Origin of the sequence: Kitasatospora sp. NPDC049285, assembly GCF_040678815.1 — a bacterium.
In the GTDB taxonomy this organism is placed as follows: Bacteria; Actinomycetota; Actinomycetes; order Streptomycetales; family Streptomycetaceae; genus Kitasatospora.
The window spans coordinates 1-57671 of sequence record NZ_JBFAQR010000047.1 but is presented as its reverse complement, the minus strand read 5'-3'; the positions used below and the strand labels follow the sequence as shown (position 1 = coordinate 57671).

Genomic DNA, 57671 nt, shown 5'->3' with positions numbered 1-57671 from the left:
GTCTGGGCCAAGGCCGGCCCGGGCGGCGGTGTGATGGTGTCCCAGGACGGCAACCAGAACTCCGGGTTCATGGTCTACGCGGAGGCCCCCGGCGGGCAGTGGAAGTTCTGCATGTCGCGGATCGACAACGGCGGCTGGAACTACGACTGCGCCAACGCGGGCGCCGGCGGCGGCATCGTGCAGGCCGGCATCTGGACCCACCTGACCGCCACCTACAACCGGCTCTCCAACGTGATGGCCCTGTACATCAACGGCCTTCCGGTGGGCTCGCTCACCCACGCCCCGGTCGCCGGCTTCAACGGCAGCTTCCGGGTGGGTGACTTCGGCTCCACCAACGGCGGCCACTTCGCCCAGTTCAACGGCGCCATCTCCAACGTCCAGCTCTGGAACGGGACCGCGCTCAGCCCGACCCAGGCGGCCCTGCTCTCCGGCACCCCGGGCTACGTGCTGTTCCCGGCGGACGACACCTCCTACCCCAGCGGCTCCAACTGGAGCGCCGCGCACGGCAACCTGTCCTTCACCGGCGGGCAGCTGAAGATCGTGCAGACCGGCTGGGCCAACGGCAACACCTGGACCGCCGGCGTCACCGGCTACCCGGGCGCCGTCCTCACCCTGCAGCGCGACGGCAACCTGGTGGTCTACCCGAACGCCGCGAAGACCTTCGGCACCGCCCTGTGGTCGAGCAACACCTACAACAACAGCGACGACTGCATGCTGCTGCAACCGGACGGCAACCTCGTCATCTACCGCATCGACGGCGTGCCGATCTGGAGCTCGGGCACGTACAACTGATCAACCGTCAACTAACCGATCCGGCCGCCGCCCTGACAGGGCGGCGGCCGGCCGCGTTCTCACCGCCGGCCCCGGCGGGCGCCGACCGTCCGCAGCAGTGCCTGCCAGCCGTCGGCGACCGTCGCCAAGTCGAAGCGCTCGACGGCGTGCGCCCGCGCCGCGTCCCCGTACACCGCCCGGTCGGCGGCCAGCAGCTTCTGCAGGGCGGCCGTCAGCGCGGCGGCGTCGCCGCGCGGGGCCAGGAAGCCGGTCTCGCCGTCGCGGACCACGTCGGAGACCCATCCGACGTCGGTGGCCACCGCCGGGACGCCCGCCAGGGCGGCCTCGATCAGGACGCCCGGGACGCCCTCCGAGTCGCTGGTCAGCAGCAGCGCGTCCGCCGCGCGGTAGAGCGCCGCCGGGTCCGCGAGCCGTCCCAGGACGTGCACCCGCTCCCCCGCGCCCGCCGCGACGGAGGCCCGCAACGGGCCCTCGCCCGCCAGCGCCAGGTGCACGTCGCCGGTCAGGCCCGCGTGGACGGCAAGCGCGAGATCCGGACGTTTCTCGCCGCTCAACGCCCCGACCCAGGCCACCAGTCGGCCGTCCGCCGGCAGGCCGAGCGCGGCCCGCGCCGCCGCCCGGTCCCGCTCCCCCGCCGCCGGCCGGAACGCGGCGGCGGAGCGGGCGTTCGGCAGCGTGTGCACCCGGCCGGCGGGCAGCCGGAAGCGGTCCCGCAGCACCTCCGCGGCCTGCGGCGAGATCGCCGCCACCGCGGCGGCGCGGTGCAGGAACGCGCCGACCCGCAGGCGGCGCAGCGGCGAGGCCGTCCAGTGCCGGGGGTCGCCGATGTTGACGTAGACGAAGGGGGTGCGGGTGCCGGCCAGGCCGACCGCGCAGGCCTGCAGCGTGGAGGAGCCGTGCGCGACCACCACGTCCGCGCTGCGGGCGGCGGTGCGCAGCGCCCGCAGCGTCGCCGCCGCGTAGCGGGCGGGCCCGAGCACGGTCCCGGTGGCGGAGGCGTCTGCGTCGGGGTGCGGGTGCAGCGCGACCAGCGTCGAGGGCTGGCCGCGGCCGAGGAGTTCGGCGTGCAGGTCGCGGGCGAGGCGCTGGGCGCCGCGGGCGCGGGGGTCGGTGATCACGTGCAGTACCCGTGGCTCGGCCATGGCGCCGACCCTACCGAGCGGCGGAACGCGTGCGCGGGCCAAACGGCGAAACCCCGGGCCTCAACGGGCCGGAGTTCGCCGTGTTCTGACGCCCGGTCGGGTTTCCTCCGCTTTTCGATGGCGCGGCGCGGGCCGGGGCTGGGATGCTGAGCGGCGGTCTCGGGGTGGCCCGGGGCAGGGGGGTGGCTGCGGTGCGTGTGGTGTATGTGATCGACAGCGTGAGCCGGGTGGGCGGCGCCGAGCAGGGGCTGGTGGCGATGGCCCCGTTGCTGGTGCGGTCGGGGGTGCGCCTGGAGGTGGCGTTCCTGAAGGAGTCGCCGGGCGGGTTCCAGCAGGAGCTGCGGGCGGCGGGTGCGGGCGTCCTGCCGGTGCTGCGCGGGTCGCGGGCGGCGCGGGTGGCCGCGCTGCGCGCGGAGTTCCGCCGGCTGCGGCCGGACCTGGTGCACACCACGCTGTACGAGTCGGACGTGCTGGGGCGGACGGCGGCGCTGGCCGCGGGGGTTCCGGTGGTGTCCAGCCTGGTCAACTCGGCGTACGGGCCGGAGCACCTGCACGCGCGGGGCCTGAGCCCGTGGAAGGTGCGCGCGGCGCAGGCGCTCGACGGGGTGACGGCGCAGGGGGTGCGCCGGTTCCACGCGCTGACCGAGCACGTGGCCGAGTCGATGGCGGCGCGGCTGCGGCTGCGGCGGAGCCGGATCGACGTGATCCCGCGCGGCCGCGACCCGGAGCTGCTGGGGTCGGTGACGCCGGAGCGGCGCTCGGCGGTGCGCGGTGCGCTGGGGATCGGGGAGGGCACGCCGGTGGTGCTGGCGGCGGCCCGGCAGCAGTACCAGAAGGGCCTGGACGTGCTCTTGGAGGCGTGGCCGGCGGTGCGCGCCGAGCGGCCGGAGGCGGTGCTGCTGCTGGCGGGCAGCCGGGGGTCGGAGACGGCGCGGCTGGAGGAGTTGGCGGCGTCCGCCGGCGGGGTGCGGTTCCTCGGTCCGCGGGACGACGTGTTCGACCTGATGGCGGCGGCGGACGCGTTCGCGGTGCCCTCGCGCTGGGAGGGGCTGGGCAGCGCGGCGATGGAGGCGATGGGGGTGGGCGTGCCGCTGGTGTGCGCGGACGTCCCGGCGCTGCGGGAGACGGTGGGCTCGGCCGACTACGCGCTGCTGGTGCCGCCGCGGCACCCGGCGGAGCTGGCGGCGGGGGTGCTGCGGGTGCTGGCGGACCCGGCCGAGGCGGCGGTGCGGGCGAAGGCGGCCCGGGCGCGGTTCCTGACCAGGTTCACCCTTCACCAGGTGACGGCGCGGATGGTGGAGTTCTACGAGCGCGCACTGGGCTGACGGCGGGCGGGCGGTTCGCTGACGGACCTTCGGACGGCGATTGATGACCATTCGTCAGGTTGTGTGCGTGCGTCCTGAATACGTCCACCGGATGGTCCCAGTATCGCCAAAGTGCTTGCGCCGCAGGTCCGGGGCCGGAAGCATCGATCCGCGGGGGAGGCTTGACTCGGGGGAGGCGGGCCTGACGTCAGTGCGGTCGGTTTTCGGGGGGTCGACGGTCCGTGCTCCCGGGCCGGGGCCGTACCGGTGCGCGCCGCCTGCCCGGCGGGTGCGGCCCGTTCGTGTGCCCGGCGTTGGCACCGATGACAAGGCGAGGGGAACCAACCGGTGGAACCGGCAAATCTGTTCACCGTTCTGCGGCGGTACTGGCGACTGCTGGCCGGCTGCACGCTCGCCGCGCTGATCGTGGGATTCCTGCTGACCCCGGCCGGCGACGCCGTGGACAACGGCAAGTGGCAGTGCAAGGTGGCGATAACGCCGGTGGCGGGCGCGGCCGACACCGTCCGGGCCGACCAGGTGCTCTCCTACGCGCAGGGCTCCGCGGTGACCACGGCCGCCGCCCAGCAGCTGCACATCACCGACGTGGCCGGCCTGTCGGCCCGCCGGACGGTCACCGCCGCCTCCACCCAGATGCTGCTCTTCACCACCACCGGCCCGACCCAGCAGTCCTGCGCCGAGCTGGCGGCGGCCCTCTCGCAGGCCACCATCACCGGCTACAGCGAGGAGTCGAAGAAGAGCGCCGACGAGTCGATCAAGCGGCTGCGCGCCCAGGCGGACGCCCAGCAGTCCCAGTTGGACGAGCTGCAGAAGACCTTCAGCAAGTCCAACCAGAGTGACCAGGCCAAGCTTCAGCCCCAACTCTCTACCGCCACCGCCTCGTTGACCAAGACCCTGGGCGCCATCGCCGACCTGCAGAACTACAGCCAGACCGACGCCATCCAGCAGTGGGGCTCGATCGACGCCAAGGAGCTCGGCGGCAACCTGCTCACCTCGCCCTCGCGCACCGTGCGGCTCGCCCTCGCCGTGGCGCTCGGCCTGGCGCTCGGCGCGGTCGCCGCCCTGATGCTGAGCCGGATGGACACCCGGCTGCGCACCCGCGACGGCGTCGAGGAGGCGTTCAACCTGCCGGTGATCGGCGAGATCCCGGTGCTGTCGGCCCGGCTGCGCCGGGTCCGCGGGCCGCTGGTGGTGGCCCGGCCGGAGTCGCCCGTCACCGAGGCGTACCGCTCGCTGCGCTCGACGATGCTGCTGACCGGTCCGCAGGCGCTGGCCGCGCAGATCGGCGAGGGCGGCCTGGACCCGGCGGAGCGGCGCGCCCGCCGCGGCACCGAGCCGGCGCCGGTGGTGCTGGTGATGTCCGGGCGCTCCGGCGACGGGCGGACCACCACGGTGGCCAACCTGGCGGCGGCGCTCGCCGAGACGGGCCGTCAGGTGCTGGTGCTGGACTGCGACTTCCGCGAGCCGGAGCTGCGCGGGCACTTCGGGGTCGGCGACGGCCCGGGCATGGCGGAGCTGCTCAGCGGCGAGCAGCTGCCCGACCCGGTGGACCTGATCCGGCGCACCAGCGTGCCCGGGGTGGCGCTGATCACCGGCGGCCACACCACCACCTACCCGGCGGCGCTGGTGCTGCGGGCCGGCGAGGCGCTGCGGCTGGTGCGCCGGCACGCCGACGTGGTGCTGATCGACTCCTCGCCGCTGCTGAACGCCAACGACGCCTACGACCTGGTGCAGCACGCCGACGCGGTGCTGCTGACGGTGATGGCGGGCAACGTGAAGCCGGAGGAGGCGGACCGGGTGTCCGAGCTGCTGGCCCGCACCGGCGTGCCGGTGGCTGGGGTGGCGCTGCTGGGCACCGAGGGCACCGCGGGCCGGCGCAAGCTGCTCGGGCTGCGCGGCCGGGCCGGGAGGGCGGCGCAGTCCCCGGCCGCCCCGGTGCTGCCGCGGCCGGCCGCGGTGGAACCCGCGGAGCCGCCGGCCCGGCACCGTCCGCAGTACGGCGAGCTCGACGAGGGCGAGGAGCACCGCGGCTCGCCGCGCTGGGCCCGCCGCCCGGTGGAGCTCCCGCCGGAGGAGACGGTGGAGACCACCATCCAGCTGCGGACCGTCAACGAGCTGCGGATGGGCGACGAGCGGTGACCGGGCGGACCAGGGTGCTCTGGCTGGCCAAGGGGCTGGGCCGGGGCGGCGCCGAGCAGCTGCTGGTCAACTGCGCGCGCCACGCGGACCGTTCGCGCTTCGACATCGAGGTGGCGTACGTCCTGCCGTACAAGGACGCGCTGGTGCCGGCGCTGGAGCAGGCCGGGGTGGCGGTGCACTGCCTGGGCGACGCGCCGGGCGCGCTGTGGCCGCTGCGGCTGCGCGCGCTGCTGGCCGAGCGGCGTTACGACCTGGTGCACACCCACATGCCGGTGCCGGCGGTGGCGGCCCGGGTGCTGACGGTGGGTCGGCGCTCGCCGCGGCTGGTGCACACCGAGCACAACGTCTGGGAGCGCTACCGGCCGGCCACCCGCTGGGCCAACGCGCTGACCTACCGGCGCAACGCGGCGGTGATCGCGGTGTCGCACGCCGTCGGCGACACCATCGCCCGGCGCCGCCCCGGCGACTGGCTGACCGTGGTGCACCACGGCCCGGACCTCGGCGACGCGCCCTCCGGTCCGGCGGCGCGGCGCGCGGCGCGGGCCGAACTCGGCCTGCCGCCGGACGCGTTGGTGATCGGCACGGTCGGCAACCTGACCGCCAAGAAGGACCAGGCGACGCTGCTGGCCGCCTTCGCGCTGCTGCGCCGCGCGCACCCGGACGCGGTGCTGGTGCTGGTCGGCGCGGGCCCGCTGGAGGCCGAACTCCGCTCCCTGGCGGGCGAGTCGGTGGTCTTCGCGGGCTCCCGGGCGGACGTCCCGGCGCTGCTGCCCGGCTGGGACGTGTTCACCCTGAGCTCCCGCCAGGAGGGCCTGCCGGTGGCGCTGATGGAGGCGATGACCAGCGGCCTGCCCGCGGTGGTCACCCGGGTCGGCGGCATGCCGGAGGTGCTGGACGACGGCGAGCAGGGCCGGCTGGTGCCGGCCGGCGACCCGGCGGCACTGGCCGCCGCGCTGGGCGAGCTGGCCGCCGATCCGGGGCTGCGCGAGCGGATGGGCGCGGCCGCCCGGGAGCGGTCGAAGTCCTTCGACGTGGCCGGGGCGCAGCGTGCCATCGAGCGGGTGTACACCCGGGTGCTGCCGAGCTGAGTCCGGAAGGGACGACGTACCGACGTGGGAAGTGATCTGACGTTCCGTCAGCTCGGTGAGGCGGACGTGCCCGCGGTGCTGGAGCTGCTCACCGCCTCGCTGGCGGGCGGCCCGACCGGGGAGCGCAGTGCCGGGTTCTTCGCCTGGAAGCACCGCCGGAACCCGTTCGGCGAGAGCCCGGGACTGGTGGCCGAGGCGCCGGACGGGCGGCTGGCGGGGGTGCGGCTGTTCCTGCGCTGGCAGTGGCAGGACGGCGCGGGGCGGGTGGTGCGGGCGGTGCGGCCGGTGGACACCGCCACCCATCCGGACTTCCAGGGCCGCGGGATCTTCCGCACCCTCACCCGGCGGCTGCTCGAACAGGTCGACGGCGAGGCCGAGTTGGTCTTCAACACGCCGAACGGCAACAGCCTGCCGGGCTATCTGAAGATGGGCTGGCGGGAGCTCGGCCGGGTGCCGATCGCCCTGCGGGTGGCCCGGCCCGCCGCGTTCGCCCGCGGCGCCCGCGCGGCGCTGGCCCGCCGCCCCGGGCGGGTCGGCCCGCTGCGCTGCGAACTGCCCACCGCCGCCGAGTGGTTCGGCAGGCCGGACGCCCGGCTGCCCGAGCTGCTGGCCGAGCGGGCCCGGGCGGACGCGGCCGATCCGCGGCTGAAGACGGTGCGCACCGCCGAGTACCTCGCCTGGCGGTACGGCGCCGCGCCGGGTCTGGACTACCGGGTGGTGACCGTCGAACGCGGCGGCGAGCTGGTCGGGTTGGCGTTCGGCCGGCCACGGCGGCGCGGGCCGCTGGCGGAGTTCACCCTCGCCGAGCTGATCGTCCGCCCCGGCGACCGGGCCGCGGCGGCCGGGCTGCTGCGCGCCGCCGCGGGCGCCGGCTGCGACCACGCCGCCACCCACCTGGCGCCGGGCACCGAGGCCGCCGACGCGGCGCTGCGGGCGGGTTACCTGACCGCTCCGCGGGCCGGCATGACGCTGGCCGCCCGCACCCCGGGCGGCCCGCTGCCGGAGGGCCGGTCGCTCACCGACTGGCGGTTCGGCCTCGGCGACCTGGAGGTCTTCTGATGCCGTCCCCGCCGGACCTGCTCCGCCGGACGGCCGCACTGCGCGCCGCCCTCCGCCGGAGCAGGCCGACCCTGCTCGCGGGCTCGCTGGTGACCGGCTACGTCACGGTCTTCGTGCTGGCGATGGTGCACACCAGCTACGACACGTGGGGCGCGCTGCTGGTCGCCCCGGCGCTGATGGCGATCGGCACCCCGATCCTCGGCCGGATCGCCGCCAACAACCCCGAACGCGGGGTGTTCAAGCTGCTGTTGCTGGCGATGGCCGCCAAGCTGGCCTGCGCCTTCCCGCGCTACCTGATGGCCTTCGTGCTGTACGGCGGCGCGGCCGACGCCAAGATGTACCACCAGCGCGGCACCGACCTGGCCCGCTACCTGGACACCGCGGACCTGTTCGGCGGGATCCACTACGACCTGGGCATGAAGGTGGCGGGCACCGGCTTCGTCATCATCGTCACCGGCGTGGTGTACGCGGTCACCGGTCCGACCCTGATCGGCGGCTTCCTGGTCTTCTCCTGGCTGGGCTTCTGGGGGCTGGTGTTCTTCTGGCGGGCGCTGCAGATCGCCTTCCCGGAGGCCGACTCGCGGCGCTACGCCAAGCTGGTGTTCTTCCTGCCCTCGCTGCTGTTCTGGCCGTCCAGCATCGGCAAGGACGCCTGGATGATGTTCTGCCTGGGCCTGACCACCTACGGCGTGGCGCGGCTGCTGGACCGCCGGTTCGGCGCGTTCGTCTGCATCGCGCTCGGCTCGCTGGGCACCGCGATGGTCCGCCCGCACGTGACCGTGCTGGCCGGTGCGGGCCTGACCGTCGCGTACGTGCTGCGCAAGCGGCCGCAGCAGGTCAGCGCGCTCGGGCCGCTGCGGGCGATCCTGACGATCGCGGTGCTGGGCCTGGGCGTGATGCTGATGCTGCAGCAGGTCTCCACCTTCTTCGGTACCAACGGCACCGACGGCGACGCGGTCAACCACGTGCTGTCCGAGACCTCCCGGCGCACCTCGCAGGGCTCCTCGGTGATCAACGCGCAGGCCGCGGACGATGTCGCGCCGGCCTTCAGCCTGAACCCCGCCGGACTGCCGGTCGCGGTGATCAGCGTGCTGTTCCGGCCGTTCCCGTTCGAGGCGTCCAACCTGCAGAACCTGATCCAGTCGGTGGAGTGCTTCGCGCTGCTGATCATGTTCATCCGCGGCTGGCCCCAACTGGCCCGGATTCCGAAGCTGTTCGTGCAGCGCTCGTACATCGCCTTCACCGTGGTGTACACCCTGCTGTTCTGCTGGGCGTTCTCCACCATCAACAACATGGGCATCCTGTCCCGCGAGCGGGTGCAGGTGCTGCCGTTGGTGCTGGTGCTACTGGCGGTGCCCAAACCGGCGGTCGCCAAGCGGGTGGTGCGCCGCCGGGCACCGGTGTGGCGGGTGCAGCCCGGGCAGTGGGGGGAACGCGGGCAGCCGGGGCCGCCGCCTGAACTTCCGGTCCGCGTCGGCGGACCGGAGCCGTCCCGAACCCAGGGGGGATCCCACTCATGACCGACCTCGCCCGCCCCGCCGCGCTCGACGGCGCCCCGGCGTTCCCCGAGGGCCTGCCGCTCACCCGCGTCCAGGTCCCGGCCCGCCAGGAGCTGCTCGACCGGCTCGCCGCCGTCCTCGACAGCGGGATGCTCACCAACGGCGCCACGGTCCGTCAACTCGAGGAACGCGCCGCCGAGTTGATGGACGTTCCGCACGTGGTCGCGGTCTCCAACTGCACCGCGGGCCTGATGCTGGTGCTGCAGGCCGCGGGGGTCGACGGCCGCCGCCCGGTGCTGATGCCCGGCTTCACCTTCTCCGCCACCGCGCACGCCGCGCACTGGGCCGGCGGCACCCCGCTGTTCGCCGAGTGCCGGACCGAGGACGTCACCCTCGACCCGGCCGACGCCGAGGCCCGGCTGAAGGCCGCCGACTCCCCCGCCGCGATGATGGCCACCCACGTCTACGGCACCCCCTGCCAGACCGAGGAGCTGCAGCGGATCGCCGACGCCGCCGGCGTCCCGCTGGTCTACGACTCCGCGCACGGCCTCGGCTCCCGCCGCAAGGGCGTGCCGGTCGGCAACTTCGGCCTGGCCGAGGTGTTCTCGATGAGCCCCACCAAGGTCGCGGTGGCCGGCGAGGGCGGCCTGGTCGCCACCCGGGACGCCGCGCTGGCCGCCACCCTGCGCACCGCCCGCGACTACGGCAACCCGGGCGACTACGACACGCTCTTCCCCGGCCTGAACGCCCGGATGAGCGAACTGCACGCGGCCGTCGGCCTCACCTGGCTGGCCGGCCTGCCCGAGCGGGTCGTCCACCGCGGCGCCATGGTCGCCGAGTTCGCCCGCGCCACGGCCGGCCTGCCCGGCCTGCGCCTGGCGCTGCCGGAGGAGGGCGACGTCTCCACCTTCAAGGACCTCACCCTGATCCTGGACGCCGAGGAGTTCGGCCTGACCGCCGATCAGCTCGGCCGTGCCCTCAAGGCCGAGGGCATCGACACCCGCCGCTACTTCTTCCCCCCGGTGCATCGCCAGAAGTCGTACGCCCACCTCGGCCAGGCGGAGGACCTGCCGCGCACCGACCGGCTCGCCGCGTCCGTGCTGACCGTCCCGCTCTGGTCGCACATGGACGCCGCGGCCGTTCGCCGGGTCGCCGACGCGGTGGTGCGTATCCAGCCCTTCGCGGCGGAGCTCCGGGCGGCCGACCGGGCCCGCTGAGGTCGTCTGACCGAAGCTCGCAAGGCGGTTCGGCCGTTACGCGGATCAGGTGAACTCGGTTGGACCACAGGGAGGTTGGAGCGTCAGGATGTCGGCCATGTTCAAGGGATTCCGCAGTTTCCTGCTGCGCGGCAACGTGGTCGACCTGGCGGTCGGCATCGTCATCGGCGCGGCCTTCACGGCCGTCGTCACCGGCTTCGTCACGGCCTTCCTGACCCCGCTGATCGGTGTCGCCTCCGGCGCGGTCGGCGACTTCAGCAAGGAGTCGTTCACCGTCGCCGGGGTCACCTTCCCGTACGGCGCCTTCCTCAACGCCATGATCAGCTTCCTGCTGGTCGCCGCGGTGATCTACTTCGCCGTGGTGGTCCCGGTCGGCCGGCTGCAGAACCGCTTCAACCCGGTCAAGGAGACCCCGGTCGCCAAGGCCGACTGCCCCGACTGCCTCAGCACCGTCCCGGCCGCCGCCACCCGCTGCGCCCACTGCACCAGCGAACTGGCCGGGCGCCCGGGCTTCCCGGCCCAGGCCGCGGCGCTCCGCTGACGCCCGCCGCCGCACCGACCCCGGCCCGGACGGCACCCGCCGTCCGGGCCGGAACGCGTCCGCGACCGGGGTGGCACGTTCCTTAACAAAACCTTGGCGGAGCCTTACCGCTTGCCGATCGCCGGATGGCCGAAAATTCGCCGCCCTTTTGTCCGTTCCCACCGACTTCGCCCGCTTTGAGCCGGCGAAGAGTGTGTAAACAGTTGAACTCCCCGCCCTCTCACTCTCCTCAGCAGGCGCATTGTGGGCTTACGGTATGCCCCATGACCTCGCCCCGCTCCTACGACGGAGTCGGCTACCCCCCTCCGTCCTTCTCCTCCGGCACGCCCATCTACGACAGCCTCGTCGCAGAGCGCGGCATCCCGCAGATCGCGCCGATCAACGTCCCGCCGGCGCTCCCCACCTCCTCCTACTCCTCCTACGGCAGCGGCTACGCCGGCAGCTACGGCACCGGGTTCGACACCCCCGGCTCCCACCTGCCCGCCCTGCCGCCGGCCCGGCTCGCTCTCGGCCCCGGCCCGAGCAGCGCCCCCGCGCCCGCCCAGCACATGCCGGCCCAGCACGGCTACGGCCAGTCCCCGCAGCCCGGCTACGCCGCCGCCCCGCAGCCGTTCGTGCCCGGCCAGCGCCCGGTCGCCCCGGCCTACCCGCAGCCCACGCAGGCGTACCCGGCGAACAACTTCGCCGCCGCCCCGCAGAGCTTCGCGCCGAACTTCAACTCCCAGCAGTTCGGCGCCCAGACGGCCCCGCAGCAGTCCTTCGCCGACCAGTCCTTCGGCGGGAACACGCTGCGCCCCGCCGCCCCCCAGCCGCAGGCCTACCCCCAGTACCGCCAGTACCCCCAGGCCGGCTGAGACCCGACGTCCGTCTGGGCCCACGGAGGGAAGCCCAGCCGGGAGCAAGGTCAGCGCACACGTCCCGAAGGCCGCCCACGGAGCGAAGTCCCGCTCCCCGGGCGGCCTTCCGCGTGTCCGCGCACACCTAGGATGGGCCCCATGGCAAAGGTCGTCTCCCTCCACCTGTACCCGGTCAAGTCGATGTACCGCCTCACCCCGTCCACCGCCGACGTGCACCCCTGGGGCCTGGTCGGCGACCGCCGCTGGATGCTGGTGGACGCCGACGGCCGCGCGATCACCCAGCGCGACGAACCCGGCATCGGCCAGTTCCGTCCCGTCCCCGGCCCGGACGGCGGGCTCACCCTGACCGCCCCCGACGGCGCGGTGCTCACCGTCCCCGCCGCCACGCTCGCCGCGGCCGCCCCGGAGGCCCTGGTCGACGTCTTCGGCACCCGCTTCTCCGCCGCCGAGACGCCGAAGGAGGTCGCCGCGTGGCTGGCCGAGCGCCTGCCCGTCGGCCTCGGCGAGGTGCGCCTGGTCCACCTGGACCGCCCGGAGACCAGCCGGCAGATCGACCCGAGGTACGCCGCCGAGGGCGAGACCGTCTCGATGGCCGACGGCTACCCGCTGCTGCTCGCCACCACCGGCTCGCTCGCCGAACTCAACGCCCGGATCGCCGAGGACCACCCGGACGACCCGGTGAAGGCCGCCGCCCTCCCGATGGAGCGCTTCCGCCCCAACGTGGTGGTCGACGGCACCGCGGCGTGGGCCGAGGACGGCTGGCGCCGGGTGCGGATCGGCGCGCTGGAGTTCCGGGTGGCGAAGCCGTGCGGCCGCTGCCTGGTCACCACCACCGACCAGGAGACCGGCGTGCGCCGCGGCCCGGAGCCGCTGCGCGCGCTCGGCCGCCACCACCGGATCGGCAAGAAGCTGGCCTTCGGTCAGAACCTGGTCCCGGTCCGGCCCGCCGGCGTGACCGGCGAGGTGCTCGGCACCCTCGCCGTCGGCGACGAGCTGGAGATCCTCGAAACCGCCTGAACCCGCACCGGGGCCACCCCCGGAACCACCCCCCGCCTCGGTCGTTGAACCGGGCGACGGTCCACCGCGTCCACCGCGCGCGCTACCGTGGGGTGATCGCGCCGCAGTGTCTCGACGAAGGCAGGGATGACAGATCGTCATGGCTGAGCTCAGGGTCCGGGTCACGCAGGACAGCGCCTCCCGCTGGCGGCGGCGGAGCGGGGAGTACGAGACGCTCCGCGAGGCCCTCGAGGTGGCCGAGCCGGGCGACACCCTGACGCTCCGTCCGGGGACGTTCCGCGAGGCCGTGGTGGTCGACAAGCCGGTGACGGTGACCGCCGCCGACGGCCCGGGCAGCGTGCGGATCACCGCGCCGGAGAGCGCCGTCCGCGGCGGCACCGCGCTGACGGTCACCGCCGCGGCGACCCTGCGCGGCCTGACCGTGGAGGGCTCGGACCGCTCCGCCCCGGCGGTGCTGGTGGCCGGCGCGGAGGGCGCGGTGCTGGCCGACTGCCGGATCGAGACCGTCTCCGCGGTCGGCGTGGAGATCGTCGACGGCGCCCGCGCCCAGCTCACCGGCTGCGTCGTGGAGAACCCGGCGGGCCTGGGCGTCCGGCTGCGCGGGCCGGTCCAGGCGGAGCTGCTGGACTGCGAGGTGGCGGCGGCCGGCCAGAGCGGGGTGGCGGCGCTGGGCGGCGCGAAGCTGCGGCTCGAGCGCACCCGGGTGCACCACGCGGGCGGCGCGGGCGTGCTGCTCGCCGACCCCGGCACGCTGGCCGAGCTGACGGGCTGTGAGGTGTACGAGGTGCGCGGCTCCGGCGTGCAGGCCGAGTCGCAGGCGGTCGGCCGGCTCGCCGACTGCACGGTGCACCGGGTCTCCGGCAACGGCCTGAGCCTGGACACCGGCGCCGAGCTGGAGTTGACCGGCTGCCGGGTGCACGAGGTGCCGGAGAACGCCGCCGACCTGCGCGGCGGGTCCAGGCTGACGCTGCGCCAGGTGACGGTGCAGGGTTTCGGCCGGGGCGCGCTCTCGGTGTGGGACGGCGGCACCAAGGTGCTCGCCGAGGGCTGCCGCTTCCACTCCGCGCAGGGCGACTACCCGGCGCTGTGGGTGAGCGACGGCGCGGCGCTGGAGCTCGTCGACTGCTCGCTGGACGACCTGCCGGACGCGCTCTTCGTCCTCGACCAGGGCTCCTCGGCGAGCGCCCGGGACTGCTCGTTCACCGCGATCCGCTCCTCCGCGGTGTCGGTGAGCGGCGGGGCCAGCGCCGACCTGGCGGGCTGCCGGATCCAGGGCGCGGGCACCGGCCTGTGGTTCCGGGACCACGGCTCGGGCGGCCTGCTGACGAACTGTGAGATCGCCGAGGTGGCGACCGGGGTGATCGTCACCAAGGGCGCCGACCCGGTGCTGCGGGACTGCACGGTGCGTGGCGCGAGCGACGCCGGGGTGTACGTGTCGGCGCAGGGCCGCGGCGAGTTCGAGTCGGTGCGGGTCTCGCAGGGCGGCGGGTTCGGCTTCCACGTGATCGACGGGTGCCGCACCCGGCTGATCCGCTGCCGGGCGGAGCGCAACGCCCGGGCGGGCTTCGAGTTCTCCGAGCCGGGCCCGCTCGCGGAGGGCTGCACCTCGGACGACGTGGCGCCCGCCGCGCCGGTGCCCGCGCCGCGCGGCACCGACCCGGCCGCCGCTCCCCCGCTGGCCTCGCTCGTCCCGGCCGTGCTGACCTCGCACGCCCCGGCCGCGCCGGCCGCCTCGGCGATCGCCCCGATCCCGGACTGCCGCCCCGCCGAGGAGGCGCTGGCCGACCTGGACGCGCTGGTCGGCCTGGCCACGGTGAAGCAGGAGGTGCGCACCCTGATCGACATGATCTCGGTGGGCCGGGCCCGCCAGCGGGCCGGCCTGAAGGCGCCCTCGCCCCGCCGCCACCTGGTCTTCACCGGCTCCCCCGGCACCGGCAAGACGACGGTGGCCCGGCTGTACGGCGAGATCCTCGCCTCGCTCGGGGTGCTGCAGCGCGGCCACCTGGTGGAGGTGGCCCGGCTGGACCTGGTCGGCGAGCACATCGGCTCGACGGCGATCCGGACCGCCGCGGCGTTCGACAAGGCGCGCGGCGGGGTGCTGTTCATCGACGAGGCGTACGCGCTCGCGCCGGAGGACGGCGGCCGGGACTTCGGCCGGGAGGCGATCGACACCCTGGTGAAGCTGATGGAGGACCACCGCGACGAGGTGGTGGTGATCGTGGCGGGCTACACCGCCGAGATGGAGCGCTTCCTCGCCGCCAACCCCGGCCTCTCCTCCCGTTTCTCCCGCACCGTCACCTTCCCCGACTACACCGCCGGGGAGCTGCTGGAGATCGCCCGCGCCCAGGCCGCCGAGCACGAGTACCGCCTCGACGAGGCCACCGAGGCGGCCCTGCAGGCGCACTTCACCACGCTCGACCGGGGCGCCGGCTTCGGCAACGGCCGTACCGCCCGCCAGGTCTTCGAGACGATGGTCGAACGCCACGCCAGCCGGGTCGCCCACCTGTCCGACCCGACCACCGAGGACCTCCAGCTGCTGGTCCCCGCCGACCTGCCGACCTGACGCCGGCCCGCCGCGCGGCCGGTGGGATGATCGCTGCCGTGCAGCCCTGGAACGATCTGACCACCGCCGAACAGACCCTGCTCCGCCGCGCCGTGTACGGGGCGGGCCTGGCCGGCACCGTCCAGCACCACGGCACCGACCTGCGGTGGGCCGGCTCCCCCGACGCGCCCCCGCGCAGCCTCACCCGGGACGAACAGCTCGCCCTGGTCCCGCGGTTGGCCGCGGTCGCCGCCGACCTGGCGGGCCGCGGGCTGCTCACCGTCCACGCCCGGCAGGGCCGCTACGCCGAGCCCGCCGACCCCGCGCTGACCGGCGACGCCCTGCACGCCGCCCTCGCCGAGCCGGACCACTGGCTGTGGGACCCGAAGCGCGCGCACGGGCACGACCTGCGCGCCGCCGAGGCCGCGGACCGGCACTGGCGGGCGGACGTGTACCCGGTCGGGTCCGCCGACGGGCTGCCCGACTGGGACGAGCTCTCCCTCGACCAGCAGCGGGTGCTGGTCTGCGCCGACGAGTCCAGCGGCATGCTCACCGGCCCGTTCGGCATCTGGGAGGACCTGCCGACCGAGCTGACCGGCGCCGACCGCACCGCCTGGGTCGAGCGCCAACTCGCCCCGCTGGTCCCGTTCGTCCGCGACGGCTGGATCGAGGTGCAGCACCACGCCGCGGAGCGCGGCGACGCCTTCACGGTCGTCCCGCTCGACCGCCTGGCGGACGCCTTCGCCGACCCCGCGCTGCGCCACGACGACGGCGACGACTGGGGCGTCGGCCTCACCTGCACCTTCACCTACCGGGGCATAGCCGTCTGGCGCGCCGGCTGGAGCAGCGCCTGGGGCCGCCGCCTGCGCTTCGAGCAGCCGTCCGACTGACGCACGGTCAGCTACGGATCAGCCCGCGTGGCGGACCCGGAAGCGGGCGGGGCCCGCCGGGTCCCGGTCGGCGACCTGGACGCTCCGGGTCACTCCGTCCAGTCGCCGCTCGCCAGGAAGGCGTCCAGTGCGGCGCGGTACGGGGCGGGGTCGATCCGCTCGGCGGCGAGCCAGTCGGCGGAGTAGTACTTGTCGAGGTAGCGGTCGCCGGGGTCGCAGATCAGGGTGACCACGCTGCCGGTACGGCCGTCGGCGCGCATCTCGGCGACGATCCGCAGGGCGCTCCACAGGCCGGTGCCGGTGGAGGCGCCGGCCTTCTTGCCGAGCACGGCCTCGAGCAGGTGGACGGCGGCGACGGAGGCCGCGTCGGGGACCTTCATCATCCGGTCGATCGCGCCGGGGACGAAGCTGGGCTCCATCCGGGGGCGGCCGATGCCCTCGATCCGCGAGCCGGTGGAGCACTGCGCGTCGGGGTCGTGGCGGACCCAGCCGTCGAAGAAACAGGAGTTCTCCGGGTCGGCGACGCAGATCCGGGTGTCGTGCTGCAGGTAGTGGACGTACCGGGCGATGGTGGCGGAGGTGCCGCCGGTGCCGGCGGTGGCGACGATCCAGGCGGGTTCGGGGTGGGGCTCCATCCGCAGCTGGGCGAAGATCGACTCGGCGATGTTGTTGTTGCCGCGCCAGTCGGTGGCCCGCTCGGCGTAGGTGAACTGGTCCATGTAGTGGCCGCCGGTGTCGGCGGCCAGCTTGGCGGCGACCTCGTAGACCTCGCAGGAGTTGTCGACCAGGTGGCAGGTGCCGCCGTGGAACTCGATCAGCTCGATCTTGGCGCGGCTGGTGGTGCGGGCCATCACGGCGATGAACGGGACGCCGATCAGCTGGGCGAAGTACGCCTCGGAGACGGCGGTGGAGCCGCTGGAGGCCTCGATCACCGGCTTGCCGGGGCGGATCCAGCCGTTGCACAGGCCGTACAGGAAGAGCGAGCGGGCCAGGCGGTGCTTGAGGCTGCCGGTGGGGTGGGTGGACTCGTCCTTGAGGTACAGGTCGATGCCCCAGTCGGCGGGCAGCGGGAAGCGCAGCAGGTGGGTGTCGGCCGAGCGGTTGGCATCGGCCTGCACGCGGCGCACCGCGTCCTTCAACCAGGCCCGGTACTCGGCGTCGGAACGGTCCACGTCCAGGATCTGGCCGGTCATCGCGCACACTCCTCGTCACCACGAATCAGGCAACCCAGTGTAACAGTTGATCACGATAAGTGACCGTTACGGAAGCCCCAGCTTCCCCTTATGGGGCGGCCGGGGCTCCCGCGACACCAGGTGCCGTCAGTCCGCGGCCACCGCGCGCAGGATGTCGAGCCGGGCGGCCCGGGCGGCCGGGCGCAGTCCGGCCAGCGCCCCGGCGAGCAGGCCGACCAGCAGGACGACCGCCAGGCGTCCGGCGGGCAGCGCGAAGGAGCCGGTGCCCGCCGAGTCGGCGGCGCGGGTGAGCGCCCAGCCGAGGAAGGCGCCGAGGGCGAGGCCGCCGGTGGTGCCGAACGCGGCGACCAGCACCGACTCCCACCGCACCATGGCCCGCAGCTGCCCGCGGGTCTGGCCGACTGCGCGCAACAGGCCCAGTTCCCTGGTGCGTTCGTGGACGGCGAGGGTGAGGGTGTTGGCGATGCCGAGCAGGGCGATCAGCACGGCGAGCGCGAGCAGGGCGTAGACCACCGAGAGCATCATGTCGACGGCGCCGGCGGAGCTCGCGGCGTACTCGGCGCGGGTCTGCGCCTTCGGGCTGCCGTAGGCGTCGGCGGCCCGCTGCACGGCGGCCTTGCCCTGACTCAGCGTCACCCCGGGCCTGAGGGCGACGGCGACCATGGTGTCGGCGTCCTGCACCCGGTGCGGCTGCCAGGCCTGACGGCTGATCAGGTAGTCCCCGGCGACGCCGCCGCCCTGGTAGAGGGCGCGGACGGTGAAGGCTGCCGGGCCGTCGGTGAAGCGCATCGGGACGGTGCTGCCGAGGCTCCAGCCGCGGGCGGCGGCCTCGGCGCGGGAGACCGCGAGGCCGTCGGCGCCGAGCGCGTCGAGTGAGCCGTCGATCCGGCCGAGGTCGACCACCTGGGCCAGCGCGGCCGGGTCGGCGACGTCCAACTGCCGTCCGTGGCCGTCGACCTGGGCGACGCCCCGGCCGAGGCCGACGGCGGCGCGGACCTCCGGCAGGGCGCTCAGCGCCGGGGCGAGCTTCGGGGAGACGCCGCTGCCGCCGGCCCCGGTGGCGGGGGCGGTGACGGCGAGGTCGCCGGCGAAGGAGCGGGAGACGCTGTCGTCCAGGGTGGCCTTCACGGAGGCGCCGAAGACGGTGAACAGGGTGACCACGGCGACGCCGACCATCAGGGCGGTGGCGGTCGCGGCGGTCCGCTTGGGGTTGCGGGCGGCGTTGCGGCGGGCCAGCGCCCCGGTGACGCCGCGCAGCCGGGGCAGCGGCGCGCCGAGGGTGCGGACGGCGAGGGCGGCGGCGACCGGTCCGAGCACCACCGTCCCGGCGAGCACCGCGAGGGCGCCGCCGACGGTGAGCGTCAGCGAGGGCCCGCGGGTGGCGCCGACCACGGTGGCGGGCAGGCCGCCGAAGACCAGCAGCGCGCCGAGGCCGGCCCGCAGCCAGGCGCCCCGGCCTTCGGCGGCGCCGTCCACCGCGGTCTCGCGCAGGGCGGCGAGCGGGGCGGTGCGGGCGGCGCGCAGCGCGGGGGCGAGCGCGGAGCCGACCGCGACCACGGTGCCGGTCAGCAGCGGGAGCACGATCGTGGCGGTGTGCACGACGGTCCCGCCGGTGGGCAGGGTGAAGCCGATCGCCGCGAACAGCGCCTTGAGTCCGGCGGCGACGCCGAAGCCGCCGAGCAGGCCGAGGCCGGAGGCCAGTGCGCCGAGCGCGAGGGCCTCGCCGAGGGTGGTGCCGAGCACCTGCCCGCGGCTGGCGCCGAGCGCCCGCAGCAGGGCGTTCTCGCGGGTGCGCTGGGCGGTGACGATGGCGAAGGTGTTGTGGATGGTGAAGGTGGCGACCAGCAGCGCGATCCCGGCGAAGACCAGCAGCAGCGTGGTGAACAGGCCGAGGAAGCGGCCGGAGACGTCGGCGGTGGACTGCGCGGTGGCGTCCGCGCCGGTCAGCGCCTCCACGCCGTCGGGCAGCAGCGGCCGTACCCGCTCGACGAGTTGACGCTGACTCAGGGTGTCGGAGCGCAGCCGGACGGTGCTGACCTGGCCGCTGCCCCTGGGCGTCAGGTGGGCCTGGGCGTCGGCGAGGGTGAGCGCGGTGAAGGTGCTCGGGCCCATGCCGTCGGCGTCCGCGCCGAAGGTGGCGATGCCGACCACGGTGACCCGCACCGGGTCGGGGGTGCGCAGCACGGTGGTGGAGCCCAGGTGCAGGCCGCCGGTCCTGGCGGCGCCGCGGTTGACCACCACCTCGCCGGGCGCGGCGGGGGCGCGGCCCTCGGCGAGCCGGTACGGGTTGAGCTGGGAGTCATTGATCCAGTTGCCCGCCAGGGTGGGCGGGCCCTGGCCGCCGATCGGCGTGCCGTCGGCGCCGATCAGTTGGCCCGCGCCCTGCACGGACGGTTCGGCGGCGCTCACCCCGGGCACGGCGCGCAGCTTCGCGGTCAGCGCGTCGTCCAGCGGGGCGCGCACCCCGCCGGGGACGTTCGGCGCGTCCAGCACCTCGGCGCTGCGGACCACCGCACCGGTGCCGGCGTTGGCGTCGGCGAACAGGGTGTCGAAGTTGGCGCGCAGGGTGTCGCCGAGCACCATGGTGCCGGTCAGGAAGGCGACGCCGAGCACGATCGAGGCCACGGTGCCGAGCAGCCGGCGCCGGTGGGCGAGCAGCGAGCGCGCCCCGATCCGTACGCTCGCGTTCACCGGGCGCCCGCCTCGGCGCGCGGGCCGTCGAAGCTCTTCATCCGGTCGAGGACCCGGTCGGCGGTCGGCGCGTCCATGGTGTCGACCAGCCGGCCGTCGGCGAGGAAGACGACGGTGTCGGCGTAGCCGGCGGCCGCCGGGTCGTGCGTGACCATGACCACCGCCTGGCCCATGGTGTCGACGGCGGAGCGCAGCAGGCCGAGCACCTCGCCGCCGCTGCGGGAGTCCAGGTTGCCGGTCGGCTCGTCGGCGAAGACCACCTGCGGCCGTCCGGCCAGCGCCCGCGCCACGGCGACGCGCTGCTGCTGGCCGCCGGAGAGCTGGGACGGCCGGTGGTGCAGCCGGTCGCCGAGGCCGACCACGTCGATCAGCGCGGACAGCCACTCGGGGTCGGGGGCGGCGCCGCCGAGGTCCAGCGGCAGGGTGATGTTCTCCCGCACGGTCAGCGTCGGCACCAGGTTGAACGCCTGGAAGACGAAGCCGATCCGCTCCCGGCGCAGCAGCGTCAACTCCTTGTCGCCGAGCGCGGACAGCTCCGTCCCGCCCAGGTAGGCGTGGCCCGCGCTGAGCGTGTCCAGCCCGGCGGCGCAGTGCATCAGCGTCGACTTGCCGGAGCCGGAGGGCCCCATCACGGCGGTGAACCGCGCGGCGGGGAACTCGACGCTGACCCCGTCCAGGGCGCGCACCCGGGTCTCCCCGCCGCCGTACTCCTTCACCGCGTCCTGCACGCGGGCGGCCGCGACGGTCATCGCTTCACCCCGGGCGCGTCCTGACCCTCCGTCAGCACGGCGCGGCGCTCGCGGTACTCGTCCGCGTCGATCTCCCCCTGCGCGTACCGCCGCCCCAGCACCGCCAGCGGGGCGTGCTCCCCGCCCACCCGGCCGCACCAGCCGCCGCGCCGCCACGCCGCCCGGCGCAGCGCCGTCACCACCAGCACCACCACCAGCAGCCAGAACAACGGGAACACCAGCACCCACGGGCCGGGCCACGACCCGGGCCCATCGGCGAGCAGAGCGGTCATCGGAATCCATCTCCTTCGAGCAGCGGAACCATCTCCACCACCGTCCCGCCGTCCACCCCTCGCCCGCGTCCCCCACCGGGCGACACCACCGCTACTCCCGGCGGACTACCGGGCCTCGTCCTCCCGGCCCGGCGCGACGGACGCCTCGGACCGCTCGCCCCCGCGTGACCCGCCGTCAGGGCGGACGGTCCCGGTCAGCCCAGCCAGCCGGGGCGGACCAGGCCGGACTCGTAGGCGGTGACCACCAGTTGGGCGCGGTCGCGGGCGCCCAGCTTGATCATCGTGCGGCTGACGTGGGTCTTCGCGGTGAGCGGGCTGACCACCAGCCGGCGGGCGATGTCCTCGTTGGACAGGCCGAGGCCGACCAGGGCCAGCACCTCGCGCTCGCGGTCGGTCAGGACGTCCAGCCGGGCGGTGGACGGCTCCTTCGAGCGGGCCGCGAACTCGCCGATCAGCCGCCGGGTGACGCCCGGCGAGAGCAGCGCGTCGCCGGCGGCCGCGACCCGGACGGCGCGCAGCAGGTCGCCCGGCTCGGTGTCCTTCACCAGGAACCCGGCCGCACCGGCCCGCACCGCCTCGAAGACGTACTCGTCCAGCTCGAAGGTGGTCAGCACCACCACCCGGACCTCCGCCAGCGCCGGGTCCGCGCAGATCCGCCGGGTCGCGGCGAGCCCGTCCAGCCGCGGCATCCGGATGTCCATCAGCACCACGTCCGGCCGCAGTTCGGCGGCGAGCGCCACCGCCTGCTCGCCGTCGTCCGCCTCGCCGACCACCGCCAGGTCGGGCTGGGCGTCCAGCAGTGCCCGGAACCCGGCCCGCACCAGCGTCTGGTCGTCCGCCAGCAGCACCCTGATCACGGTTCGGCTCCCTTCGACGCCGCCTGCGGCAGCCAGGCCGCCACCCGGAACCCGCCGTCACCGCGCGGTCCCGCCACCACCCGCCCGCCGAACGCGCCGACCCGCTCGCGCATCCCGACCAGCCCCGTCCCGCTGCCGCCCGCGTCCCCGCCGCCGGGCGGCCCCGGATCCTCCACCCGCACCTCCAGCCCGTCCGGCCGCCACTCCAGCACGACCTCCGCGGTCCGCGCGGTCGAGTGCCGCAGCACGTTGGTCAGCCCCTCCTGGACGATCCGGAACGCCGCCAGGTCCAGCGCCGCGCCCAGCGGACGCGCCGCACCCGCGGTGCGCACCGCCACCGCCAGACCCGCGTCCCGGGCCTGCGCCACCAGCTCGTCCAGGCGGGCCAGGCCCGGCGCGGGCGAGAGCGGCGCCGCCGCGCCCGGCCGGCGCAGCGTCCCCAGCACCTGCCGGACCTCGCCCAGCGCCTCCTTGCTGGTCGCCTTGATCGTGGTCAGCGCCGTCCGCGCCTGCTTCGGCTGCGCGTCCAACAGCTCCAGCGCGACGCCCGCCTGAAGGTGGATCAGGGAGATCGAGTGCGCCAGGATGTCGTGCAGTTCGCGCGCCATCCGCAGCCGCTCCTCGTCGCTGCGCCGGGCCCGGGCCTCCTCCTCGGCCGCCCGCACCGCCGCGATCTGCTCCCGCCGGAACCGGGCCAGCTCGGCCCCGGCGAAGACCAGCAGCAGCCAGGCCGTCACCCCGAGCTCCTGCCAGCCCGCCACGCCGCGGCTCTGCGCCCGCAGCCACGCGTCCGGCACCACGTAGCTGATCAGCAGGTGCACCAGGTAGAAACCGCCCGCACTCAGCCAGGCCGCCCGCCGGTGCCCGTGCTGCACCGCGTGGAAGAACGCCACCACCATGCTCAGGAACACCGGCCCGTACGGGTACCCCGCCCACAGGTAGACCGACGTCACCGCCGCCGTCCCGGCCACCGTCGCCGCCGGGTACCGCGTGCGCAGCACCAGCAGCGCCGGCCCCGCCAGCAGCAGCGCGTACCCCCAGGCGTCCAGCGCGACCCGGCCGCTCTGGTGCTTCGCCGCCGCCGACGTCCCGACCACCTGCGCCACCGCCACCACGACGGCCAACGCCACCGGCCACCCCGCCTTGGCCGACCGCACCCAGAACGGCACCCACGGCCGGCCCACACCACTCATACCGAAAGGCTAGCCACCACCCCCACCACCCCACGTCACCCTCCCGAACCGGGCGCGCCTACTCCCCAGGGAGTACAAAGCCCCGCCAGGGGCCCGGGGAACGGCGGGAGTGTGTGGCGGCGAGGGTGACAGGGCGCTGCGAGGTCTCGGCGCATAGAGGTCTCCGAAGACCCCCAGCCAAGTCGAGACCTCACCGCCACGCACTCCCGCCGCTCCCCGGGCCCCTGAACACCTAGAGAATCGGCACCGCCTGCCCCGTGACCCGCACCCGCACATCGTGCGCGTCGAGGTCGACGGTGAGCAGCCCCGGGCGGCCGAGGTCCTCGCCCTGGTGGAGGGTGAGGCGCGCGGTGGCGAGGTGGCGCAGCTGTCGCAGGTACGCACCGAAGGCCGCCGCCGCGGCCCCGGTCGCGGGGTCCTCGACCACACCCCCGACCGGGAACGGGTCGCGCACGTGGAAGGTGAACTCGTCCTGCTGCCACACCAGTTGAACGGTGGTCAGGTCGAGTCGGCGCATCAGGTCGCCGAGCGCGTCGAAGTCGTAGTCGAGCGCGGCGAGCCGCTGCCGCGTCGCGGCGGCCAGCACCAGGTGGCGGGCGCCGGCGTAGGCGATCCGCGGCGGCAGCGCCGGGTCGAGTTCGTCCACGGCCCACCGCAGCGCGACCAACGCCTCGGCGAGGTCCGCGGCGTCGACCTCCTCGACCGACGGCGGGACGCTGGTGAGGGTGGCGGCGAGGACACCGCCCGGCCCCTCGGTGACCTCGATCGGGACCGGTCCGGCCTTGGTCTCGAAGAGCAGCGAGCCGGGGCCGATCCGCTCGGCGAGGGCGACCGCGGAGGCGATGGTGGCGTGGCCGCAGAACGGGACCTCGGCGAGCGGGCTGAAGTAGCGGACGGTGTAGGCCCGGGGGGTGCCGGGCACGGGCGTGAGGAACGCGGTCTCGGAGTAGCCCAGGGCGGCGGCGAGGGCGAGCTGCGCGGAGTCGTCGAGGCCGCGCGCGTCGAGGACCACGCCGGCCGGGTTGCCGCCGGCCGGGTCGGTGGTGAAGGCGGCGTAGCGGAGGGGTTCGGCGGCTGGTGCGGTGTCGGTCATGCCGTGATCAACGAGCGGCGGTCGGCACTCGATTCCCTTCCGAGGACGGGCGGCACGGTCGACGTTCCCCTCCCTTCCCGAGGACGGGCGGCGCGGTCGGCGTTCCTCCGGCGGCGGTCCGGGCTCGCACCCCGGCCCGCCGTCGGAGGATCGCCGATCGCGGTCCCTGCGACCATCATCCGAGCGCGTTCCCACACAACGCTCGTGGCCAGTCTGCGAGGCCTGACAAGCCGAGGTCAACGGACTGTCGTGCACCGCGCTTGGACTTTCGTGGACGCCTCCTGGAGCCTCAACAGCAGGTCGCGGAGCACCTCTTGACTTCCCGCGACGGCGGCTGCCACGGTGTGGACGGCGCCGCCCCGGCCCGGGTCCGCACACCCGGTGAGCCCCCGCGCCGTGTCCGCCACCCCCACACCGGCGGGCCGCGTCACCCACCCTCGCACCCCCACCGGCGCACCGCCGCGCCACCAGTCAAGGAGATCCCGTGTCAGCTCCTCCTCCCTCCACGCACCGCCGCCGGGGCCTGCGCAGCCTGCGCCGGCCGCTCGTCGCCGCGCTCGCCTCGACCGTGCTGGCCGCCTCGGCCGCCACCCTGACCGCCCCGGCGGCCTCGGCCGCACCGTCCGGTTCGTTCACCGTGACGGTCGGCGCGAAGGGCTCGTACACCCACCCGACCGACACCCCGGCGGTGCCGTACCTGGACAAGGACGGCACCTTCTACTTCCAGCAGTCGGCGGCGCTCTACGGCTCGACCGAGGCCCGCTACTGGGACTTCTTCACCGGCACCGACTTCGACACGGCGTCCCGCTCGGCCGCGATCAGCAACGCGGTGAACCCGGCGAACAGCAGCGACAAGAACAACGACACCACCTGGCGGTGCAACAACTCCCCGACCGGGCTGACCGCGACCGCGGCGACCGGGTCGACCAGCTACTCGCAGAAGAACTTCTGCGACCTGTCCGGGATGTGGGTCGACCCGGACACCGGCGACTGGTACGGACTGGTGCACAACGAGTTCACCCCGCAGCCGTTCGGCGACGGCCTGCACTACGACGCGATCGACTACGCGGTCTCCACCGACCAGGGCCGGACCTGGACCATCAAGGACCACGTGATCACCTCGCCGTTCAGCACCACCCGCGGCGACACCACGGCCTTCCCGAACCAGACGTACTACTACGGCGACGGTGACCAGCGCCTGCTGGTGGACACCGCCTCCGGGTACTTCTACGTCTTCTACGGCTCCCGCGTGGTCGACAAGTCCGGCGGCTGGAAGGCGTTCTACGAGCACGTGGCGCGCGCCCCGATCTCCGGCAAGATGGCGCCCTCCAGCTGGCAGAAGTGGTACGACGGCGCCTGGAGCGAGCCCGGCGCGGGCGGCCGCGAGTCCAACATGGTGCCGGTCGACTCCACCAACACCACCGGGTACACCCCGGTGTCCGGCGAGTACAAGCCGTCCACGGCGGGCACCGCCGCGCAGCAGATCGCGGCCGGGCAGATGGCGCCGACCTCGCCGCTGTTCGTCATGGACGTCACCTACGACGCCTACCTGGGCCTGTACATCGGCGAGCCGCAGGCGGTCGACCAGAGCGGCAACGCGCCGCAGCAGTACTACGCGACCGACGACCTGGCCAGCCAGAAGTGGTACCTGATCGGCGACACCGGCAGCTACCACACGGCGTCCTGGTACCGCTGGTTCCTGGACGGCGCGAACCGCACCTCCAACCAGATCGTCGGCAAGTCCTTCCGCAGCTACTGCGCGTTCGGCTGCTCGGGCGGCGCGTCCGGCGAGTACCTGAACGTGACGCTGGACTCCACCGCGCCGGCCGCCGCGCCGGTCGACGTGACCAAGTCGTACCGGATCGCGAACGGCGCCGGCCGGGTGCTGGCGCAGGCCTCGGGCGGCTCGGCGGCCACCTCGGCCGCGTCGCCGACCGGCAGTGCGCTGGAGTCGTGGAACTTCGCGGCCAACGGCGACGGCTCGTACAAGATCGCCAACGCCTCGACCGGCCAGCTGCTCGGGGTGGACTCCTCGGCGGTCGCGGGCCGGGCGTGGGGCGCCAAGCCGGTCGTCACCGCGCAGGGCACCGGCGGTCCGACGGTGGGTCAGCAGTGGTTCGTGATCGCCGGGAAGACCACGGCGGGCGCGGCGACCGGCTCGTTCAAGCTGGTCAACCGGTACTCGGGCCTGGTGCTGGGCCTGTCCGCGGACTCCGCGCGGCTCGCCGAGACCACCCCGGTGCGGGACTGGACCAACTCCACCGGCAACGCGGTGGGCGGTGCCCGCACGGGCGCCGAGCAGGCGCTGACGCTGACCGCGACCGGCTCCGCGCCGGAGACCGTGGCGGTGGCCAACCCGGGCGCGCAGTCCACCAAGGTGAACACCGCGGTCTCGCTGCAGCTCTCCGCGACCGACTCCGCGAACAAGGCGCTGACCTGGTCGGCGACCGGCCTGCCCGCCGGACTGTCGATCAGCTCCGCGGGCCTGGTCACCGGCACCCCGACCACCGCCGGCAGCTCCACCGTCACCGTCACCGCGAGCTCCGGCACCGCGTCCGGCTCGACGAGCTTCACCTGGTCGGTCAACCCCGCGCTGGCGGGCAGCCACACCCTGACCATCTCCGGGAAGGCGCTGGACGACCCCAACCACTCCACCACCCAGGGCACCCAGCTGGTCACCTGGACCGCCAACGGCGGCGCCAACCAGAGCTGGACGCTGACCGCGCAGGCCGACGGCTCCTACCAGATCAGCAACAACGAGTCGACGCTCTGCATGGACGTCGACGGCGGCTCGACCACCGCCGGCGCGAAGATCATCCAGTGGGCCTGCACCGGCGGCACCAACCAGCACTGGACGGTCACCGCGGCCTCCGGCGGCGGCTACAAGGTCGCCTCGGTGAAGAGCGGACTGCTGCTGACCACCGCCTCCACCTCGGACGGCGCCCTGGTCACCCAGCAGGCCGACACCGGCTCCGCGCTGCAGCGCTGGACCATCGGCTGACGCCCTGATCCCGACCACCGGCCCGGGAACGGCGCACCCCGCCGTTCCCGGGCTCCCGGCCGTCTCGGGCCCCCCGACCGTTCGGGCACCCACGCCCGGCGAACGTGTGCCCGGAGATCGGCGCTAGACTGCCGCGTCCGGTCAGACACACCCGCAAGGAAAAGATCATGGTTGAGGCTCCCCCCAAGGTCGTTGTGGTCGTCCCCACGTACAACGAGCGGGAGAACCTGCCCATCCTCGTCGGCCTGCTGAACGAACTCGCCATGCCGAACCTGCACGTGCTGGTGGTCGACGACAACTCCCCGGACGGCACCGGCGAGCTCGCCGACAAGCTGGCCGCGGACGCCCCCGGCACCCTCTCGGTGCTGCACCGGACCGAGAAGGACGGCCTCGGCCGGGCCTACATCGCGGGCATGACCCGGGCGCTGGAGGACGGCGCGGACATCGTCGTGCAGATGGACGCCGACCTGTCCCACCCGTACACCGCGATCCCCGTGATGGTGGAGAAGCTCGCCACCTCGGACGCCTCGGTGGTGCTCGGCTCCCGCTACGTGCCCGGCGGCTCCACCGCCTCCGAGTGGCCGTGGCACCGCAAGGCACTCTCCGCCTGGGCCAACTTCTACGTCAACACCATCCTGAGCCTGGGTGTGAAGGACGCCACCGCCGGCTTCAAGGCCTGGGAGGCGCCGGCCCTGCGCTCGGTCGACCTGCCCTCGGTGCGCAGCAACGGCTACTCGTTCCAGGTCGAGATGAACTACCGCGTGGTGAAGCAGGGCCTGCGGATCGCCGAGGTCCCGATCCGCTTCGAGGAGCGCGTCGAAGGCGCCTCCAAGATGAGCCTGGGCGTCCAGCTGGAGTCCGCCCTCGCCCCCTGGAAGCTCCGCTTCGGCAAGAGCTGAGCACTCGTCAGGGGCGCCCCGCCAGACGCGACCCGCAGGGGCGCGGGGAACTGCGCGAAGCGACAGGCACCCCACCGCAAGACCGGCCCACGGAGTTCAGTCCTCTCCGTGGGCCGGTCTTGCTGTGCGCGCCAGGTTGCTCACGCAGTTCCCCGCGCCCCTGTCTACACCTCCGTGGTCACCCCCCGCGGACGGCTTGCGGGTCCTCCAGGTAGGGCTCCCAGGCGAGTTCGCCCGCGCCGACCAGCCCGGTGTGCGTCACCTGCGCGGGGACGATCGGCACCCGCCCGCTGCGGCCCCACAGGCAGCGGTCGGCGACCACCGCGGCGAGCCGGTCGGGGGCGGCGGCCAGCAGGTCGAGGTGCAGGCCGCTGAGCACGATCCGGTCCGGGTTGAGGATGTTGACCAGCCCGGCCAGCCCGAGGCCGAGGCGGTCCACCAGGTGGTCGACCGCGTCCCGGGCGCTCGGGTCGTCGGCCAGCTCGCGGGCCTGCGCGAGCAGCGGGCGGGCCGGGTCCGGCAGCCGCTTCGCGGCGGCGAACAGCGCGTCGGTGTCGGTCTCGGAGTTGAGGCACCCGCGGTTGCCGCAGGGACAGGGACGGCCGAGCGGGTCGACGGTGAGGTGGCCCACCTCCAGGGCGAGGCCGGCGCTGCCGGTGTGCAGCCGCCCGTCGATCACCAGCGCGCCGCCGACGCCGCGGTGCCCGGAGGTGACCAGCAGCAGGTGGCGGGCGCCGCGGCCGGCGCCGTGCCGGTGTTCGGCGAGGGCGGCCAGGTTGGCGTCGTTGGCGACGGCGGTGGGCAGTGCGGCCCTGGCCCGCGGGCCGAGGTCGACGCGGGCGACCTGCTCGGCGAAGAGCGCAGCGACCGGGGTGCCGCCGGGCCAGCCGAAGTGCAGCGCGGCCAGCGCCGTGCCGTCCGGCTCCGTGACGGGGTTGGGCAGGGCCAGCGCGAAGGCCAGCACCCGGCGCCGGGAGGCCCGGGCGAGGGCGGCGCCGGCCTCGGCGACCGCGCCGAGCAGCCGGGCGGGCGAGGTGTCGGCGGGCAGCGGCAGGTGCCGGGGGTCGACCAGTTCGCCGCCGAGGCCGACCGCGGCGACCGAGATCCCGTCGGAGTGCAGTTGCGCGGCGAGCACGACCGGCCCGTTCTCGGCGACCGCGAGGCGGTGCGAGGGGCGGCCGCGGCCGCCGCCGGCCGGGCGGGAGTCGACGCTGATCAGCCCGAGCGCCTCGAGTTCGCCGGTGACCGCCCCGGCGGTGGCCCGGGTGACTTCCAGTGCGCCGGTCAGCGCGGAGCGGGTCGGCGCCTGGCCGGTGTGCACCAGGCGCAGCGCGGGTCCGAGCAGGGTGCGCCCGCGGTCGGGCGCGGCCCGCCGGGGGGAACTCGGACTCGTGAACGGACTTGAAGGAGAGTGCGGCACTCCCCTATTCTGACTTTGTGCCGCTACTGAACAAAACAGAAGCCCGCCCTGCCCCCACGACCTCTCCGTCCGGCCGCAGCTCCTCCTGGTCGGCGGCACGCACCGCCCTCACCGCCTTCTTCGCGGTCGACGGCTTCCTCTTCGCCGCCTGGGTGGTCCGCATCCCGGACGTCCGCGCCCAGGTGGCCGCCTCGCACAGCGCCCTCGGCCTGGCCCTGCTGTGCATCTCGGCCGGCGCGGTCGCCACCATGGCGCTGGTCGGCCGGGCCTGCCTGCGCTTCGGCTCCCGGCAGGTCACCGTCGCCTCGCTGGCCGTGCTCAGCCTGGCCGTCGCCCTGCCCGCGCACACCCACTCGGTGCTCGCCCTGGGCGCCGTCCTGCTGCTGTTCGGCGCGGGCTACGGCGCGGCCAACGTCGCGATGAACAGCGCCGCGGTCGACCTGGTCGCCGAACTCCGACGCCCCGTCATGCCCAGCTTCCACGCCGGCTACAGCCTCGGCGGACTGCTCGGCGCCGCGATCGGCGGCCTGCTCGCCGGCCACCTCACCGCCGCCTGGTCGCTCGCCGCCGCGGGCCTGCTCGGCCTCGCCGTCACCGCACTGGCGGGCACCGTCCTGCTGCGCGCCCCGGCCGCCGCGCCGCGCGCCGCCCGCGGGCCCGCCACCTCCGCCGTCCGGCCCGGCCGGCACGCCCGTCTGCTGGTCCTGCTGCTCGGCCTGACCGCGCTGTGCACCGCCTACGGCGAGGGCGCCCTCGCCGACTGGGCCACCCTGCACCTCACCGACGACGTGCACGCGAGCGCCGCGCTCGCCGCCGCCGGGTACGCGGCCTTCGCCTTCGCGATGACCGCCGGACGGCTCACCGGCACCTGGCTGTCGGTCCGCCTCGGTCAGACCCGGGTGATGCTCACCGGCGGCCTCACCGCCTGCGCCGGCATGGCCCTCGCCGCCCTCGCCCCGTCGGTCCCGTTCGCGCTCGCCGGTTTCGTCCTGGTCGGCCTCGGCCTCGCCAACGTCTTCCCGCTGGCCATCGCCCAGGCGGGTGCCACCGCGGGCCCGCAGGGGGTCGCCACCGCCTCCACCCTCGGCTACGCGGGCATGCTGATCGGCCCCCCGGTCATCGGCTTCCTCGCCGACGCGACCTCGCTCCCCACCGCCCTCCTCACCGTCGCCGCCACCTCCGCCCTGGCCGGCCTCCTCGCCCTCACCGTCCAGCGCCACCGCGACAGCTGACGCGCTCTCACCTGTTCACCCGGGCACCGGCAGCCGCTGCTTCCTGCCGCCGCCCGCCCACCGCCTCGCTGCATCGCTCCCCGACTCCGGAGCCCCGCGCAGCGGATCTCCTGCAGCGCAGCCCGGAGCGGGCGAGGGGCGCGAGGGCCGGGCCGGCGCCTCGCGCCCCTCGGGCTCAGGGCGTCAGCCGTGGGTGACGCACTTGTTGGCGCTGTTGGACCACAGCCCCTGGAGGTCGAAGGTCCCGGTGGAGAGGGTGACGTAGGCGTCGAGCTGGACGCAGGCGTCGCCGATCTCGCCGCCGCCGCCGTTCCAGCCGATGGAGGGCCAGAAGTCGGTGACGGTCTCGGCGTACTCGTGGGTCTCGGTGGACTCGATGCCGGAGAGCATCCGGCCGTCGGTGAAGGTGGTGCAGGCGCCCGCGCCGCTGTCGGGAATGTAGGGGAGGTTGGTGTAGGCGAGGGTGCCGTACGCGGAGCTGGTCTTGTCGTGCCAGGCGCAGAAGCCGGTGTTGGGGAAGCCGTCCGGGTGGGTGCCGGTCGGGGAGACCACCACGTACTGGGCGTTGAGGTTGGGGGTCTGGGTGGTGTTGCCGAAGTGGGCGGCGGCCTTGCCGGCTTCGGCGCCGATCTGGCCGGCGGTGGCGGTGCCCGGTGCGGCGGCGGCGTTGTCGAACCAGACGCCGGCCAGCGGGGTGCTCGCCGGGTGGTTGACGTGGATGCCGCTGGTGCCGCAGGTGGTGGTGCCCTTGGCGACGCCCTCGCAGTACTGGTTGAGGATGGTGCCCCAGGTGTCCTGGCTGCCGTAGAGGCCCTTGAACATGTTCTGCATGTCGGCGGCGACACCGGCCGGGTCGGAGGACCACTGAGAGCCCCAGAAGACCAGGTAGACCTTCGGGTCGGGCGAGACCACGCCCTGGCTGGCGCTGGAGCCGACCTTGAGGGTGTTGGTCGACCGGGCGTTGGGCTTCGATTGCGCGTCGGCGTGCAGCGGCTTGAGGCCGTGGTGGGCCGGGGCCGGAGCGGCGTCGGCCTGGGCGCCGACGGTGAGGGACAACGCCGCGACGGTGGCGGCGGCCAGCGCGGCGAGGGGGCGGATACGCACGGATGTCCTCCCGGACGAGAGTGAGGGTGTGGGGGCCGAACTGTGCGTGGCGAAGCGCGAGTCACCCAATCAGCCGGGGCGGGAGGCGTCCAGAGGGATGGCCGCGATCGGGTGCAGATTTTGCTGTGCCTATGCCAAGGAGGCGGAAATTCAGCCGCCTTGACGGTGTGTCAGGACAGATTCTGCGGCATCGACGGGCAGCCCGGCCGACCCGGACCGACCGACCTCCCGGCCACGGGCCTCCTCCGGCCCCTGCGAGAATGAGCCCGTCGCCCAGCCGTCCGGAGGTTCCTCCCATGCGCGTACTCGTCACCGGCGCGTCCGGCTTCGTAGGCGGAGCCGTCGTCCGCTGCCTGGCCGCCGCCGGCCACGAGGTGTGGAGCCTCGGCCGGCGCCCCGACGCCGCGTCAGCCCTCCCCGTGCAGCGCGCCTTCCGGGGCGACGTCCGCGACGAGGACGCCTGGCGCCCCGCCCTGGCCGGCGTCGACGCCGTCTGCCACCTCGCCGCCCTCACCCGCGGCCGCGAGTCGCTGAACACCCCCGAAGCCCACGAGTCCGTCAACGTCGGCGGCGTCCGCGCCCTGCTGGCGGCCGTACCCGCCGACCGCCCGCCGCGGATCGTCCTCGCCTCCACCGCCGCGGTCTACGGCGCACCCGAGCGCCAGCCCATCGACGAGCGCACCCCGCCCGCCCCGGGCAACCCGTACGGCGCCTCCAAGCTCGCCGCCGAACGCCTCCTGACGGCCCGTCCGGACACCGACGCCGTCATCCTCCGCTGCTTCAACGCGGCCGGCACCGGCGACACCGACGAGACCCGGATCATCCCCCGGGCCCTCGCGGTCGCCGCCGGCCGCCACCCCCACCTGGAGCTGAACGGCGACGGCAGCGTGGTCCGCGACTTCGTCCACGTCGAGGACATGGCCGACGCCTACCTGCTGGCCCTCACCGCCCCACCGGGCCACCACGTCTTCAACGTCGGCGCCACCCCGGCCTCGATGTCCGAGATCATCACCGCCGTCGAACGCCTGACCGGCCGTCGGATCCCCCTCCACCACCGCCCCGCCCAACCCGAGGCCCCCCGCCTGGTCGCCGACACCACCCTCCTACGCACCACCCTCGCCTGGCACCCCCACCGCTCCACCCTCGACCGCATGATCACCGACGCCCTGCACTCGACCGCCGACTGACCCGGCTGACCGGATCAGCCCTGCCCCGAGCCGGCGTCGCCGAGCACCCCCGCGGCGCGGGCCAGGACCGTGGCGGTGAGGGCACCGGCGTGGAGGGCGTGGGCGGCGGTGGAGGGGAGGCAGCGGGCGCGTTCGGGGACGTACTCGGTCATCACGACGCCCGCGTGGTCGGTGGCGACCTCGTCGTAGGAGACCGGATGGCCCAGGGCCTGGAGAGCCGTGCGCAGCTCGCGCGAGCGCGCGGCGTCCACCACGGTGTCGGCGCTGCCGTGCACCAGGCGGACCGGTACGGGGACGGCGCCCGTGCGGAGGTCGTCGAGCGGGGCGGTGCCGGTGGCGGGCGCCGGGGAGTCGTAGGCTCCGGCGATGCCCACCACCGCGCTCGGCCGCCAGCCGTCGATGCCGTCGGGGTGGGTGCCGACGCCGACCGCGGCCTTGCCGCCGAGCGACCAGCCGGCCAGCACGATCCGCCCGCCGTCGCCGCCGAGGTCCGCCGCCCGCCGCCGGGCGAAGTCGACCGACTCGCGCAGCTGCGCGCGCCCGCCGTCGGCGGCGTCGGGCCGCCAGTCCGGCACCAGCACCACCAGGCCGAACGCGGCGGCCGCCCGGGCGACCGGCGCGAGGACGTCCCGCTCGTCGGGCCCGCGGCCGTGCCAGAGCAGCACCACGGGCAGCAACTCGGCGGCACCCACCGGACGGTGGACGTCCATCAGCTGCCCGCTCGCCCCGTACCCCAGCCCCGCAACGACCTCGACCATCACCACACACTCCCCCCACACACGAACCAGAACACACCGAACCCGAACGCACCGAACCCGAACCCGAACGCACCGAACCGGAACAGACGAACCGTCAGGAGACGGTCACGCGGTCACTCCTCGCCCCGCCGCTCACCCGGCAGCCGCAGGTCCCAGCCGACCAGGGCGCGCAGCTGTTCGGCGGTGACGCCGTCGGGCACGGGGCGGGGGGCCTCGTGGCGGATGGGGGGCTGCCAGCCCTGTTCCGGGTCCCAGCTGCGGACCTGGCGGGCGGGGGCGCCGGCCACCACGGCGTAGTCGGGGACCTCGCCGGCGACCACGGCGTTGGCGGCGACCACGACGTTGCGGCCGATCCGGGCGCCGGGGAGGATCACCGCGCCGGTGCCGATCCAGGAGCCGGAGCCGATCGACACCGGCTCGTTGCGCGGCCACTGCTTGCCGATCGGCAGCTCGGTGTCGCGGTACTCGTGCGCCTGGTCGGTGATGTAGACGTCGGGCCCGGTCCACACGTCGTCGCCGAGCACGATCTGCTGGTGGCCGACGATGTGGCTGCCCCGGCCGATCACGCAGCCGCCGCCGATCCGGACGATCGGGTCCGGGCCGAGGTCGAGCCCGGGGAGGAAGCCGGCCGAGATGGTGACCCGCTCGCCGATGATCGAGAACGGGCCGATGGTGATCCACCGTTCGTTGAACACGGTGCCGAGCGGGAACGCCAGCTTGGTGCCGTCCCCCAACGCGCCGAACCGGTACGGCCCCGGGTTGCGGTTGCTGACCGACCCGGCGTCCTGCACCCACCGCCAGCCCCGGTGCACCACCCGCCCCGCCATCCGGCGGGACCTCCCCCGGACGGACTCCACCAGCCCACGGACCATCGACATGCCGCCACCGTATCGGCCCGCCCGACCCGAAATCCGGCAACGGGATCAACCTCACACCCGCCGGTAACTTCCGGGTCGGCGGCCGGACCTGCGGCGGCTCAGCGCACCCAGCGGGCCGGGCGCTTCTCCAAGAAGGCCCGCATGCCCTCCTGGGCCTCCTCGGAGGAGAACAGCCGGGCGGACTGGGCGACCAGTTCCTCGGCGTGGCGCTCGAAGGACTCGCGGACCGCGGCGTTGGCGAGCCGCTTGGACTCGGCGAGGCCCTGCGGCGAGCAGAGGCGGACGGCGTCCAGCAGCGTCTTGAGGACGGCCGACGGGTCGTCGGCGGCCTCGGTGACCAGGCCGATCCGGGCGGCCTCGGCGGCGTCGAAGGTCTCGCCGGTGAGGTAGTAGCGGGCGGCGGCGCGCGGGTCGAGCTTGGGGCGCAGCGGCAGCGAGATGACGGCGGGGGCGAGGCCGAGGCGGGCCTCGGTGAAGGCGAAGGTGGACTGCGGGCCGGCCACCGCGAGGTCGCAGGCGCCGACCAGGCCGAGGCCGCCGGCCCGGACGTGGCCGTCGATCAGGGCGATGACGGGCTTGGGGCAGTCGACCAGGGCGCGCTGCAGGTCGACCAGGCCGCGCGGGCCGACGGTGGGGTCGGCGCCGGTGGCCTCGGAGAGGTCGGCGCCGGCGCAGAAGACCCGGCCGGTGTGGCCGAGGACGACGGCCCGGACCTCGGGGTCGGCGGCGGCGTCGGCGAGGCCCTGGGTGAGTTCGGCCATCAGCCGGGTGGAGAGGGCGTTGCGGTTGTGCGGGGAGTCGAGCTCCAGGGTGGCGACGGAGTCGGCGGTGGTGCGACGGACGAAGGGTACTTCGCGGGTCATCGGGTGTGGCCTGCTTTCCGGCTGAGGGTGGGTCGGACGGCTCGGCAGCACGATTCCACGCGCACCCCCGTACTGACCAGTACTCCAGGACCGGCGTCACTCCGTACACACCCTCAACTTCCTTAAGGTCTAGACCTATTGACAGTTAAGCGTCAACTCGCTTGAGTGCTGGACACACCGCTCGTTTCCCCCACATGGAGTGGCCGATGTCCTTCCCCCGTAGTTCCACCCACCGCGCGGGCGCCCACCGCGCCCGGGCCGGGTTCTCCCGGCTCCGCCTGCTCAGCCTGCTGGTCGGCGTCGTCACGGCGCTCGGCTTCGCGGTGCTGGTGCCGATGTCCTCCACCGCGGCCGCCGCCTGCGTCGCGCCGTACTCCTCGAGCCAGGTCTACACCGGCGGCATGTCCGCCTCGTACGGCGGCCACAACTGGGGCGCCAAGTGGTGGACCCAGGGCGAGACCCCGAGCACCGGCGGCTCGGGCGTCTGGGCCGACCAGGGCGCCTGCGGCGGCGGTGGCGGCGGCACCACGACCCCGCCCACCGGCTGCAGCTACCCGAACTGGGTAGCCGGCCAGCAGTACGCGACCGGCGCGATCGTGAAGTACAGCAACGGGCTGTACTACATCGCCACCCACGACAACCCGGGCTACGACCCGACGATCTCCACCTGGTTCTGGAGCCCGTACACCTGCAGCGGCGGCGGCACGACGACCACCGCCAACCCGGGTGGATTCGTGGTCACCGAGGCCCAGTTCAACCAGATGTTCCCGAGCCGGAACTCCTTCTACACCTACGCGGGCCTGACCGCCGCGCTCAGCGCCTACCCGGCGTTCGCGAACACCGGCTCGGACACCGTGAAGAAGCAGGAGGCGGCGGCCTTCCTGGCCAACGTCAGCCACGAGACCGGCGGGCTGGTCTACATCGTCGAGCAGAACACCGCCAACTACCCGCACTACTGCGACACCTCGCAGTCGTACGGCTGCCCGGCCGGCCAGTCCGCGTACTACGGCCGTGGCCCGATCCAGCTCAGCTGGAACTTCAACTACAAGGCGGCGGGCGACGCGCTCGGCATCGACCTGCTGAACAACCCCAACCTGGTGCAGACCGACGCGGCCGTGGCCTGGAAGACCGGCATCTGGTACTGGATGACCCAGAACGGCCCCGGCACGATGACCCCGCACAACGCGATGGTCAACGGCGCGGGCTTCGGCGAGACCATCCGCTCCATCAACGGCTCGATCGAGTGCAACGGCGGCAACCCCGCCCAGGTGCAGAGCCGGGTCAACGCCTACACCAACTTCACCTCGATCCTCGGCGTCCCGACCGGCTCCAACCTGAGCTGCTGACGGCCTGACGCAACGGCACCGCACGACCGCGGCGCGGGTGACCCACCGTCACCCGCGCCGCGGCGCGCCCGGGTTCAGCGCCGCACCAGCGCCGTCATCCCCCAGCCCGCAGCGGCGAACACGGCGGCCAGCAGCGCCCAGCCGGGCAGGCCGTGCGCGATCACCCCCGAGGTGATCAGCACCGGGCCGAGCATCAGCGCCCCGGACATCCCGGTGTTGAACACACCCTGGTAGGCGCCGTGCGCGTCCTCCCGGGCCAGGTCGTAGCTGAGCGCCCAGGCGCCCGCCTGGCTGTACACCTCGCCGAGCGCCTGCAGGCCGACGCCCCCGGCGACCACCAGCGCCGCCGCCCAGCCGGGGAGGCCCGCGGCCAGGGCCAGCACCAGGCAGGCGGCGGCGACCAGCAGGGCGCCGCGCCGGAAGACCCGGGCCGCGGCGGCCGACTCTTCGGTGCCGCGGGTGGCGCGGACCTGGAGCACGATCACCAGCGCGGTGTTGACCAGCAGTGCCCCGGCGACCATCCAGCGCGGCGCGTCGGTCTCCCGCACCACCCACAGCGGCACCCCGACCTCGATCATCACGAACTGCAGGGTGATCACCGCGTTCAGCCCGGTCAGCGCGAGGAACCGCCGGTCGCGCAGCGCCGGGTTGGGCCCGCTCGCCGCCTGCGCGGCCTGCGCGGCGGTGCGCGGTGCGACCGGGACCAGCAGCAGGTACAGCACCGCGATCACCGCGTAGGTGGCCGCGTCGGCGAGCAGCGCCGCCAGGTACGCGCCCCGGGTGTCGGCCTGCAGCACCAGCGCGGCCAGCACGGTGCCCACCGAGATGCCGACGTTGGTGACCGACCGCAGGTAGGCCCGGCCGGCCACCCGCCCGTCGACGGGCAGCACCTCGGCGAAGAGCGCGCCGCGCACCGCCGCGCCGCCCCGGTCGGCGACCGCGAGCAGGCAGGCCAGCACCGCGAACGCGGCCAGCCGGTGCACCAGCACGTACCCGGCCGCGCACACCGCCTGGACGAGCAGCAGCGCGATCAGCACCGGCTTGGGCCCGAACCGGTCCGAGGCCCGTCCCGCCGGGACGCTCGCCGCCACCCCGCACGCGCCCGCCACCGTCAGCACCACGCCGACCTCGGCGACTCCGAAGCCCAGCACCCGGGTGAAGAACAGCACCCCGAGCGTCATCGACAGGCCGTTGCCCGCCGTGTTGATCAGGGTGATGACGGACAGTCGGCGCAGCACCGGGTCGGCGGGCAGCAGCCGGGCGAGCCGGTTCGGGGCAGGGGGCGGTGGCGCGGCCGGGTCGGCCGCGAGTGCGGTGGCGGTCATGCCCCGATCAGATCGTCTGCCGACCGTCCGTGGTATTGATTTAGCCCCGGCCTGAATCCTCGGGCCGGTCGAACGCGAACGGGGGGCCCGCGGTGGCACTGCGCTTCCGGCTCGGCCTGGCGGACCTGGCCGCGGCCTACTTCGCCTGCTCGCCGCTGCAGGAGGCGGTGCTGTCGCTGCGGATGTGGACCCACCCCGGGCACTACCCGCACGGGCCGGCCTTCGAGGCGATGCGCCCGGCCTTCGAGGCGCTGCCCGCCGCGCCGCTGCTGCGCGCCCTGGTGGCGGGCAACAAGTACGTGCCGGACTTCCTGACACCCCGCCCACACGTGCCGTTCCCCGACTTCCGGGCCGAGCTCGACCTCGTCCGCGCCTTCGAACCCGCCTTGCTGGCAGGCGAGTTGGAACGCACCTACCTGCCGCACGACCGGGTGCTGCCGAAACTGCTGGCCGAGCGGCTCGACCACCCCGAGGCGCTGATCGCGGAGATCGCCGACGCCCTGGAGCAGTACTGGACCCGGGTGCTGGAGCCCGACTGGTGGCCGCGGGCCCGCTCGGTGCTGCGCGCGGACATCGTGCACCGCTCCCGGGTGCTCGCCGAACGCGGCGCGGCGGGGCTGCTCGCCGACCTCGACCACCGCCTGCACTGGGCGGACGGGGTGCTGACCATCGATCACGACTGGTTCGACGACCACCTCGACGTCGTGGTCGACCGCCGCGGCCTGGCGTTCGTGCCGACCTGCTTCGCCCGCGGCGCGATCACCGCGATCGGCCCCGACCGGACGCCGTCGATCACCTACCCGGCCCGCGGCCAGCGCACCATCGCGGCCGCCGCCGAGCCGCCGCCCACCCCGCGCGCCCTGGAGCAGCTCCTCGGCGCCCCCAAGGCCCGGCTGCTGATGCTGCTCCACGAGCCCACCGCCACCACCGAGTTGGCCCGCCGGCTCGGCGTCACCCCCGGCGCCGTCAGCCAGCACCTCGCCGTGCTGCACGCCACCCGCCTGGTCAGCCGGGCCCGCCACGGCCGCCTGGTGCTGTACGCCCGCAGCCCGCTCGCCGACCGGCTCCTCGGCCCCTGACCGTCCGTCAGTCCCACTCAGGTATAGACCTGTTGACGAGTTGGTCCAGTCCACCTACCCTGCCAGTGGCTGGCTCCCCGGCACCCCTGTACGGAATCCCCCACACCACACAGGGAGTACCGATGCACGTCCGGTTCAGGCACCGTTTCAGGGCCCGCGTCATGGCCCTGCTCGCAACGCTGGCACTGCCGCTCGCCCTGCTCACCGCCACGCCGGCGCACGCCGCCGACAAGCTCACCGCGTCCTTCACCAGCGCCGACAACGGCTCCTGGTGGAAGGGCACGTACATCGTGAAGAACGCGGGCGCCACCGCCGTCACCGGCTGGACCCTGGAGTTCGACCTGCCGCCCGGCGTCACCATCAGCGGCAGCTACAACGGCCAGACGACCGTCACCGGCTCGCACGTGTCGGCGACCAACGCGTACTACAACGCCACGGTGCAGCCGAACTCCACCACCGAGCCGTACAGCTTCTGGTTCATCGGCAACGGCCCGATCGCCGCGCCGACCAACTGCCGCGTCAACGGCGACAAGTGCGACGGCACCGCGGACGTCCCGCCGGGCGCCCCGGGCGCCCCGCAACTGGTCTCCGCCACCGCCCACAGCCTGGCGCTGAGCTGGACCGCCGCGGCGAAGGGCGACTTCCCCGTCGCGTCCTACGACGTGGTGAGCGGCTCCACCGTGCTCGGCACGGCCACCGGCACCTCCACCACGCTGACCGGCCTCACCCCGGCCACCGCGTACAGCCTCACCGTGCGCGCCAAGGACACCCGCGGCAACACCGGCCCGGTCAGCGGCGCGCTGAGCGCCTCCACCGTCGACCCGGCGAGCGACACCGTCCCGCCGACCGCGCCCGGCAACCTGCGCTCCACCGCGGTCACCAGCACCAGCGTCGCGCTGGCCTGGAACGCCGCCACCGACAACAAGGGCGTCGCCGCCTACGACGTCTACCAGGGGGCCACCCTGGTGCAGACCGTCACCACCACCGCGGCCACCGTCGTCCAGCTCTCCCCGGCCACCGCGTACACCTTCACCGTCAAGGCCCGCGACGCCGCCGACAACGCCTCCCCCGCCTCCACCGCACTGACCGTCACCACCGGCGACCTGGCCGGGCCCGGGAAGTACACCCGGGTCGGCTACTTCACCCAGTGGGGCATCTACGGCCGCCAGTTCTTCGCCAAGAACCTCGACACCTCGGGCAGCGCCGCCAAGCTCGACGTCGTCAACTACGCCTTCGAGAACATCGACCCGGTCAACCTGACCTGCCTGGCCGGCGTCACCAAGGGCACCACCGCCAACCCGCAGGACCCCGACCAGGGCACCGGCGCGGGCGACGCGGACGCCGACTACTCCCGCCCGTTCAGCGCCGCGCAGTCCGTGGACGGCGTCGCCGACGACGGCTGGGCCCCGCTGCGCGGCAACCTCAACCAGCTGAAGAAGCTCAAGGCCAAGTACCCGAACCTCAAGGTCGTGGTCTCACTGGGCGGTTGGACCTACTCCAAGTACTTCTCGGACGCCGCCGCCACCGACGCCTCCCGCAAGAAGCTGGTCTCCTCCTGCATCGACATCTGGATCAAGGGCAACCTGCCCGCCTACAACGGCGCGGGCGGCCCCGGCACCGCGGCCGGCATCTTCGACGGCATCGACATCGACTGGGAGTGGCCCGGCTCCCCCGACGGCCACGCCGGCAACCACTACTCCGCGAACGACAAGGCCAACCTGACCCTGCTGCTGGCCGAGTTCCGCCGCCAGCTCGACGCCCTCGGCGGCTCGCACAAGCTGCTCACCGCCTTCACCCCCGCCGACCCGGTCAAGGTGGGCCAGGGCTGGGACCTCGCGCAGATCTTCAACTCCCTCGACATCGCCAACGTCCAGGGCTACGACTTCCACGGCGCCGGCAGCGACAACTCCTGGGAGCCCAACCGGACCGGCCACCAGGCCAACCTGTACGCCGACCCGGCCGACCCGTACAGCTTCCACTTCTCGATCGACAGCGCCGTCAACACGTACCTCGCCGCCGGCGTCAACCCGCGCAAGCTGACCATCGGCTTCCCGTTCTACGGGCGCGGCTGGCAGACCGTCACCGACGGCGGCGTGCACGGCGCCTGGCAGGCCGCGGGCGGCGCGGCGCCCGGCCAGTTCGCCGAGGAGGCCGGCACCCGCGGCTACAACAACCTGATCACCAGCGTCCCGAACCTGACGGTCTACCACGACCCGGTCTCGGTCTCCACCTACGCCTACACCGGCAGCGGTGGCCAGTGGTGGACCTTCGACGACACCTGGTCGATCGGCCAGAAGACCGCCTACCTCAAGTCCAAGAACCTGCTCGGCGCGATGATCTGGGAGATGTCCGGCGACACCCCGTCCGGCACCCTGATCACCGCCCTGGACAGCGGCCTGAAGTAACCCCCCCGTCAGGGGCGCGGGGACCCCCCGAATCCCAACCCCCGCGCCCCACCCAGGGTGCTGCTCAGCGCGGCGTGCCGCTCGCGCCGTCGTACCGCCGCAGCCCGCGCTCCTCCGCCGTGAACAGCAGGACGCGCTCTCCCGACTCCACCGCACACACCGCGAGGCAGGCGTCGTCGTCCGGCTCGCCGACCGGCTCCCCCAGCGGCTCACCGGTCGCCCCGTCGTAGCGGTACAACCGGTCCGAGGCGACCGCCAACGCGGCCTGCTCGCCCACCTGGTAGGCGCACAGTCCCAGGGTGTTGCCGAGCTGGACCATCGGCCGGCCGAGCTGAGTCCCGCTCTCCGGGTCCCAGATCCGGACCGAGTGGTCACCGGACCCGGTCGCCAGCACGGTCCGGCCCTGCGCCTGGTAGGCGACGAGGTGCTGGATCTCCGCGCGGTGCGCCCGAACCGGTTCGCCCACCGGGTTCCCGGTCGCCGGGTTCCAGCGACGCAGCACGCCTTCGGCGTCCCCGCAGGCCAACCGGAGGGTGCCGTCCGCCGCGGTGTACACCGCCAGGGACCACACCTGGGCCTTCCCGGTCCCGCGCAGCTTGGCCCCGGTCTGCTCCCCCGTCGCCGGGTCGAGCTGCTGGACGAGGCCGTCGCTCCACCCCGCCAGCAGGGCCCGCCGGCCGTCGGCTCCCCGGAAGGAGGCGACGGCGGTCATACGGGGCGGCCTGCCCCACAGCGTCCGCCGCTCGCCCCACGTGGCGGGGTGGACCTCCTCCCCCGTCCGCAGGTCGTACTGCGTCACCGTGCCCCGCAGCCCGCGGAACAGATCGAGCGTCACCAGGACGGCCGCGTCGACGTGGGAGCGGCGGAGCCCGCCGCTTCCCTCACCGGTCCCGAACTCCCGCAGCACCGTGCCGTCCACGGCGTTGTACACCGCGACGTCCCGGCCCGGCGCCGGGCTCGACCGCACGACCACCGGCCGGCCGTCGAGCTCGGCGCCGAGCAACTGGATCCCCGAGACGGTCAACTGACCGTCCCACTCCGCAAAAGGGGCCGCCATCCGCACGTTCTGCCAACCTCACTGTCTAGGACGTTGAGACCGGCACCGTGCGTGGGGCGGCCCCTGAACTGCGACGCTACCAGCCGAACCAACCGGCAACGGTCTTGCCCACGTTCTGGCCGACGCCGGAGCCGATGATGCCGCCGACGATGGCACCGACCACCGGAGCCGCCGGCGCCAGCGGGCCGAGCAACGGGGCCACCGCCGTGCCCATCTGGGCACCCGCGATCGCACCGCCGATCCCGCCCACGAAGCCGCCCGCATCCTTCGCGGCCGTCTTCGCCTTCTGGCCCTCCGGTGCCGTCGCCACGTCGTAGACGTCATAGGCGATGGCCGCACCGGTCGCGGCCCGGCCGCCCCACTTCAGGACCGGCCCGACGTACGGCTTCGCCAGCTCGACCCGCTCCCAGAACGTCGTCTCCCGGTCCGTGAAGCGCGGCCAGACGGGCTTGCCGTCCTCCCCGGGGAAGACCTTCACACCCGCCGGGTACTGGGGCGGCCGGCTGGCCGACTGGCAGTTGCCGCAGAGCGGCTTCTCGACCATGTAACGCATCTCGGTGCTGCCGTCCTGCATGGTGACCTCACGCGTCATGAGCACCTTGTCCTCGGGCGTCAGCTTGTCCTCCTTGACCCACGAGACGGCCTTGGTGAACCTGGACTCCGGGTCACTCTGTTCGAGGCCCAGCTTGTTGCAGGCGTTGACCTCCGCACAGTTGCCGTCACCGCGTTGTGCCGCGGAGACCTTGCCGGTGTTCATGTTGTACGACCCGGTGATGGTCTGCTTCTTGCCGAAGTCCTTCGTCGACATCGCCAGCGCGTTGCGGGCTTCGACCGCCTCGGCCAGCAGCGCCTCCTCGTAGGCGTACTCGAGCAGCCAGCGGATCATCCCCCACACGCCGAGTCCGCCGAGCGTCCCGGACGCCGTGCTCCCCGCCTCGATGTCGTCGGTCCGCAGGCCGCTCGGATCGCTGTGGGTGACGGGGTTGCTGCTCGCGTAGGTGTAGCCGCCGAGCTGTTGGGCGTCGCTGGCCTCGAAGACCGGGTCGACGCTGATGAACCGTCCGGTGAGCGGGTCGTACTGCCGCACGCCGAGGGTGGTGAGCCCGGTGGTGCCGTTGGTCGGCGCGTTGAGGAAGCCGCGGTTGTCGAACCAGGAGACCGAGGCCCCGCGCTGCCCGCCGTACGGGGTGAACTGACGCCACGTCGGCGTCTGCGCAGTGCTGTCCAGGCTCAGACCGGACGTCCCGTGCGGGTCGGCGATCTCGAACCGGTAGTTGGTGCCGAACCCGGAGCGCACCGCGGTTCCGCCGCCCGGCAGGGTGGTGTAGCGGGTGCCGGTGACCGCGCCGCCGGACAAGGTCAGCTGCTGACCCGGCAGGTAGAGGACGGTCGAGCTCGGGTCCTTCTGCATCAGCACCTGGCCGTCAGGGCTGTACACGTAGGTGGTGTCGCCCGTCGTGCCGTGGACGGTGTTCAGGCGTCCGGCGTCGTCCCAGCTCAGCGTCTGCGCCCCGTTGCCGGGGGTGGTCCGCTGGGTGGTGTTGCCCGACGTGTCGTAGCCGAAGGTGGAGCCGTTGCTGCTGGAGGTCAGGGTGTGCGCCTGACCCTTGCCGTTGCCGTTGTAGGTGTAGGTGGTGGCGACATCCGCGCCGCCGGTGGTGGAGTGCTCGGTCTGGCCGATGCGGTTGCCCAGCGCGTCGAACTGCCAGTCGGTCCAGTACGCACCGCCGCCTATCGCGTCGCCCACCTGCGAGTGGTTGAGCGCGGTCGGCGCCAGGGCGCAGGAGTCGGTGGCCGTCCACGCCTGGGTCAGCCGGTCCAGCTGGTCGTAGCTGAAGCACTGCGTCTCGGTCGTGGCGCCCAGCCGGGTCGACGTCTGACGGACCGTGTTCCCCGCCAGGTCGTAGTCGTAGTGCTGCTTGTCGACGTCGCTCGGCGTCCCCGTGTTGGAGCGGGAGGTGAGCTGGTCGGTCAGCTGACCGGTGTGCGGGTCGAAGGTGTTGGTGATGTACGCCAGGTTCGAGCCCGTGCCCAGCGTCGACTGCTCGATGCGGCCGAAGGCGTCGTAGCTGGTGCCCTGCGTGTAGCCGGTGGTGCCGGAGGTGGCGCCGTTGGGCAGGTCGAACGCGGTGGCGTACGTCCGGGTGACGGTCTCCAGCGGAAGACCGCCGCCGGCCGGGGACTGGTCGGTGTAGGGCAGCCCCTTGATCGTCGTGTAGACGTGCTTGAAGGTGTAGCTCTTCGCCAGCAGGCCCTCGGTGGACGGGATGGTGATCGTCTCGCCCGTCGACTTGCCCATCGTGGTGAAGCCGGACGCCTGCGTGGTGTACGCCTGGCCCTTGTCGTAGGAGGTGGCCGTCGTCGGCTGACCGATGGCGTTGGTGACGCCCGCGACGTTGTTGTCGTTGTCGTACACCCACGCGGCGAGCTGGTTCGCCGAGCTCTTGGTGGCGTAGGTGGCAGCGAAGGTCCCGGTCTTGCGGTTGAGCGCGTCGTAGGTGGTGCTGACGCTCTTTCCGCGCGAGTCCGTGGTCTGCACCAGGTTGCCCACGCCGTCGTACAGCATGCTGCTGCCGCCCGCGTCGGGGTCGGTCTTCGCCGTGGCCTGGCCGAGCAGGTTGTTGGTGGTGGTCCACACCGAGCCGTTGGCGGTGACGGTGCTCTGCTTGCCGTGCCCGTCGAAGCCGTAGGTGATCGCCTGACTGGTGCCGCCACTTACGCTGTAAGTGCCGGTGAAGGTGTCCGCCGGCGCCGTGACGGTCGGACGGACGCTGTAGTCGTCCAGCTCGACCGTGCGGCCCAGCGGGTCCTTGACGGTGGTCTTCACCGTGCCGCCGCTCGGCGGGATGACGATGGTGCGGTCACCCGCGAAGACGGTGGTGGTGACCTCCTTCGGCTGCGCGTACTGGTACGAGGTGTCGACGATCGTGCGGCCCATGCCGTCGTAGGTCGGCACGCTCTGGTTAGGGATCGTCGAGTCCTGCGGCACCGAGGCGACCGACAGGGACGGCGAGTTGTTCGGGTCCCAGTACGCGTTGTTCTTCTTCCGGACCCAGCCGCGCGAGTCGTAGAACGACTCCGTGATCAGGCGTCCCCCCTTCGGCGTCGGCGCCTGCGTCTGCCGCACCCGGCCCAGCGAGTCGTTGATGCTGTACGAGGTCACGTAGCCGAGCGAGTCGTTCAGCGTCTGCGTCGTCGTGCCCGACACACCGGTCTGCGAGACCGTGTAGGTGTACAGCAAGTTGGCCGGGTCGCTCGTCACCCGGTTGTTCTGCCACACCGAGGTGAGCCGGCCCAGCGCGTCGTAACGGGTCGTCGCCACCACACCGTTGAGGTCCGTCGCGGTCAGGGTGAGCCCCCGGGCGGGTGTCCGCGTGCTGGACGCGGTCTGGCCCTTGGCGTTGGTCTCCGACTCCGCCGTGGTCAGGCCGACCGCGTTGACGGTGTAGCCGTTGGTGGAGAAGTTGCCGTTGCCGTTGTAGGTGACCAGCGGACGTCCGTAACCGTCGTACGTCGCACGCTTGATGGTCTGCCAGGCGAAGGCACCGCCGGAGTAGTCGGAGGCCTTGCGCTCCATCGTGATGTTGCCGACCGTGGGCGCGTTCGCCTGCGGGAAGGCCGTCGAGTAGGTCGCGTCGTCGTAGAAGGTCTGCGACGCCGAGACCACCTGCGCCGGACGGTTCACCGAGGACGGCGCACCAAGCGTGTTGTACGAACCCGGCACCGAAGGCTTGGCGCCCTGGGTGAACCCGGAGCACGCGACCGAGTCGGTCTCCTGGGAGGCCGCCAGGCCGACCAGGTTGAGCGCGGTGTTCGCCGGGGCGTACGTGTTCGTGGTGCAGGTGTCGTAGGCGGGGTCGACCGGCACGGTGTGCGTGTACGTCGCCGTCATCGCACCGAAGTTCACGTCGCCTGCGACCGCGTTGTAGGCGTTGTCGGACTCGGTGTACCGCCAGGTGGTGGAGCCGCTGGACGTGACGGCCTGCCGGGTGAAGGTCTCCGCCGGCTTCACGGCGTTCGCGGTGAGGTCCGGCAGCCCGCTCCGCGTGCGGGTCGCCGTTGCGGGCGAGACCCAGTACGAGGTGACGGTCGAGTTGACGGCCGCGCCGCCGTCGCCGTTGTACGCGGTCGTCTCCAGCTCGCGCCCGGCCAGTTGCCGGGCGTCGGTGTGCACGCCGCCCTGCGAGTCGGTGACGCTGACGCTGCGATTGCTGCTGGACGTGAGGTAGTCCCCGTCCATGCCGCGGTAGTAGTCGGTGACGGACTTGGTCTTGCGGTCGTTGGCGCCGTCACCGGTCCGGGTGATGACCGTGCCGTAGCCACGGAACTGGCCCCAGCTGCGGTACTTGGCCCGGACGACCTCGTTGTCGTCGTAGTGCCACGCGGCGCCGCCCGTGTACTCGTACGTGGTGGCCTTCTGCAGGGCGCCGCCGGTGGCGTCGGCCTCCAGCACCTGGGTGACCGCGTACTTCTGGAACCAGTCCGTGATCGGCGCGACATAGAACTTCGGCGTCCAGCTGACGGGGTAGCAGGAGTTGGTGTTCGCCGAGGCGTTGGCCGAGGCGACATACGACGCGGTGCACGGGTTGGGCAGGCCGTAGGTGATGCCGGTGACCGCGCCCATCTCGGTGGTGATCGAGGTCAGCCGGTAACGGAACATGCCCGGGTAGTTAGACGTGTCGACGCGGTTCTGCATCGTCGTGCCGCCGAACTTCACCGCGGGCAGGGTCAGGCTGCCGGAGCCGCCGGCCGAGGTGTCGTTGCCCGTGTGGGTGACGGAGGCCAGCCAGAGGGTCGGTGACGTGCCGTCACCGGTCGGGGGCTCGGTCTGCGCGAGGTCGTAGGTGTCGACCGGCTTGTACTGCGAACTCGCCGTGTCCCACTGCTGGGTGACGATCTGCTTCAACCGCACGGTCGAGAACATCGACGGCGACTTCGGCGAGCAGGTCGCACCCTGGTTGCAGATCAGGTCGAACGGCACGTCCGGATACTGGGTACCCGCGTTGGCGGCCGAGATCGGGTCGCAGGTGGTGGAGACGCAGCGCGAGCCGGTGACGAAGGACACCTGGTCGGGGACGGTGCCGTAGGCGCCGCCGTCCAGGAAGCCGTAGTCGATCCGGGCGAGGTACGAGTCGCGCACGTACTTCGTGTTCGACGCGCCGTTGTTCTGCCCGTAGTAGTTGGTGTCCTGGGTGTAGTAGTACGCCATCGCGGCGCCCCGGACGTCCTTCACGTAGTCCAGGTGCCACTTGTACGCCATCGTGCACACCGACGCGTCGAAGCCCGAGGCGTTGTAGCACGGGTCACCGGAGTGCGAGGAGTACACCGGCATCGAGTCGACCGAGTTGGTGACCGCCTTGCCCGACGACCACCCCGGCAACTGGTTGCGCCCGAAGTAGAAGACGGTGCCGGAACGGTCCGTGACCGTCCAGTAATCCGTGTTGTAGGTGCCCGTCCCGTTGTTGGACCCGGTGACGTGCGCGACCTTGGAGCCATCGTCGCTGCCCGGGGTGAACGTGCCCTTCGACGCGTCCCACACCAGGGACGTCGAGGAGCCGTTCAGCGACAGCGTCAGGACCTGACCCGCATAGCACTGGTCGCTGGTGGACTTCGGCGACGCCGAGCCCTCCGGGTTCTCCGAACACGGGGTGAAGGTCTGCTGGATGAACGAGTCCGGCGTCGACCAGCCGTCACCGACCCACGAGGCCTGCGCCTGCGTGCTCGCGGTCTTCCCGTCCACCACCGCCGAGTCGTAGGCGAGACTGACCTTGGGGACCAGCGGGCTCGACGCTCCGGGCGTGGTGACCGGGTAGGAGTACGTGAACGAGCCGGCCGAACTGCCGCCGGTCCACGAGCCGCTCGGGCTCAGGGTACTCGCCGCGTACGAACCCGCCGAGTCGTCACCTCCGGTCGAAGCCGAGGCCGCCAGCACCATCGGCGCGGACATGGCCGAAGCCTGCACCGCCGAAGTCGTGCTGCCGGTCCACACCGCCGGAACGACCTCCGACGCGGTCTCCGACGCGCTCGCCTTCACCGCGCCGGAAGTCCCAGCGCCGAGGTCGACCTCCGCCGACACCGACTTCCCCGCCGCGTCACGATCCGTCTTCAGCGGCGTCCGCACCTGACACGCCGCCACCTCCGGCGTGGTCAGCGCACACGCCGGCAGCGACACCAGCTGAAGCCGCGACGCGTAGTTGCCGCCCAGCGCCTCCGCGAACGCGGAGTAGTCGACGCCGACCCGCACCTTCCCGTGCGCGTCACCGCCGTCCACCGTGAACACCACGCCGGACACGCCGAGTTGAGCACTCTTCGCCTGGTCCAGGACCTTCACGTCCACACCCGGCGCAGCAGCGGAGGAATCCGCCTTCACAAACACCGGCGTCCCAGCGGCCTGCGACTTCGCACCCGGAGCAGCCGACGCCGCCCGACCGGAAGCCGCCTTCGGCCACGCCACCGCCTTCGGCTGGAAGGAACGCTTCGCGTCATCCTGAACGGTGAGCTTCTTCGGCTCCGCGTTCCGAACTCCCTTGACCGCGACCGCTCCCGCGGCCTTCGGCGCGACCAGGTCAGCGTGCGCCGCGAATGCCGGCACGGAGACCGCCGACGCGCTCAGCGTCACCGCGGACACTGCGGCCAGCCAGGCCCACCGTCTCCCCGCCGCCACCTCGAACAACCCCACGCGTGGCGGTCGTCCGCCACGTATGCCACCGAATCTGAGCATGCAGAAGTCACATCTCTGTTCTCGAGCCGCACGAAGGCAGCCCCCACCCCCGGTTCAAGATCGACCGGCTCGGCGACGACTATGTCAGGCGTGACGGAGTGCGGTCATCTCGGTACGGACGACCGGAGAACAGTTTGACGAAAACTTTACCATCCAAAGGCTTAACTTTTGACGGAGCGTCAGCGTCCGGCGACGGACGCCAGCTTCCGGGCCGCCCGGTAGTCCCGCATGAGCTGCGCGAACGTGGTGTGCCCCTGGGTGGTCCGGGCGAACGCCCGCCACGCCGGGTTCACCAGGCAGACCGCCGCGTGGAACAGGTGCGGCCGCTTTTCGAACGCCCCGAGCATCACCTTGCCCGCACGCATCTCCACGCCCAGCCCGGCCTTGATCGCGAACGCGTAGTTCAGCGCCTGGCGCCGCACGTCCGCCGTACCCGAGGCCTCGGCGATCTGCACCGCCCACTCGCCGGCCAGCCGGCCCGAGCGCAGCGCGTACGAGATGCCCTCGCGGGTCCACGGCTCCAGCAGTCCGGCCGCGTCGCCCGCGACCAGGACCCGCCCGCGGGAGAGCGGGGAGTCCTCCGCCCGACACCGCGTCAGGTGCCCCGACTCGACCAGCGGGGTGAAGCCGGACAGCCCCAACCGCCGGATGTAGGCCGCCAGGTACTGCTTGGTCGCCTCGCCCTCACCGCGCGCCGAGATCACGCCGACGGTCAGCGTCCCGGAGTCGGTCTTCGGGAACACCCAGCCGTACGAGCCGGGCAGCGGCCCCCAGTCCAGGTGGATCCGCCCCGCCCAGTACCGGCTCACCGACTCCGGCACCGGGATCTCCGCCTCCAGGCCGAGGTCGATCTGGTCGAACTCGACGCCGACGTGGCGGCCGATCCGGCTGGCCGACCCGTCCGCGCCGACCACCGCCCGGGCCTCCACCTTCCGCCCGTCGGCCAGCGTCACGAACACGGTCCGCGCGTCGCCGCCCGACTGCTCGACACCCGTGGCGGTCACACCGGTCACCAGCACCGCGCCGGCCTGCTCGGCGGCCTGCACCAGACGCAGGTCGAACTCGTCGCGGTTGACCACCCCGAACAGCATCCGCCGGGACCGCCGGGTGCGGGTGAACCGGCCGTTCAGCGCGAAGGTGACGGCGGAGATCCGGTCCTGCAGCGGCAGCTTGAACTCCGGCGGCAGGGTGTCGCGGGACGGGCCGATGATGCCGCCGCCGCACGTCTTGTACCGGGGGTGCTCCGCCTTGTCGAGCAGCAGCACCCGCCGCCCCCGGGACGCCGCCGCGTACGCGGCCGAGGAACCGGCCGGGCCGGCCCCGACCACCACCACGTCCCACACCCCGTCAAGCAGCTCCGCACGTTCGGCTTCTGCGTCGTCGTCCAGCGCGGCCGATGCCGTCTCCACCGCGTCCGCGGACGGCTCGACGGGCTCCAGGTCCTGGGTGCTACCGGTGTCAGTCACGGTCGCTCATCCTAATCGGCCGTCCCCTCTCCACGGCCAGTACCCGGCCGGTGCTTCTTTCCTCGTGCCGACTGCCGGACGTGATCACACAACCGCAGGTCAAGGCCTTGCCAACTGCCCGCGCCAGCCGCTTCAGTTGACCCCATGCCGCATATCGCCCTCCCCTCCCCCGCCCCCGGCGTCCGGGGCCTCTTCTCCGTCAAGCCCGAGACCGGCCGGCGCATGAACGAACTCGCCGAACAGCTGCTGCGCGGGAAGTCCCCGCTGACCACCGCCGAACGCGAGCTGATCGGCACGTACGTCTCCTCCCGCAACGAGACCCGCTACTGCACCGACGCGCACGGCGCGACCGCCGCCGAGCTGCTCGACGGCGACACCGCCCTGGTCGAAGCCGTCAAGGCCGACCTCGACACCGCCCCCCTCTCCGACCTGATGCGAGCCCTGCTCCGTCTCGCCGGCCAGGTCGCCGTCAGCGGACTCGCCGTCTCGCCCGAGGACATCGCCACCGCGAGGGCCGCCGGCGCGGACGACGAGACCATCCACGACACCGTCCTGATCGCCGCAGCCTTCTGCATGTTCAACCGCTACGTCGACGGCCTCGCCGCCATCACCCCCGACGACCCCGCCGTCTACCGGGCCACCGGCGCCTACCTCGCAACGAACGGCTACCTCGACATCTGAGAGTGACCTGCACTATCCAGGGGCTCGGGGAACGGCGAGGCGAGTGCCTGACGGTCTGAAGCCGGCTGAAGGTCTCAGGAGACCTCCATGCGCCCAGACCTCACAGCGCCCCGAAACCCCAACCGCCACGCACCCCCGCCGTTCCCCGGGCCCCTCAAGAGAGCCCCCACCGCCAGGCCCGCGCCGGCGCCGAAGCAGGCCTCGTCGATCAGGCCGCGCTCGCCGCGGGTCACGCGGTGCACCGCACCCACCAGCGCCGCCCCGCCCAGGATCGCGACGACCCGTCGGTCGGCCTCCCGCAGCGACGCTGCGTAGCGGGCGAGCACCGCCAGCCCCGCCACCGAACTGCCGTACTGCAGGACGGTGTAGAGCGGAACGCCGCCGACCCGCCGGGACAGCGCCGGTACGGCTCGCACCCCGGCTCGGCCCGCGTGCGTGAACGAGTCCCACACCAGGTGGGTGGCGGCACCGACCGCCACCGCCCCGGCCGCCCAGGCCACCTCTCCTCCGGAGACCGGCCCCCGTGGGACGACCCCGACCCATTCCCCGGGCAGCGCGGCGCCCAGCGGGGCCCGCCACACGCCGTACCAGGCGCCCACCAGCCCGGCGCCCAGCACGACGTCGAGGGTCCCCGCCGCCCACCAACGGTGCGTCAAGGCGCCGTACCGGTACGTCCCCCGGACCAGCGACTCGGCGAAGAAGGGCACGTCCGGCGCCATCGACCCGGCGACCAGCCCGGCGGCCACCAGCGCGCCGCGCCGCCGCGCCCGCCGCAACCCGGGCAGCACGGCGGCCACATGACTCAACGTGAACGGCATGGGCCCATCCTCACTCCCCGCCGCACTGCCCGCCCCCTGACACCCCGTCACCCTGGGGCGCTCAGCCCGCCACCACCCCGCCGCGGCCCAGCCCCGTCGCGGCGGGCACCCCGCCCTCCAGGTAGCGCAGTTCGCCGTTCGCGCGGGCCTCCATCGCGGCGGCCAGCCGTCTCATCCGGGCGGCCGGCAGCAGCCGCGCGGCCTCCCGGAGGGTGGCGAAGTGCCAGTCACGGAGTTCACCGGCGGGAAGGCGCAGGCGCAGCACGTCGGCGGGGGTGAGGCGGCCGCCGTCGTAGACGAGCCGCAGGCCGCCGCGGCCGCGGCCGCCGCCGGGTTCCCAGTCGACGGCGAGCAGCCGCAGGTCGTCCGGGGAGAGCCGCAGGCCGAGTTCCTCGGCGGCTTCGCGGACGGCGGCGGCGGTGGGCGCCTCGCCGGGTTCGACGACGCCGCCGGGGAACTCCCAGTCGGGCTTGTAGGCGGGGTCGACCAGCAGGACGCGGTCGCGGTCGTCGAAGAGCAGGACGGCGGCGGCGACGGTGTCCCCGTCGCCGCCTTCGCTGCGGACGATCTGGCAGCGGGCGCCGCCGCTGCGGACCAGCTCGGCGATGCGTTCGGCGGTCTGCCGGGGGGTCAGGACGCCGTTGTCGACCATGCGGGCGTCGCGGGCGAGCCAGCCGCGGGCTTCGGTGTAGGCGGGGAGGTGGTCGCGGCACCAGCGGCGGATGCGGGCGTTGGTCTCGGTGTCGCCGGGGACTTCCTCGCGGGTGGCGATCCGGGCGCGGAGAATCGTTTCGACCGGGTCGAGCACCACGTGGTGCACGGCGAGGCCGCGGCCGGCCAGCGAGCCGAAGATCTCGTCGCGGTAGTCCTGCCGGAGCAGCGTCATCGGGACGATCAGCGGCCCGGCCACCTCGTCCAGCAGCGCGGCCGCGGTCTCGGTGACCAGCCGCCGCCAGGCGGGCAGGTCCTGGTAGTCCGTCACCTCGGCGAGCCGCTGCGGCGGGAGCATGCCGCGCAGGGCGGCGCCCACCGTCTCGGGGTCGAACAGCAGGCTCCCGGGGAGCAGTTCGACCAGTTCCCGGCAGGCGCTCGTCTTGCCCGCCCCGAACGCCCCATTGACCCAGACGATCACAGCATCCCGCCCTCCACCCACCCCGGCACCTTCGCCGGGCAGCCCGGGGCAACCGGCCCCCACACCACACGAGTGGTACCCACTCCCCGCGGTCCTCAAGAGACCAATGCGGGGACCGGCCCGGCCCGGGGCTAGCGGAGGCCTTCGATCAGCTGCTTCTTCAGCACCTTTCCCATGGCGTTGCGGGGCAGTTCGTCCACCAGCAGCACCCGCCGGGGCCGCTTGTGGACGGAGAGCCGCTCGGCGACGAACGCGGTGAGCTGATCGCCCGTCAGCGCGGCGTCGGCGGGGATCACGTAGGCGACGACGACCTGCCCGAGGTCGTCGTCGGGGGCGCCGACCACCGCGGCGTCGGCCACGCCGGGGTGGTCGCGCAGCGCGGCCTCGACCTCGCCGGCGCCGATCCGGTAGCCGCCGCTCTTGATCAGGTCGACGGAGGCGCGGCCGACGATGCGGTGGAAGCCGTCGGGTTCGATCACCGCCATGTCGCCGGTGCGGAACCAGCCGTCGGCGGTCCAGGAGTCGGCGGTGGCCTCGGGCCGGTTCAGGTAGCCGTCGAACAGGGTCGGGCCGTGCACCTGGAGTTCGCCGACGCTCTCCCCGTCGGCCGGCACCGGTCGGCCGTCCTCGCCGGCCAGCCGGGTGCGAACCCCGTCGAGGGGGAGGCCGACCGCGCCGGGGCGGCGTTCGCCGTCGGCGCGGGTGGCGACGGTGATCAGCGTCTCGGTCATGCCGTAGCGCTCGGCGGGGGCCTGGCCGGTGAGTTCGCGCAGCCGCCGGAAGACCGGCACGGGCAGCGGGGCGCTGCCCGACACCAGCAGCCGGGCGGCGGCCAGGGCGCGGGCGGCGTCGGGGTCGGCGGCGATCCGGGACCACACGGTGGGCACGCCGAAGTACAGGCTGCCGCGGGCCGCCGCGTACGCCGCGGGGGTGGGCCGCCCGGTGTGCACCAGTCGGCTGCCGGTGCGCAGCGCGCCTAGCACGCCGAGCACCAGCCCGTGGACGTGGAACAGCGGCAGGCCGTGCACCAGCACGTCGTCGGCGCTCCACTGCCAGGCGTCGGCGAGGCCGTCCAGCCCGGTGGCGACCGCGCGGCGCGGGATCAGCGCGCCCTTGGGCGCGCCGGTGGTGCCGGAGGTGTACAGCACGAACGCGGGCCGGGCCCCGTCCGGCTCGGTCGCGCTCCAGGCCGCGGTCGGACGGTCCGTCAGCCGGACCGGAAGCTCCGTCAGCGGATGGCCCGTCAGCCCTTCGGCGGCATCGGCGAGTCCGGTTCCGGCGAGCACGGTGGCGCCGCTGTCGGCGAGGATGTGCGCCCGCTCCTTGGGTCCGGAGTCGGGCGGCAGCGGCACCACGGGGACGCCGGCCAGCAGTCCGCCGACCACCGCGACGACCGTCTCGGGCTCCGGCCGGGCGAGCACGGCGAGCGCCGGCGCCCCGGCCGCGCGTTCGGCCACCGCCCCGGCGGCGCCCAGCAGTTGCTCCCAGGAGAGGGGCCGCCCGTCCACCACGACCGCGTCCCCGCGGTCCCCGAATGCGCCGTCCAGTGCCGTCAGCAGTCCCATGGCGCCCGACTCTACGAGGTATGGGCCGCTCGCGCACCGACGCCGCGGTCACACCCCCGGACCTGCGGCCTTACCGAACCGCTCCGTGCTCTTTACCTGATCACGTGGCCGATCGGGGCCATGCCGACCGCCCGTCTCTGCTATGGCAGTGGCCCCCCGGGGCCGGTGGGATAGGGGCACCCCGGCCGTGCGGCCGGTTCCGTTTCTCTTCGAGGAGTCTCCTTGGGTATGCACCCCGCCACCGCGGGCCCCCGACGCTCCACCACCCTGCGCGCCCTGGCGCTGCTCGCCGTCGGGGCCACCGCCCTGTCGGGGGCGACCGCCACCGCGCAGGCCGTCGGCGCGTCCGGGCACCTGCCCGCCTTCCACCTGCGTCCCGCCTCTGCCGGGCACATCGACGCGGTGGGCCGGGTCGCCCCGATATCGACGTCGGACTGCGTCTCGCAGATCGGCATCCACTGCTACTCGCCGCTGCAGTACCGCAGCGCGTACAACCTGGGCCCGCTGTACCAGCAGGGCGTCACCGGCAAGGGCCGGACGATCGTGATCGTGGACTCCTTCGGCTCGCCGAGCATCCAGCACGACCTGGAGGTGTTCGACAAGCAGTGGGGCATCCCGGACACCCAGGTCGAGGTCGTGAAGTGGGGCAACGTCCCGGTCTTCGACCCGACCAACCCGGACCACACCGGCTGGGCCGGCGAGACCACCCTGGACGTCGAGTACGCCCACGCCATCGCCCCCGACGCGCACATCGTGCTGGTGGAGACCGGCGTCGCCGAGACCGAGGGCGTCACCGGCCTGCCGGAGATGATGGACGCCGAGAAGGCGATCATCAAGTCCCGCAACGTGGACGTGATCTCGCAGAGCTTCGGCGCCACCGAGAACACCTTCCCCGGCTTCGACCAGCACAACTTCAAGTCCATCGAGGACCTGCGGTACGCCTTCAAGTACGCGGCCGCCAAGGACGTCACGGTGCTCGCCGCCTCCGGCGACAACGGCGCCACCGACGCGATGGAGAACGGCAGCGACCTGTACCCGTACAAGGTCAACTCCTGGCCGTCCGCCGACCCGCTGGTCACCTCGGTCGGCGGCACCGAGCTCACGCTGGACGACAACGGCGTGCGCACCGCCCCGGACAAGGTCTGGCACGACGACTACGGCGCGGCCGGCGGCGGCGTCTCCGGCGTCTTCGAGCGGCCGTGGTACCAGGCGGGCGTGGCCAAGGTGACCGGCGACCACCGCGGCACCCCGGACATCAGCATGAGCGCCGCCGTGGACGGCGCCGCCTGGACCTACGAGTCCTACGACCCGACCCGGGTCGGCTGGCACCTGACCGGCGGCACCAGCGAGGCCACGCCGATCTTCTCCGGCATCGTCGCGCTCGCCAACCAGCTGGCCGGCCACCGCCTCGGCCAGCTCAACTGGCGGATGTACGGCCTGGCGCAGCTGCCCTCGCAGTGGAGCGGCATCACCGACGTCACCGCCGGCGACAACTCCTGGGACAAGGTGACCGGCTACCAGGCCGTCAAGGGCTACGACCTCGCCTCCGGCCTCGGCACCATCAACGCCGATCGCTTCGTCCGCGCCCTCTCCGGCCGCTGACGGACCGTCCGCACCGACGCGAGGGGCGCGGCTCCCGGTGATCCCGGGGGCCGCGCCCTTCGCGTGTCCCTGACCCGCGGTCAGCCGGTTCAGCTCTTGCGGGCCTTGACCTCGCCGGTGAGCTGGGGGAGGACGGTGAACAGGTCGCCGACGACGCCGTAGTCGACCAGGTCGAAGATCGGGGCCTCGGGGTCCTTGTTGATCGCGACGATGGTCTTGGAGGTCTGCATGCCGGCCCGGTGCTGGATGGCGCCGGAGATGCCCGCGGCGATGTACAGCTGCGGGGAGACCTGCTTGCCGGTCTGGCCGACCTGGTTGGTGTGCGGGTACCAGCCGGCGTCGACCGCGGCGCGGGACGCGCCGACCGCCGCACCGAGCGCGTCGGCGAGCTCCTCGACCACGCCGAAGCCCTCCGCGGCGCCGACGCCGCGGCCGCCGGAGACCACGATCGCGGCCTCGGTCAGCTCGGGGCGCCCGGAGGAGACCCGCGGGGTGCGGGCGGTGACCGTGGCGGCGTTGCCGCCGAAGGCGACCGTCACGTTCTCCACCGCGCCCGCGGCGGGGGCCGCCTCCGGGGCGGCGCTGTTCGGCTTCACGGTGATCACCGGCGCGCCGGTGGTCACCGCCGACTTCACCTGGAACGACGCGGCGAACACCGACTGCGTGGCCACGGGGCCGTTCGCGCCGGCCTCCAGGTCCACCGCGTCGGTGATCAGGCCCGAGCCCAGGCGCAGCGCGGTGCGCGCGGCGACCTCCTTGCCCTCACCCGAGGACGTGACCAGCACCGCCGCCGCACCCGCGGCCTTGGCGATCTGGGTCAGCGCGTCGACCTTCGGCACCACCAGCTGCGCGGCGAACTCCTCGCCGTCGGCGACGTACACCTTCGCCGCGCCGAACTCCGCGGCCTTCGCCGCGATCTCGGCGGCCGCCGCGCCCGCGCCCAGCACCACCGCGGACGGCGTGCCCAGGCGACGCGCCA

General features: G+C 73.7%; 42 protein-coding genes (1 of these 42 running past the window's edge). 21 read left to right on the top strand and 21 right to left on the bottom strand.

The genetic code is table 11. From position 1 onward, the window contains the following. The coding region annotated (locus tag AB0K51_RS25480; RefSeq protein ID WP_363459351.1) for a hypothetical protein crosses the window boundary (this coding region is incomplete at its 5' end): on the top strand, positions 1 to 792 show 792 of its 3760 nt. The annotated region extends 2968 nt beyond the left edge of the window. A gap of 59 nt (positions 793 to 851) precedes the next feature. Here AB0K51_RS25480 and AB0K51_RS25475 read toward each other — a convergent pair. After that, complete coding sequence (locus tag AB0K51_RS25475) at positions 852 to 1934, bottom strand: glycosyltransferase (RefSeq protein WP_363459349.1); 1083 nt, start codon at positions 1932 to 1934, stop codon at positions 852 to 854. Between the two features lie 191 nt (positions 1935 to 2125). On the opposite strand from AB0K51_RS25475, the gene AB0K51_RS25470 reads away from it, so the two are divergent. The 11 genes from AB0K51_RS25470 to AB0K51_RS25420 all read left to right on the top strand — a co-directional run bounded on the left by AB0K51_RS25470 (position 2126) and on the right by AB0K51_RS25420 (position 16105). Next, positions 2126 to 3259 (top strand): glycosyltransferase family 4 protein, encoded by a 1134-nt coding sequence (locus AB0K51_RS25470; protein WP_363459348.1) that lies wholly within the window; start codon positions 2126 to 2128, stop codon positions 3257 to 3259. Between the two features lie 327 nt (positions 3260 to 3586). Further along, a complete protein-coding gene (locus AB0K51_RS25465) occupies positions 3587 to 5395 on the top strand; it encodes a P-loop NTPase (RefSeq protein WP_363459347.1) in 1809 nt (602 codons plus the stop codon). Then, positions 5392 to 6483: a glycosyltransferase gene (locus AB0K51_RS25460; protein ID WP_363459345.1), complete on the top strand. Its 1092-nt coding sequence runs from the start codon at positions 5392 to 5394 to the stop codon at positions 6481 to 6483. Before AB0K51_RS25465 ends, AB0K51_RS25460 begins: the two co-directional genes overlap by 4 nt. A 24-nt stretch (positions 6484 to 6507) precedes the next feature. Then, the gene (locus AB0K51_RS25455) at positions 6508 to 7542 is read left to right on the top strand and encodes a GNAT family N-acetyltransferase (RefSeq protein ID WP_363459343.1); all 1035 of its coding nucleotides are present in this window, start codon (positions 6508 to 6510) and stop codon (positions 7540 to 7542) included. Further along, positions 7542 to 9062: a hypothetical protein gene (locus AB0K51_RS25450; protein ID WP_363459341.1), complete on the top strand. Its 1521-nt coding sequence runs from the start codon at positions 7542 to 7544 to the stop codon at positions 9060 to 9062. The genes AB0K51_RS25455 and AB0K51_RS25450 overlap by 1 nt, the downstream gene beginning before the upstream one ends. Further along, positions 9059 to 10258, top strand: a complete 1200-nt coding sequence (locus AB0K51_RS25445) for a DegT/DnrJ/EryC1/StrS family aminotransferase (protein ID WP_363459339.1) — start codon at positions 9059 to 9061, stop codon at positions 10256 to 10258. The genes AB0K51_RS25450 and AB0K51_RS25445 overlap by 4 nt, the downstream gene beginning before the upstream one ends. 97 nt (positions 10259 to 10355) lie before the next feature. Further along, positions 10356 to 10799: a large conductance mechanosensitive channel protein MscL gene (mscL, locus tag AB0K51_RS25440; RefSeq protein ID WP_363459337.1), complete on the top strand. Its 444-nt coding sequence runs from the start codon at positions 10356 to 10358 to the stop codon at positions 10797 to 10799. Positions 10800 to 11062: 263 nt separating this feature from the next. Continuing rightward, complete coding sequence (locus tag AB0K51_RS25435; protein WP_363459336.1) at positions 11063 to 11653, top strand: DUF6643 family protein; 591 nt, start codon at positions 11063 to 11065, stop codon at positions 11651 to 11653. A 132-nt stretch (positions 11654 to 11785) separates the two neighbouring features. Further along, positions 11786 to 12673 carry an MOSC N-terminal beta barrel domain-containing protein gene (locus tag AB0K51_RS25430; RefSeq protein ID WP_363459334.1) on the top strand — a complete coding sequence of 296 codons (888 nt, stop codon included), beginning with the start codon at positions 11786 to 11788 and terminating at the stop codon, positions 12671 to 12673. A 139-nt stretch (positions 12674 to 12812) separates the two neighbouring features. After that, positions 12813 to 15236, top strand: coding sequence for a right-handed parallel beta-helix repeat-containing protein (locus AB0K51_RS25425; protein WP_363459333.1), 2424 nt, complete (start codon positions 12813 to 12815; stop codon positions 15234 to 15236). Between the two features lie 38 nt (positions 15237 to 15274). Then, positions 15275 to 16105, top strand: coding sequence for a hypothetical protein (locus tag AB0K51_RS25420; RefSeq protein WP_363459332.1), 831 nt, complete (start codon positions 15275 to 15277; stop codon positions 16103 to 16105). A gap of 89 nt (positions 16106 to 16194) precedes the next feature. Here AB0K51_RS25420 and AB0K51_RS25415 read toward each other — a convergent pair whose 3' ends face one another. From AB0K51_RS25415 to AB0K51_RS25385, 7 genes are all read right to left on the bottom strand, one after another. Further along, positions 16195 to 17298 carry a PLP-dependent cysteine synthase family protein gene (locus tag AB0K51_RS25415; protein WP_363459330.1) on the bottom strand — a complete coding sequence of 368 codons (1104 nt, stop codon included), beginning with the start codon at positions 17296 to 17298 and terminating at the stop codon, positions 16195 to 16197. Between the two features lie 126 nt (positions 17299 to 17424). After that, on the bottom strand, positions 17425 to 19989 hold the full coding sequence (locus AB0K51_RS25410; protein ID WP_363459328.1) for an FtsX-like permease family protein: 2565 nt from the start codon (positions 19987 to 19989) through the stop codon (positions 17425 to 17427). Next, positions 19986 to 20738 carry an ABC transporter ATP-binding protein gene (locus AB0K51_RS25405; RefSeq protein WP_363459326.1) on the bottom strand — a complete coding sequence of 251 codons (753 nt, stop codon included), beginning with the start codon at positions 20736 to 20738 and terminating at the stop codon, positions 19986 to 19988. The genes AB0K51_RS25410 and AB0K51_RS25405 overlap by 4 nt, the downstream gene beginning before the upstream one ends. Beyond that, a complete protein-coding gene (locus AB0K51_RS25400) occupies positions 20735 to 21010 on the bottom strand; it encodes an SHOCT domain-containing protein (protein ID WP_363459325.1) in 276 nt (91 codons plus the stop codon). The genes AB0K51_RS25405 and AB0K51_RS25400 overlap by 4 nt, the downstream gene beginning before the upstream one ends. Positions 21011 to 21204: 194 nt before the next feature. After that, entirely contained in the window at positions 21205 to 21867 is a 663-nt protein-coding gene (locus tag AB0K51_RS25395) for a response regulator transcription factor (protein WP_363459323.1), read from the bottom strand. Continuing rightward, complete coding sequence (locus AB0K51_RS25390; protein ID WP_363459321.1) at positions 21864 to 23060, bottom strand: histidine kinase; 1197 nt, start codon at positions 23058 to 23060, stop codon at positions 21864 to 21866. Before AB0K51_RS25390 ends, AB0K51_RS25395 begins: the two co-directional genes overlap by 4 nt. A gap of 232 nt (positions 23061 to 23292) precedes the next feature. Beyond that, positions 23293 to 24153: a PhzF family phenazine biosynthesis isomerase gene (locus AB0K51_RS25385; RefSeq protein ID WP_363459319.1), complete on the bottom strand. Its 861-nt coding sequence runs from the start codon at positions 24151 to 24153 to the stop codon at positions 23293 to 23295. 523 nt (positions 24154 to 24676) lie between these two features. Here AB0K51_RS25385 and AB0K51_RS25380 point away from each other — a divergent pair. After that, the gene (locus AB0K51_RS25380; protein ID WP_363459357.1) at positions 24677 to 27154 is read left to right on the top strand and encodes an RICIN domain-containing protein; all 2478 of its coding nucleotides are present in this window, start codon (positions 24677 to 24679) and stop codon (positions 27152 to 27154) included. 167 nt (positions 27155 to 27321) lie between these two features. Further along, a complete protein-coding gene (locus tag AB0K51_RS25375) occupies positions 27322 to 28053 on the top strand; it encodes a polyprenol monophosphomannose synthase (protein ID WP_363459318.1) in 732 nt (243 codons plus the stop codon). A gap of 178 nt (positions 28054 to 28231) precedes the next feature. Here AB0K51_RS25375 and AB0K51_RS25370 read toward each other — a convergent pair whose 3' ends face one another. After that, a complete protein-coding gene (locus AB0K51_RS25370) occupies positions 28232 to 29377 on the bottom strand; it encodes an ROK family protein (RefSeq protein ID WP_363459355.1) in 1146 nt (381 codons plus the stop codon). Positions 29378 to 29490: 113 nt separating this feature from the next. Between AB0K51_RS25370 and AB0K51_RS25365 the strand changes: the two genes are divergently transcribed. Next, positions 29491 to 30705: an MFS transporter gene (locus AB0K51_RS25365; RefSeq protein WP_363459316.1), complete on the top strand. Its 1215-nt coding sequence runs from the start codon at positions 29491 to 29493 to the stop codon at positions 30703 to 30705. Positions 30706 to 30888: 183 nt separating this feature from the next. Here AB0K51_RS25365 and AB0K51_RS25360 read toward each other — a convergent pair whose 3' ends face one another. Further along, positions 30889 to 31809, bottom strand: coding sequence for a hypothetical protein (locus AB0K51_RS25360; protein WP_363459314.1), 921 nt, complete (start codon positions 31807 to 31809; stop codon positions 30889 to 30891). A 296-nt stretch (positions 31810 to 32105) separates the two neighbouring features. On the opposite strand from AB0K51_RS25360, the gene AB0K51_RS25355 reads away from it, so the two are divergent. Then, positions 32106 to 32996, top strand: a complete 891-nt coding sequence (locus AB0K51_RS25355) for an NAD-dependent epimerase/dehydratase family protein (RefSeq protein WP_363459312.1) — start codon at positions 32106 to 32108, stop codon at positions 32994 to 32996. Between the two features lie 14 nt (positions 32997 to 33010). On the opposite strand, the gene AB0K51_RS25350 is transcribed toward AB0K51_RS25355, so the two are convergent. The 3 genes from AB0K51_RS25350 to AB0K51_RS25340 form a co-directional block, all read right to left on the bottom strand. Further along, complete coding sequence (locus AB0K51_RS25350; protein ID WP_363459310.1) at positions 33011 to 33754, bottom strand: alpha/beta hydrolase; 744 nt, start codon at positions 33752 to 33754, stop codon at positions 33011 to 33013. 113 nt (positions 33755 to 33867) lie between these two features. After that, the gene (locus AB0K51_RS25345) at positions 33868 to 34632 is read right to left on the bottom strand and encodes a DapH/DapD/GlmU-related protein (RefSeq protein ID WP_363459309.1); all 765 of its coding nucleotides are present in this window, start codon (positions 34630 to 34632) and stop codon (positions 33868 to 33870) included. A gap of 98 nt (positions 34633 to 34730) precedes the next feature. After that, on the bottom strand, positions 34731 to 35495 hold the full coding sequence (locus AB0K51_RS25340) for an enoyl-CoA hydratase family protein (protein ID WP_363459307.1): 765 nt from the start codon (positions 35493 to 35495) through the stop codon (positions 34731 to 34733). A gap of 206 nt (positions 35496 to 35701) precedes the next feature. Between AB0K51_RS25340 and AB0K51_RS25335 the strand changes: the two genes are divergently transcribed. Next, positions 35702 to 36841 carry a glycoside hydrolase family 19 protein gene (locus AB0K51_RS25335; protein ID WP_363459306.1) on the top strand — a complete coding sequence of 380 codons (1140 nt, stop codon included), beginning with the start codon at positions 35702 to 35704 and terminating at the stop codon, positions 36839 to 36841. Between the two features lie 74 nt (positions 36842 to 36915). Here AB0K51_RS25335 and AB0K51_RS25330 read toward each other — a convergent pair whose 3' ends face one another. Continuing rightward, entirely contained in the window at positions 36916 to 38166 is a 1251-nt protein-coding gene (locus AB0K51_RS25330) for an MFS transporter (protein WP_363459304.1), read from the bottom strand. A gap of 92 nt (positions 38167 to 38258) precedes the next feature. Here AB0K51_RS25330 and AB0K51_RS25325 point away from each other — a divergent pair, with 92 nt between their 5' ends. Both AB0K51_RS25325 and AB0K51_RS25320 read left to right on the top strand, forming a co-directional pair. Continuing rightward, on the top strand, positions 38259 to 39245 hold the full coding sequence (locus tag AB0K51_RS25325; RefSeq protein ID WP_363459302.1) for a helix-turn-helix domain-containing protein: 987 nt from the start codon (positions 38259 to 38261) through the stop codon (positions 39243 to 39245). Positions 39246 to 39406: 161 nt separating this feature from the next. Next, a complete protein-coding gene (locus AB0K51_RS25320; protein WP_363459300.1) occupies positions 39407 to 41650 on the top strand; it encodes a glycosyl hydrolase family 18 protein in 2244 nt (747 codons plus the stop codon). A gap of 64 nt (positions 41651 to 41714) precedes the next feature. Here the strand turns inward: AB0K51_RS25320 and AB0K51_RS25315 are convergent, their stop codons facing one another. The 3 genes from AB0K51_RS25315 to AB0K51_RS25305 form a co-directional block, all read right to left on the bottom strand. Next, positions 41715 to 42707 carry a hypothetical protein gene (locus AB0K51_RS25315; protein ID WP_363459299.1) on the bottom strand — a complete coding sequence of 331 codons (993 nt, stop codon included), beginning with the start codon at positions 42705 to 42707 and terminating at the stop codon, positions 41715 to 41717. Positions 42708 to 42783: 76 nt separating this feature from the next. Further along, on the bottom strand, positions 42784 to 49038 hold the full coding sequence (locus tag AB0K51_RS25310) for an RHS repeat-associated core domain-containing protein (RefSeq protein WP_363459298.1): 6255 nt from the start codon (positions 49036 to 49038) through the stop codon (positions 42784 to 42786). 569 nt (positions 49039 to 49607) lie between these two features. Beyond that, positions 49608 to 50816 (bottom strand): geranylgeranyl reductase family protein, encoded by a 1209-nt coding sequence (locus AB0K51_RS25305; protein WP_363459353.1) that lies wholly within the window; start codon positions 50814 to 50816, stop codon positions 49608 to 49610. Positions 50817 to 51038: 222 nt separating this feature from the next. Here AB0K51_RS25305 and AB0K51_RS25300 point away from each other — a divergent pair, with 222 nt between their 5' ends. Continuing rightward, positions 51039 to 51575, top strand: a complete 537-nt coding sequence (locus AB0K51_RS25300) for a peroxidase-related enzyme (protein ID WP_363459297.1) — start codon at positions 51039 to 51041, stop codon at positions 51573 to 51575. 74 nt (positions 51576 to 51649) lie between these two features. On the opposite strand, the gene AB0K51_RS25295 is transcribed toward AB0K51_RS25300, so the two are convergent. The 3 genes from AB0K51_RS25295 to AB0K51_RS25285 all read right to left on the bottom strand — a co-directional run bounded on the left by AB0K51_RS25295 (position 51650) and on the right by AB0K51_RS25285 (position 55090). Beyond that, positions 51650 to 52393 (bottom strand): DUF4184 family protein, encoded by a 744-nt coding sequence (locus tag AB0K51_RS25295; protein ID WP_363459295.1) that lies wholly within the window; start codon positions 52391 to 52393, stop codon positions 51650 to 51652. Positions 52394 to 52454: 61 nt separating this feature from the next. Beyond that, positions 52455 to 53525 carry an NUDIX domain-containing protein gene (locus AB0K51_RS25290; protein ID WP_363459294.1) on the bottom strand — a complete coding sequence of 357 codons (1071 nt, stop codon included), beginning with the start codon at positions 53523 to 53525 and terminating at the stop codon, positions 52455 to 52457. A 131-nt stretch (positions 53526 to 53656) separates the two neighbouring features. Then, positions 53657 to 55090 carry an acyl-CoA synthetase gene (locus tag AB0K51_RS25285; RefSeq protein ID WP_363459292.1) on the bottom strand — a complete coding sequence of 478 codons (1434 nt, stop codon included), beginning with the start codon at positions 55088 to 55090 and terminating at the stop codon, positions 53657 to 53659. Between the two features lie 222 nt (positions 55091 to 55312). Here AB0K51_RS25285 and AB0K51_RS25280 point away from each other — a divergent pair, with 222 nt between their 5' ends. After that, positions 55313 to 56692: a S53 family peptidase gene (locus AB0K51_RS25280; protein WP_363459290.1), complete on the top strand. Its 1380-nt coding sequence runs from the start codon at positions 55313 to 55315 to the stop codon at positions 56690 to 56692. An 89-nt stretch (positions 56693 to 56781) separates the two neighbouring features. Here AB0K51_RS25280 and AB0K51_RS25275 read toward each other — a convergent pair. Beyond that, a partial coding sequence (locus AB0K51_RS25275) for an electron transfer flavoprotein subunit alpha/FixB family protein (protein WP_363459289.1) occupies positions 56782 to 57671 on the bottom strand: 890 nt, incomplete at its 5' end.

What these genes read in the sequence shown, in the direction of transcription:
- AB0K51_RS25315 (WP_363459299.1), bottom strand. Translation starts at nt 42,707, where the DNA reads ATGGCGGCCCCTTTTGCGGAGTGGGACGGTCAGTTGACCGTCTCGGGG.
- AB0K51_RS25450 (WP_363459341.1), top strand. Translation starts at nt 7,542, where the DNA reads ATGCCGTCCCCGCCGGACCTGCTCCGCCGGACGGCCGCACTGCGCGCC.
- AB0K51_RS25390 (WP_363459321.1), bottom strand. Translation starts at nt 23,060, where the DNA reads ATGAGTGGTGTGGGCCGGCCGTGGGTGCCGTTCTGGGTGCGGTCGGCC.
- AB0K51_RS25330 (WP_363459304.1), bottom strand. Translation starts at nt 38,166, where the DNA reads ATGACCGCCACCGCACTCGCGGCCGACCCGGCCGCGCCACCGCCCCCT.
- AB0K51_RS25405 (WP_363459326.1), bottom strand. Translation starts at nt 20,738, where the DNA reads ATGACCGTCGCGGCCGCCCGCGTGCAGGACGCGGTGAAGGAGTACGGC.
- AB0K51_RS25425 (WP_363459333.1), top strand. Translation starts at nt 12,813, where the DNA reads ATGGCTGAGCTCAGGGTCCGGGTCACGCAGGACAGCGCCTCCCGCTGG.
- AB0K51_RS25335 (WP_363459306.1), top strand. Translation starts at nt 35,702, where the DNA reads ATGTCCTTCCCCCGTAGTTCCACCCACCGCGCGGGCGCCCACCGCGCC.
- AB0K51_RS25295 (WP_363459295.1), bottom strand. Translation starts at nt 52,393, where the DNA reads ATGCCGTTCACGTTGAGTCATGTGGCCGCCGTGCTGCCCGGGTTGCGG.
- AB0K51_RS25375 (WP_363459318.1), top strand. Translation starts at nt 27,322, where the DNA reads ATGGTTGAGGCTCCCCCCAAGGTCGTTGTGGTCGTCCCCACGTACAAC.
- AB0K51_RS25345 (WP_363459309.1), bottom strand. Translation starts at nt 34,632, where the DNA reads ATGTCGATGGTCCGTGGGCTGGTGGAGTCCGTCCGGGGGAGGTCCCGC.
- AB0K51_RS25355 (WP_363459312.1), top strand. Translation starts at nt 32,106, where the DNA reads ATGCGCGTACTCGTCACCGGCGCGTCCGGCTTCGTAGGCGGAGCCGTC.
- AB0K51_RS25475 (WP_363459349.1), bottom strand. Translation starts at nt 1,934, where the DNA reads ATGGCCGAGCCACGGGTACTGCACGTGATCACCGACCCCCGCGCCCGC.
- AB0K51_RS25435 (WP_363459336.1), top strand. Translation starts at nt 11,063, where the DNA reads ATGACCTCGCCCCGCTCCTACGACGGAGTCGGCTACCCCCCTCCGTCC.
- AB0K51_RS25350 (WP_363459310.1), bottom strand. Translation starts at nt 33,754, where the DNA reads ATGGTCGAGGTCGTTGCGGGGCTGGGGTACGGGGCGAGCGGGCAGCTG.
- AB0K51_RS25430 (WP_363459334.1), top strand. Translation starts at nt 11,786, where the DNA reads ATGGGCCCCATGGCAAAGGTCGTCTCCCTCCACCTGTACCCGGTCAAG.
- AB0K51_RS25385 (WP_363459319.1), bottom strand. Translation starts at nt 24,153, where the DNA reads ATGACCGACACCGCACCAGCCGCCGAACCCCTCCGCTACGCCGCCTTC.
- AB0K51_RS25300 (WP_363459297.1), top strand. Translation starts at nt 51,039, where the DNA reads ATGCCGCATATCGCCCTCCCCTCCCCCGCCCCCGGCGTCCGGGGCCTC.
- mscL (WP_363459337.1), top strand. Translation starts at nt 10,356, where the DNA reads ATGTTCAAGGGATTCCGCAGTTTCCTGCTGCGCGGCAACGTGGTCGAC.
- AB0K51_RS25320 (WP_363459300.1), top strand. Translation starts at nt 39,407, where the DNA reads ATGGCCCTGCTCGCAACGCTGGCACTGCCGCTCGCCCTGCTCACCGCC.
- AB0K51_RS25285 (WP_363459292.1), bottom strand. Translation starts at nt 55,090, where the DNA reads ATGGGACTGCTGACGGCACTGGACGGCGCATTCGGGGACCGCGGGGAC.
- AB0K51_RS25400 (WP_363459325.1), bottom strand. Translation starts at nt 21,010, where the DNA reads ATGACCGCTCTGCTCGCCGATGGGCCCGGGTCGTGGCCCGGCCCGTGG.
- AB0K51_RS25340 (WP_363459307.1), bottom strand. Translation starts at nt 35,495, where the DNA reads ATGACCCGCGAAGTACCCTTCGTCCGTCGCACCACCGCCGACTCCGTC.
- AB0K51_RS25415 (WP_363459330.1), bottom strand. Translation starts at nt 17,298, where the DNA reads ATGACCGGCCAGATCCTGGACGTGGACCGTTCCGACGCCGAGTACCGG.
- AB0K51_RS25445 (WP_363459339.1), top strand. Translation starts at nt 9,059, where the DNA reads ATGACCGACCTCGCCCGCCCCGCCGCGCTCGACGGCGCCCCGGCGTTC.